At 66.4% G+C, this 44900-nt stretch carries 43 protein-coding genes; 20 read left to right on the top strand and 23 right to left on the bottom strand.

Annotation, left to right across the window (positions count from 1 at the left end):
- The 3 genes from flgJ to flgL all read left to right on the top strand — a co-directional run.
- Positions 1–544: flagellar assembly peptidoglycan hydrolase FlgJ (flgJ, locus tag AC6EI8_RS06080; RefSeq protein ID WP_498381519.1), on the top strand; the 544-nt coding region annotated here is incomplete at its 5' end.
- Between the two features lie 229 nt (positions 545–773).
- Positions 774–2669 carry a flagellar hook-associated protein FlgK gene (gene flgK, locus AC6EI8_RS06075; protein WP_498381518.1) on the top strand — a complete coding sequence of 632 codons (1896 nt, stop codon included), beginning with the start codon at positions 774–776 and terminating at the stop codon, positions 2667–2669.
- Positions 2670–2703: 34 nt separating this feature from the next.
- Entirely contained in the window at positions 2704–3930 is a 1227-nt protein-coding gene (gene flgL / locus AC6EI8_RS06070; protein WP_150084619.1) for a flagellar hook-associated protein FlgL, read from the top strand.
- A 132-nt stretch (positions 3931–4062) separates the two neighbouring features.
- Here flgL and AC6EI8_RS06065 read toward each other — a convergent pair whose 3' ends face one another.
- The 3 genes from AC6EI8_RS06065 to AC6EI8_RS06055 form a co-directional block, all read right to left on the bottom strand.
- Positions 4063–5190 (bottom strand): cation diffusion facilitator family transporter, encoded by a 1128-nt coding sequence (locus tag AC6EI8_RS06065; protein ID WP_498381517.1) that lies wholly within the window; start codon positions 5188–5190, stop codon positions 4063–4065.
- A 219-nt stretch (positions 5191–5409) separates the two neighbouring features.
- The gene (locus tag AC6EI8_RS06060; protein ID WP_223819817.1) at positions 5410–5664 is read right to left on the bottom strand and encodes a hypothetical protein; all 255 of its coding nucleotides are present in this window, start codon (positions 5662–5664) and stop codon (positions 5410–5412) included.
- 260 nt (positions 5665–5924) lie between these two features.
- The gene (locus AC6EI8_RS06055) at positions 5925–7100 is read right to left on the bottom strand and encodes a porin (protein WP_226109378.1); all 1176 of its coding nucleotides are present in this window, start codon (positions 7098–7100) and stop codon (positions 5925–5927) included.
- Here AC6EI8_RS06055 and AC6EI8_RS06050 point away from each other — a divergent pair.
- From AC6EI8_RS06050 to AC6EI8_RS06040, 3 genes are all read left to right on the top strand, one after another.
- Positions 7099–7317 carry a hypothetical protein gene (locus AC6EI8_RS06050; protein ID WP_498381516.1) on the top strand — a complete coding sequence of 73 codons (219 nt, stop codon included), beginning with the start codon at positions 7099–7101 and terminating at the stop codon, positions 7315–7317. The two genes, AC6EI8_RS06055 and AC6EI8_RS06050, sit on opposite strands and share 2 nt — an antisense overlap.
- 189 nt (positions 7318–7506) lie before the next feature.
- On the top strand, positions 7507–7944 hold the full coding sequence (locus tag AC6EI8_RS06045) for an NUDIX domain-containing protein (protein WP_498381515.1): 438 nt from the start codon (positions 7507–7509) through the stop codon (positions 7942–7944).
- Positions 7945–8015: 71 nt separating this feature from the next.
- Complete coding sequence (locus AC6EI8_RS06040) at positions 8016–8168, top strand: hypothetical protein (protein ID WP_190286434.1); 153 nt, start codon at positions 8016–8018, stop codon at positions 8166–8168.
- Between the two features lie 28 nt (positions 8169–8196).
- Here the strand turns inward: AC6EI8_RS06040 and AC6EI8_RS06035 are convergent, their stop codons facing one another.
- Both AC6EI8_RS06035 and AC6EI8_RS06030 read right to left on the bottom strand, forming a co-directional pair.
- Positions 8197–8913, bottom strand: coding sequence for a glutamine amidotransferase (locus AC6EI8_RS06035; protein ID WP_498381514.1), 717 nt, complete (start codon positions 8911–8913; stop codon positions 8197–8199).
- A 105-nt stretch (positions 8914–9018) separates the two neighbouring features.
- On the bottom strand, positions 9019–9564 hold the full coding sequence (locus tag AC6EI8_RS06030) for a carboxymuconolactone decarboxylase family protein (RefSeq protein WP_226109421.1): 546 nt from the start codon (positions 9562–9564) through the stop codon (positions 9019–9021).
- A 145-nt stretch (positions 9565–9709) separates the two neighbouring features.
- Between AC6EI8_RS06030 and AC6EI8_RS06025 the strand changes: the two genes are divergently transcribed.
- Positions 9710–10552 (top strand): AraC family transcriptional regulator, encoded by an 843-nt coding sequence (locus AC6EI8_RS06025; RefSeq protein WP_226109420.1) that lies wholly within the window; start codon positions 9710–9712, stop codon positions 10550–10552.
- Between the two features lie 95 nt (positions 10553–10647).
- On the opposite strand, the gene AC6EI8_RS06020 is transcribed toward AC6EI8_RS06025, so the two are convergent.
- The 8 genes from AC6EI8_RS06020 to AC6EI8_RS05985 form a co-directional block, all read right to left on the bottom strand.
- The gene (locus AC6EI8_RS06020) at positions 10648–11985 is read right to left on the bottom strand and encodes an MFS transporter (protein ID WP_149319468.1); all 1338 of its coding nucleotides are present in this window, start codon (positions 11983–11985) and stop codon (positions 10648–10650) included.
- Positions 11986–12199: 214 nt separating this feature from the next.
- A complete protein-coding gene (locus AC6EI8_RS06015) occupies positions 12200–13522 on the bottom strand; it encodes an amidase (protein ID WP_498381513.1) in 1323 nt (440 codons plus the stop codon).
- Positions 13519–14196, bottom strand: a complete 678-nt coding sequence (locus AC6EI8_RS06010) for a DUF2848 domain-containing protein (RefSeq protein WP_149319470.1) — start codon at positions 14194–14196, stop codon at positions 13519–13521. Before AC6EI8_RS06010 ends, AC6EI8_RS06015 begins: the two co-directional genes overlap by 4 nt.
- Before the next feature lie 32 nt (positions 14197–14228).
- The gene (locus AC6EI8_RS06005; protein WP_395896895.1) at positions 14229–14912 is read right to left on the bottom strand and encodes a GntR family transcriptional regulator; all 684 of its coding nucleotides are present in this window, start codon (positions 14910–14912) and stop codon (positions 14229–14231) included.
- Between the two features lie 93 nt (positions 14913–15005).
- On the bottom strand, positions 15006–15368 hold the full coding sequence (locus AC6EI8_RS06000; RefSeq protein ID WP_498381512.1) for a non-heme iron oxygenase ferredoxin subunit: 363 nt from the start codon (positions 15366–15368) through the stop codon (positions 15006–15008).
- A 14-nt stretch (positions 15369–15382) separates the two neighbouring features.
- Positions 15383–15853 (bottom strand): aromatic-ring-hydroxylating dioxygenase subunit beta, encoded by a 471-nt coding sequence (locus AC6EI8_RS05995; protein ID WP_226109371.1) that lies wholly within the window; start codon positions 15851–15853, stop codon positions 15383–15385.
- 2 nt (positions 15854–15855) lie between these two features.
- A complete protein-coding gene (locus AC6EI8_RS05990; RefSeq protein WP_498381511.1) occupies positions 15856–17109 on the bottom strand; it encodes an aromatic ring-hydroxylating dioxygenase subunit alpha in 1254 nt (417 codons plus the stop codon).
- Positions 17110–17175: 66 nt separating this feature from the next.
- The gene (locus AC6EI8_RS05985; RefSeq protein WP_498381510.1) at positions 17176–18174 is read right to left on the bottom strand and encodes a 2Fe-2S iron-sulfur cluster-binding protein; all 999 of its coding nucleotides are present in this window, start codon (positions 18172–18174) and stop codon (positions 17176–17178) included.
- A 174-nt stretch (positions 18175–18348) separates the two neighbouring features.
- On the opposite strand from AC6EI8_RS05985, the gene AC6EI8_RS05980 reads away from it, so the two are divergent.
- The gene (locus tag AC6EI8_RS05980) at positions 18349–19254 is read left to right on the top strand and encodes a LysR family transcriptional regulator (protein ID WP_498381521.1); all 906 of its coding nucleotides are present in this window, start codon (positions 18349–18351) and stop codon (positions 19252–19254) included.
- Positions 19255–19504: 250 nt separating this feature from the next.
- On the opposite strand, the gene AC6EI8_RS05975 is transcribed toward AC6EI8_RS05980, so the two are convergent.
- Positions 19505–20227: a hypothetical protein gene (locus AC6EI8_RS05975; RefSeq protein WP_498381509.1), complete on the bottom strand. Its 723-nt coding sequence runs from the start codon at positions 20225–20227 to the stop codon at positions 19505–19507.
- 202 nt (positions 20228–20429) lie between these two features.
- Here AC6EI8_RS05975 and AC6EI8_RS05970 point away from each other — a divergent pair, with 202 nt between their 5' ends.
- Both AC6EI8_RS05970 and AC6EI8_RS05965 read left to right on the top strand, forming a co-directional pair.
- Entirely contained in the window at positions 20430–20870 is a 441-nt protein-coding gene (locus AC6EI8_RS05970) for a P-loop NTPase family protein (protein ID WP_498381508.1), read from the top strand.
- Positions 20871–21003: 133 nt separating this feature from the next.
- Positions 21004–21681 (top strand): alpha/beta hydrolase, encoded by a 678-nt coding sequence (locus tag AC6EI8_RS05965; RefSeq protein WP_498381520.1) that lies wholly within the window; start codon positions 21004–21006, stop codon positions 21679–21681.
- Between the two features lie 61 nt (positions 21682–21742).
- On the opposite strand, the gene AC6EI8_RS05960 is transcribed toward AC6EI8_RS05965, so the two are convergent.
- Positions 21743–22726: a LysR substrate-binding domain-containing protein gene (locus tag AC6EI8_RS05960; protein WP_498381507.1), complete on the bottom strand. Its 984-nt coding sequence runs from the start codon at positions 22724–22726 to the stop codon at positions 21743–21745.
- A 116-nt stretch (positions 22727–22842) separates the two neighbouring features.
- Entirely contained in the window at positions 22843–24714 is a 1872-nt protein-coding gene (locus AC6EI8_RS05955) for a CocE/NonD family hydrolase (protein WP_498381506.1), read from the bottom strand.
- A 474-nt stretch (positions 24715–25188) separates the two neighbouring features.
- Here AC6EI8_RS05955 and AC6EI8_RS05950 point away from each other — a divergent pair, with 474 nt between their 5' ends.
- Positions 25189–26160, top strand: coding sequence for a Bug family tripartite tricarboxylate transporter substrate binding protein (locus AC6EI8_RS05950; protein WP_149319482.1), 972 nt, complete (start codon positions 25189–25191; stop codon positions 26158–26160).
- A 211-nt stretch (positions 26161–26371) separates the two neighbouring features.
- On the opposite strand, the gene AC6EI8_RS05945 is transcribed toward AC6EI8_RS05950, so the two are convergent.
- Together AC6EI8_RS05945 and AC6EI8_RS05940 are read right to left on the bottom strand one after the other, a co-directional pair.
- The gene (locus AC6EI8_RS05945) at positions 26372–26860 is read right to left on the bottom strand and encodes a YtxH domain-containing protein (protein ID WP_498381505.1); all 489 of its coding nucleotides are present in this window, start codon (positions 26858–26860) and stop codon (positions 26372–26374) included.
- A 294-nt stretch (positions 26861–27154) separates the two neighbouring features.
- Entirely contained in the window at positions 27155–27814 is a 660-nt protein-coding gene (locus AC6EI8_RS05940; protein ID WP_498381504.1) for a uracil-DNA glycosylase family protein, read from the bottom strand.
- Positions 27815–28309: 495 nt separating this feature from the next.
- On the opposite strand from AC6EI8_RS05940, the gene AC6EI8_RS05935 reads away from it, so the two are divergent.
- Both AC6EI8_RS05935 and AC6EI8_RS05930 read left to right on the top strand, forming a co-directional pair.
- Positions 28310–29161, top strand: a complete 852-nt coding sequence (locus AC6EI8_RS05935) for a ParB-like protein (protein ID WP_498381503.1) — start codon at positions 28310–28312, stop codon at positions 29159–29161.
- On the top strand, positions 29161–30618 hold the full coding sequence (locus AC6EI8_RS05930; protein WP_498381502.1) for an MFS transporter: 1458 nt from the start codon (positions 29161–29163) through the stop codon (positions 30616–30618). The genes AC6EI8_RS05935 and AC6EI8_RS05930 overlap by 1 nt, the downstream gene beginning before the upstream one ends.
- A 63-nt stretch (positions 30619–30681) precedes the next feature.
- Here AC6EI8_RS05930 and AC6EI8_RS05925 read toward each other — a convergent pair whose 3' ends face one another.
- Complete coding sequence (locus AC6EI8_RS05925) at positions 30682–31608, bottom strand: LysR family transcriptional regulator (RefSeq protein WP_149319488.1); 927 nt, start codon at positions 31606–31608, stop codon at positions 30682–30684.
- 192 nt (positions 31609–31800) lie between these two features.
- Here AC6EI8_RS05925 and AC6EI8_RS05920 point away from each other — a divergent pair, with 192 nt between their 5' ends.
- The 4 genes from AC6EI8_RS05920 (at position 31801) to AC6EI8_RS05905 (ending at position 35234) form a co-directional block, all read left to right on the top strand.
- Positions 31801–32775 (top strand): tripartite tricarboxylate transporter substrate binding protein, encoded by a 975-nt coding sequence (locus tag AC6EI8_RS05920; RefSeq protein ID WP_498381501.1) that lies wholly within the window; start codon positions 31801–31803, stop codon positions 32773–32775.
- A gap of 79 nt (positions 32776–32854) precedes the next feature.
- Positions 32855–34273 carry a 3-isopropylmalate dehydratase large subunit gene (gene leuC, locus AC6EI8_RS05915; RefSeq protein ID WP_498381500.1) on the top strand — a complete coding sequence of 473 codons (1419 nt, stop codon included), beginning with the start codon at positions 32855–32857 and terminating at the stop codon, positions 34271–34273.
- Positions 34266–34916, top strand: a complete 651-nt coding sequence (leuD, locus tag AC6EI8_RS05910; RefSeq protein WP_498381499.1) for a 3-isopropylmalate dehydratase small subunit — start codon at positions 34266–34268, stop codon at positions 34914–34916. Before leuC ends, leuD begins: the two co-directional genes overlap by 8 nt.
- Positions 34917–35039: 123 nt before the next feature.
- Positions 35040–35234 carry a DUF1059 domain-containing protein gene (locus AC6EI8_RS05905; protein WP_149319491.1) on the top strand — a complete coding sequence of 65 codons (195 nt, stop codon included), beginning with the start codon at positions 35040–35042 and terminating at the stop codon, positions 35232–35234.
- 96 nt (positions 35235–35330) lie between these two features.
- On the opposite strand, the gene argH is transcribed toward AC6EI8_RS05905, so the two are convergent.
- The gene (gene argH / locus AC6EI8_RS05900) at positions 35331–36905 is read right to left on the bottom strand and encodes an argininosuccinate lyase (RefSeq protein ID WP_498381498.1); all 1575 of its coding nucleotides are present in this window, start codon (positions 36903–36905) and stop codon (positions 35331–35333) included.
- A 137-nt stretch (positions 36906–37042) separates the two neighbouring features.
- Between argH and AC6EI8_RS05895 the strand changes: the two genes are divergently transcribed.
- The 3 genes from AC6EI8_RS05895 (at position 37043) to AC6EI8_RS05885 (ending at position 41308) form a co-directional block, all read left to right on the top strand.
- Complete coding sequence (locus AC6EI8_RS05895) at positions 37043–37915, top strand: LysR family transcriptional regulator (protein ID WP_498381497.1); 873 nt, start codon at positions 37043–37045, stop codon at positions 37913–37915.
- 84 nt (positions 37916–37999) lie between these two features.
- Positions 38000–38698, top strand: coding sequence for an aspartate/glutamate racemase family protein (locus tag AC6EI8_RS05890; protein WP_149319494.1), 699 nt, complete (start codon positions 38000–38002; stop codon positions 38696–38698).
- A 480-nt stretch (positions 38699–39178) separates the two neighbouring features.
- On the top strand, positions 39179–41308 hold the full coding sequence (locus AC6EI8_RS05885) for an FUSC family protein (RefSeq protein ID WP_498381496.1): 2130 nt from the start codon (positions 39179–39181) through the stop codon (positions 41306–41308).
- 177 nt (positions 41309–41485) lie between these two features.
- On the opposite strand, the gene AC6EI8_RS05880 is transcribed toward AC6EI8_RS05885, so the two are convergent.
- From AC6EI8_RS05880 to AC6EI8_RS05870, 3 genes are all read right to left on the bottom strand, one after another.
- Entirely contained in the window at positions 41486–43330 is a 1845-nt protein-coding gene (locus AC6EI8_RS05880) for a PhoX family protein (protein WP_498381495.1), read from the bottom strand.
- A 317-nt stretch (positions 43331–43647) separates the two neighbouring features.
- Positions 43648–44313: a DNA oxidative demethylase AlkB gene (gene alkB / locus AC6EI8_RS05875; RefSeq protein ID WP_498381494.1), complete on the bottom strand. Its 666-nt coding sequence runs from the start codon at positions 44311–44313 to the stop codon at positions 43648–43650.
- Positions 44314–44453: 140 nt separating this feature from the next.
- Positions 44454–44900 (bottom strand): flagellar hook-length control protein FliK (locus AC6EI8_RS05870; protein ID WP_498381493.1); only part of this gene is annotated, 447 nt, incomplete at its 5' end.

Below are 44900 nucleotides of genomic sequence, written 5' to 3'. Positions count from 1 at the left end.
CAACTGGAATCCCACCGCCGGCCTGCGCCAGTACCAGGCGCAGCAGACCGGCCAGTGGCAGGGCGGCGCGGCGATGCCCGAGGACACGCCCGCCCATATCAGCGCCTTCGTCAGCCGCATGGCCGGGCCCGCCGTAACCGCCTCGCGCGCCAGCGGCGTGCCGGCACGGCTGATCCTTGGCCAGGCCGCGCTCGAATCCGGCTGGGGCCGCCGCGAGATCACGCATGCGGACGGCAGCACGACCCACAATGTGTTCGGCATCAAGGCCGGTGCGAACTGGAAGGGTCCGGTCGCCGAGATCACCACCACCGAATACGTCGACGGCCAGCCGCAGAAGATCAAGGCGAAGTTCCGCGCCTATGGCTCGTACGAGGAAGCCTTCTCCGACTACGCGCGGCTGCTCGCCAACAACCCGCGCTATGCCGGCGTGGTATCGGCCGGCTCGGCCGAGGAAGCCGCCCACGGCCTGCAGCGCGCCGGCTATGCCACCGATCCAGAGTACGGCGCCAAGCTGGTCCGGATCATGAAGAAGGTGCCGGTCTAAGGCCGGCTGCCGGTGCCCGGCCGAAGGCCACCACCGGTTCTCGCCGCTCTCCCGTCCGCGGGAGAGCGGCGGGGAGAGGGCAAGTGACGGCCGCTGTGCCGCCAGGTCCAAAAAGCAAGCCCCGATCCCTAAAGTCCGCCGCCAAAACTGCCGTTACCACCCTCATCCACCGCCACGGTCGCGACTGCATCGCGCGGCCATGGCGACCAACAGAATCCGGGGCTAGTGCATGTCTCTCTTCAATATCGGCCTGTCCGGCCTGAACACGGCACAGAACGCGCTGACGACCATCGGCCACAACGTCAGCAACGCGGCGACCGCCGGTTACACGCGCCAGAACACCATCATCGCCTCGTCGGGCGGGCAGTACACCAGCCAGGGCTTCTTCGGCCAGGGCTCGACCACCACCACGGTGATGCGTGTCTACGACGAATTCCTGACCAGCCAGCTGCGCAGCGCCGAAACGTCGAGCGCCCATCTGGCGACGTACTCGGAACAGATCAGCCAGATCGACAGCCTGCTGGCCGACCAGAAGGGCGGCATCGCGCCGCTGATGCAGAAATTCTTCGCCGCGGTGCAGGGCGTGGCCGACAAGCCGGGCGATACCGCGGTGCGCCAGAACATGCTGAACGCCGCTCAGTCGCTGGCCGGCCAGCTGCGTTCCGCGGCCTCGTACTTCCAGAACCAGCAGGAAGGCATCAACAGCGAGATCCAGAGCTCGGTCACGCAGGTGAACGCCTATGCCAAGCAGATCGCCTCGTTGAACAGCGAAATCGCCAAGGCCACCGCGGCCAGCGGCGGCCAGCCCCCCAACGACCTGCTGGACCAGCGCGACGAGGTCATCGCGCAGATGAACAAGGTCGTCGGCGTCAAGGTGGTCGCGCAGGACGGCGGCAGCTACAACGTGTTCGTCGGCAACGGCCAGCCGCTGGTGGTCGGCGCCAACTCGTACGACCTGAAGGCCGTGCGTTCGTCGGCCGACCCGTCGCGCATGGGCATCGCCTATACGCTGCCGGACGGTACCGCGATCGAGATGGATGACACGCTCTTTAGCGGCGGCAGCATCGGCGGCCTGATGCAGTTCCGCAGCGAGACGCTCGACGCCGCGCAAAACGCGATCGGCCGCCTGTCGCTGGCGATCGGCCAGACCTTCAACGCGCAGCACCGCCTCGGCATGGACCTGAAGGGCCAGATCGGCGGCGACGTGTTCGCGCTGGGCTCGCCGACGGTGATCGGCAACACCCGCAATACCGGCACCGGTACCGTTGCCGCCACGATTGCCGATGCGACCGCGCTGACCACCAGCGACTACACGGTGACGTACGACGGCACCAGCTACAGCCTGGTGCGGATGTCCGACAACGAGGTGGTCGCCAGCGGCGCCGGCCCGACCTTCACGGCTGACGGCCTGAGCATCACGGTCGGCGGCACCATGGGCGCCGGCGACAGCTTCCAGATCCAGCCGACCCGCAATGTCGCGGGTTCGTTCGACCTGATCATCACCGATCCCGCCAAGGTCGCCGCCGCCTCGCCGGTGCTGGCCGAAAGCAGCGCCTCCAATGTCGGCACGGGCACCGCCAAGGTCAGCAACGTCGCGCAGGGCTTCAACGTGCCGCCCTCGAAGATCGTCGCGACCTTCGACGGCACCGCCTATACGTTCGCCGACGCCGCCGGCAATCCGGTGACGCCGGACGCCGGCCCGGTGACCAACGGCAGCGCGGTCGAATATACGTTCGACGGCGTGACGGTCAGCTTCGACGGCGCGCCCAAGGTCGGCGACAGCTTCACCATCGGCTCCAATGTCGGCGGCTCGTCCGACAACGGCAATGCGCTGGTGCTGGCCAAGCTGCAGACCGCCAAGACCATCAACGGCGTGTCGAGCTTCAATGACGCCTACGCCCAGCTGGTCAACGACATCGGCAGCCGCACCAAGTCGATCAATATCGCATCGACCTCGCAGAACAGCATCACGACGCAGGTGCGTACCGCCCAGCAGTCGGTCTCCGGCGTCAACATGGACGAGGAAACCGTCAACCTGCTGCGCTTCCAGCAGCTCTATCAGGCGAGCGCCCAGGTGATCCAGACCGCCTCGTCGCTGTTCGACGCCATCATCAATATCCGCTGACGGGCCGCCCGCCTACCGAGACCAGGAAACCATCATGCGTGTCGCCACTTCCACGTTCTACCAGCTCGGCCTGTCCGCGATGAACGGCCAGCAGTCCTCGCTGCTGCACGTGCAGCAGCAGCTCGGCACCGGCCGCCGCGTGCTGAACCCGTCCGACGATCCGATCGCCGCCACGCGCGCACTGGGCGTGGCGCAGGCCGGCGCCGTCAACGAGCAGTACGCGACCTCGCGCACCCAGGCCAACATCAGCCTGGCGCTTGAGGAAAAGACGTTGCAGAGCGTGATCACCACGATCCAGAACGTGCAGACGCTGATCGTCTCCGGCGGCAACGGCACCATCAGCAACGCCGACCGGGCGTCGATCGCGGCCGAACTGCAGAGCAACTACGAGCAGCTGCTGGGCCTGGCCAATGCCGACGACGGCAACGGCCAGTACCTGTTTGCCGGCTTCAAGTCGGGCACGCCGCCGTTCGCCGCCAATGGCGGCACGGTGCAATACGTCGGCGACACCGGTTCCCAGCTGCTGCAGGTCGACGTCGCCCGTCAGATGGCGGCCGGCGACAACGGCCGCGATGTGTTCCTCAGCGTCACGGGCTCGGCCGACTACGTGATGACCGCCGACGGCGGCAACACCGGCACGGCACTCTACGGCGCGCTGTCGGTGACCGACCCGACCGACCCGCTGTACGGCCACGCGTTCTCGATCGACTTCGCCGTCGACGGCAGCGGCAATACCACTTACACCGTCACCGACAACAGCGCCGTGCCCCCCACGGCCATCGTGCCCGCGACCCCGTACGTCGCCGGCGATGCGATCCAGTTCGGCGGCGTGTCGTTCACCGTCAAGGGCGCGCCGGCCAACGGCGACTCGATGACGCTGGCCCCGGCCAAGCAGGCCGGCACCGACATCTTCGCCAACATCAAGGCGGCCATCGATGCGCTGAAGCAGCCGGTGACCACAGAAGCCGATCGCGCGCGGCTGGACAACGCCCTGGCGACCGCCAACCGCAAGATGTCCAACTCGCTCGACAACGTGCTGACGGTACGCGCGTCGGTCGGCTCGCGGATGCAGGAACTCGATGCGCTCGACACCATCGGCGCCAATCGCGACCTGAACTACGAGCAGACGCTGTCTGGATTGCAGGATCTGGACTATGCGTCGGCGATTGCCGAGTACTACCAGCGCCAGACGGCGCTGCAGGCGGCGCAGCAGTCGTTCATGCAGATTCAGGGGATGAATCTGTTCAACTATCTGCGGTAAGGGCAGGGACCATCCGTCCGGGGTGGTCCTCTTGCACGACAGGTGGGGCTGGCATCAGACCAGCACCTTTTGCATCACGCCCTGCTCACGCCCCACACGCCCCACACGCCCCACACGCCCCACACGCCCCACTCACGTGCCGGACGGCCCGCCCGCGGGCGCCTGCTCGCCGGGGCGTTGCGCGGCCACCGACATCAGGCGCGCCTCGATATAGATGCGCCTGACCGCAGGGTAGCGAGCGCGGATCTGCCGCTCGACCCGCTCCACCGCACGCGCCATGTCGTCGCGGCCGGCGTCGGCCATGAACTGCACATCGAGCGTGACCAGTACGTCGTCGGGGCCAAAATGCATGGTCAGCGGCCTGCCTGCACGTTCAATGCACGGATCCTCCTGCGCGAGACGCTGGATTCCCAGCGCCATCTCCCGGTTCACGCCCTCGCCGACCAGCAGGCTGCGGCTCTCCACCACCAGCACCGTCGCGACGCCGGCCAGGAGCACGCCGATCGCCACTGATGCCGCGCCGTCGAGGACTGGCATGTTCCAGCGATGACTGGCGTATACGCCGAGCGCGGCGAGCACCAGGCCCGCCAGCGCGGCCGCATCCTCGGCGAGCACGGTGACGGTGGTGGGGTCCTTGCTTGCGCGCAGGGCGGTCCAGAACGGCACGTCGCCCTTTTCCCGCTGGAACTGGCGCAACGCAATGCCGAAGCTGATGCCTTCGAACACCGCGGCGCTGGCGAGTACGACGTAGTTCCAGTGCGGGTCGCGCAACGGCTCCGGATCCATCATGTGCAGGACGCCCTCGTACGCCGAGATGCCGCCGCCGACGCCGAAGATCAGCACCGCCACGATCAAGCTCCAGAAGTACAGTTCCTTGCCGTAGCCGAACGGATGCTGCGGATCGGCGGCGCGGCGGGTGCGCGCAATCCCGATCAGCAGCAGGACCTCGTTGCCGGTGTCGACCGTGGAGTGAATGGCTTCCGAGATCATTGCCGAGCTTCCCGTGACGCCGGCCACGATGAACTTCGTGATCGCGATGGCGGAATTGGCCGCGATCGCTCCATAAATGGCGACGGGAGATTTCGCGGATTTGCCCGTTGACGACGGCGCGAGGTCGCGAGGCGGGGAGTCCTTGTAGCCGATCATGGTGCCCATTTGCCAATTGACCATTTGCCCATTGCTCGGCGGCGCATTCGCGATGATGCCGCCGCTCGGTGTGCGAAGGTGGTCGTCCACCCTGATGAATGGGTCGTGATGCAACAGGCGTTCCCGAGCGGCCCTTGGCCTGCCGGTGCGGCACAGAGCGGGGCGGCACCGACTCAAGGCCGTCCGCCGCCCGGTAAATTGTTCTTGTTGCGATGTAAAACGTACGTCGGGGCAGGGCCTGCCCGTGTTCCGCGCGCCAGGATGACGGGCGGACATCTTCGACTTGCGCCGGTATTGCGCCCTGCGCGCAGGCCGGCGCCCCGCGGTTGATAGTCAGCTGGCTGCCTTTTCCTTGCGATGGGACTTCGCCTTTTGCACGGCATGGTGCGACCGCTTGTGCTTCGCCTTCGCGGTCTTGGTGGCATGGTCTTTCGTTGCAGCCGGCGCAGCGGGCTTTGCTGGCGTGGCCGGGCTGGCAGGCGTGGCTGGTGTCGCCGGGGATGCCGCCTGAGCCTGGACCGTGCCAGAAACCAGGAAGGACATGGCGGCGGCGAATACTGCCAGTTTGCCGATGGACGGAATGCGCATGACGTCTTCTCCTTGGTCGAAGGGAGAACTGCAATACGAAACGGCCGACAGCGTCGGCTTTCGGATGTCGCGGGGAAGCGCCACGGGCACCGCCCACGCGCTCCGTCCCGCTTCGATGCCGAAATCGGGACCGACAGTCCGATAACGCGCGCGTCGCGTCGAACGTTGACGGCTTCCGCATGGCGGCGGCCCGCGGAACGCATCCGGGGCGGGTCTTGGCCCGCCCTCACCTCGGCGGCATTGGGGCCGCACGCCTGCGATCAGAACAACAGGATGCCCCCCAACGCGCCGCCCCGCTGTCTTGCCGACAGCCCGTCGAACGACTTCGATCGCGTCTCGCCGACCTCAGCGACCAGCGTGATGCTCTTGGTCAGGCTGTAGTACAGGCCCGCGGTGAGATTGGCGTTGGACTTGAGGCCGGTCCCGGGGTTGTCGCTGTTGCGGCTCTGGCCATAGCCAAGGCCCAGCTTGATCCGGTCCGTTGCCTTGTAGGTCCCTTGCACAAGGTAGGCCGAACTCCGCACGTCGCCCTGGTCGGCGTCCGAAAGGATGCCCAGGCCCTTGCCGGTCTGGAAGTTTGCCAGCAGACCAAAACGCCCCGCGTTCACGGAGCCGCCGACTTCCACTGCAGTCATGTTCAGCGATCTTCCGGCAGCATCTTCGAGCCGCTGGGACTTGCCGCCGAGCCACAGCTTGTACTGGTCGGCGCCGAAATTGACGCGGCCCTGGAACTGCGGCGTGTTCTTTGCCGTGTAGTCGGGTACGCCAATCACGGGCTGCTGGTCGACCGGGCTCATCACCGCCACGTCGAAGGACAAGCCGCTGAAGGACGGCGTGGTGTAGACGAACTGGCCATAGGTGCCGACATAGGCGTAGCCCGCGCCGATATGACCCAGCGATACGCGACCGCGCTGCGTGGCACGCGTCGCGGCACCGACGCCGAGCAACGTCATGTCGTTGATGATCGCGTTGTAGCCGTACAGCCCATAGTCGCGACCGAGCTTGACCGTGCCCATGCTGCCATTGCCGAACGTCAGGTAGGCCTGGCGCACGTCCACCACGTTGTTCTGCGAGATGGCATCTCCGGTGGCAGCCGCGGCGCCGATACCGATCAGCGCGGCCACATCGTATTCGTCCTGGCGCGACTTCGCGCCAACGGACAGATAGCTCGGCAGCAGGCCATTGCCGATGACCGTGCTGTTGTCCTTGCCGCCGCAAGCGAGCGCGCGGCTGCCAAGCGCGAGGCCGCCGATGTTGTCGCCCGAGCACGAGTTTGTCGTATAGAAGGCATTGATGTTGCCGCCTACCGTCAGCGTCCAGTCGCCGGCCTGGAACTCCGCCGCGCCCGCATGGCTGGCGCAGGCAAGTGCGCCGATGACGCAGGCAAGACGAATGGACAGCTGGCGCGGTTTCCGCACCGGGTGTTGGTGATGCATGGATGTCTCCTCTTGTGTTGTTGATCTGATGCAGCCGGTTCGCCGGCGGGGCGCATTGCGCAAGCGGCGTGCCGGAGCAGGGGAAGAAGAGGAGCAGATGGAAGGGTTGTGGTGCGGTGAGGCAGCGATGTGCACGCTTGAAGCAGCCGTGCCGATCGATGCGGCAAAACGAAACAGGACACTCGCCATGGGCGTGGCGAGGCGCCGCGTTCAATGACCGGCCGATGCGCCGTCCGAGGACAGTTGTTGCGGAATCGGTCAGCGACGCGCCGGCACGCCGGACAGGCGGTTCGCAACATGCCGTGTGTCATTTCCGCTCACTGTGCTGCGCGACGAAACAAGCCGGAACAAGGATGCGATTCCGGCCGATCAGGTACAGTCAGCGGATCGAAAAGCGGAGGGAGACATGATCGTCGCTAACCGTTCGGCGGGACTGGTGGTGGTGCGCCGGATCGAAGACGAATGGCGTTGCCTGGTCCTGCGCGCGTACCGCAATTGGGACCTTCCGAAGGGAAGGCCGGAGCCTGGTGAGGCGCTGTTGGAGACGGCGCTGCGCGAGACCGCCGAGGAAACGGGTTTGTCGGCGCTGGCGATGCCTTGGGGCGATGACTATCGTGAGACCGAGCCCTACGCCAAAGGCAAGGTCGCGCGCTTCTACATTGCCTTGTCCCGCGAAGGGCAGGTCAGCCTTCCGGTCAGCGCGGAGCTCGGACGGCCGGAACATCACGAATTTCGCTGGGTGTCGTTCGCCGCGGCGCTCGAACTGCTGCCGCCGCGCTTCGGACCGATCCTGCAATGGGCGCAGACGGTGGTGGAAGCCAGCACTAAACAATATACGCAGTAAGGGATGGCAGCCGGGAAACTCACGCGGGCCAATATCGTCCAACCCGGATTCCGACCGAATTGAGAACCGTCATGCAGAAAATCTTCCTCAGTGCCGCCAGCCTTGTCTTGCTGCTGGGCGTTGTGTCCGGCTGCAGTAGTACCGGTGCCCCGGGCGACCGGCAATCCGGCATCACCATGTACGGCACCGTCGACGCCGGCGTCAGCGTCACGCGGGACAGGTAGGGCGGGACCAGCCCGTCCCGATTCGTGTTCATCCGACTGTCTGTCCGAACCGCAGTGCGTCGAGCCATTCGCCGATGACGGCACGGGCGGCGCGCTCGAGTACCGAACCATGCCGCGCCGCATCCGCGCGGATCGCCGCGATGTCCAGCCGATGCGCCGCCAGTTCATGCGCATGGCCGATCAACCAGCGCTCGATCTGCCGGTGATGGGCCTCGAGATGAAATTGCAGGCCGAGAATATGCGGCCCTAGCGCAAATGCCTGATTGGGGAATCCCGCGGTTTCAGCCAAACGCGATGCCCTCTCCGGAATCGCGAACTGGTCGCCATGCCAATGCAGTACTGGAATTTCGCCGACATGCCGCAATGGCGAGGCTCGGCCTTCCTCGGTCAGAGTCAGTGCCCCGTAGCCGATTTCCACCTTGCCTGTCGGCGTCACCGTTGCCCCCAACGCTGCCGCCATCAGTTGCGCGCCGAGGCAGATGCCGAGAGTCGGCTTGTCCTGCCTGAGCCGCGCCGCGATGGCGTCCTTCTCCGCGGCGAGAAAGGGGTAGCGATCGGTCTCGTACACACCGATCGGGCCACCCAGCACCACCAACAGATCCGCCGCCGTCACTGTCGCGCTGTCGATCGCGTCGACACCGGCCTCCAGATAGCGGACCGTATAGCCGCGCTCGATCAATAGCGGTTCAATGATGCCGAGGTCTTCAAAGGCAACATGACGGATCGCCAATGCGGTGCGATGCATGCGGCTCTGCTCCATTCAATCAAGCGATTTGCGATATTGGCTGGCAATTCGATCGGCGGGGCGGGGGCGGATGCTCCGGCCGCCCCGACGCCATGGCGAGCCCGCTTACGCCGCGGCGCGCAGCTTCACCGCCGGAAAGTCCACCGGCACGGCGAATGCCACATTGACGTAATTGGTGAACAGGTTCAGCGCCACGTGCGCGAGGATCTCGACGATTTCCTCGTCGCTGAAGCCTGCCTCACGAACGGCCCGCACATCGGCATCGTTGACCTGCCCGCGCGCCTCGACGACTCTCAACGCGAAGCGCAGGGCCGCGGCGGTCTTGGGATCGGTGGATTCGCCACCCTGCGCGGCGGACATGTCCTCGGCGCTGGCGCCCGCCTTGCGGCCCAGCGCCGTGTGGGCCGCGAGGCAGTATTCGCACGCATTGCGGTTGGCGATCGCCACGGCGATCTGCTCGCCAAGCCGAGCCGGAATGACGCCGCTGCCGAGCGCGCCGAAGCTGCCCCACATGCTCCGCAGCGCGGCAGGAGAGTTGGCCACGGCCTTGAACATGTTCGGCGTGGCGCCGAACGCGCCATGGATCTGCGCCAGCAGCGCCTGGCGCTCGGCGGTGGTGTGATTGGGATCGATCAGCGGGACGCGAGACATGTGGTCACTCCTTGAGGTGGAAGGCTGCCGTCCGAATGGAGCGGTCGGAATCAATGGTAGGTAGAATGGCTGGACGCAAAGTGCAATAACGTCCATGAAACTTGTCCTTCCATCCGAAACGCTCGCGCAGTCCACGGCCGATCCGGTGGATCGGCTGACCGCATTGCTGGACCGGTTCCGTGTCCGCACCAGGCTGTTCCATACCGGCAAGCTGTGCGGACGATCGACCTTCGAGCCGCTGCCGGGTCGCGCCTTCCTGCACGTCCTTCGCCGTGGCGAGATGGAGGTACGGCACCGGCCCGGCGACACAGATGTGCCGCGTTTCCACCTTGCCGAGCCGACGCTGCTGCTCTATCCCCGGCCCGTGCACCATCAGTTCGTCAATCCGCCCGAGGACGGCTCGGATTTCACTTGTGCGACGCTGGATTTCGACGGCGGCGAACGCAACCCGATCGTGCAATCGCTACCGTCGCTGGTGCGGGTGCCGCTGGATGCGGTGGAAGGGCTGCGGCCTGCGCTGGACCTGCTGTTCGCCGAGGCGGATCACGTCCGCTGCGGCTCGCGCGTGCTGGCCGACCGATTGTTCGAGGTCGTGCTGATCCAGCTGCTGCGCTGGATCATCGACCATCCCGCGGAGGTCGGTGTGACGAGCGGATTGATCATGGGGCTGTCCGACCCGCGCCTGGCGAAGGCGCTCGTCGCGCTGCATCGTTCGCCGTATGAGGACTGGTCGCTGGCACGGATGGCCTCGACCGCGGGCATGTCCCGCAGCGCGTTTGCCGCGGCGTTCAAGGACGCGACCGGTACGACGCCAGCGGCGTATCTGACGGACTGGCGGCTCAGCCTCGGCGCATCGATGATGCGCTCCGGGCGACCGGTGAACCTGATCGCCACGGAGCTCGGGTTTGCCAGCGCGTCGTCTTTCTCGAAGGCATTCCGGCAGCGGATGGGGATGTCGCCGCGAAAGTGGCTGGCGGAGTCCCTGTAGCGAGCGCCGCCGTCAATCGGGCGACGAGGCGGGCTTTCGCGTTCCGCCCACGCGTTGCCTTGCGAGTTTCTCTGCAGGCGAGCGCAATACCTGGGTCAGCGAACCACCGCGGCGCGGCCGCGTATGGCCGCCAGCACCAGCACGGTCGCGCACGCCTCCAGGAACGCCACGAAGTACAGGCCCGACGACAGCTGGCCGGTATTGGTCTTGAACCAGCCGATCATGTACGGCGCCACGAATCCAGCAAGGTTGCCGATCGAGTTGATCAGCGCGATGCCGCCGGCGGCAGCGGTGCCGGCGAGAAAGGCCGACGGCAGCGACCAGAACACCGGGAACGCGGCCAGGATGCCGATCGACGCCAGCGTCAGCGCCACCAGGGCCAGCATCGCACTGTGCAGCCATAGACCGGTCAGCGTCAGGCCAACGGCCGCCAGCAACGTCGCCATCGCGCAGTGCATCCGGCGTTCGCCGCTGCGGTCCGAGTGAATGCCGTTGAGGACCATGGCGATGGTGCCGGCGATGAACGGGATGGCCGATACCAGGCCGATTTGAAGATTGCCCTGCACCCCCAGTTCCTTGATGATCGACGGCGACCAGAACGCGATGGTGGCATTGCCGCTGACGACGCAGAAGTAGATCGCGGCGCAGATCCACACGCGGGAATTGGCGAACGCGGCTTTCAGCGTCGAGTGCTTGGCCGGATCGCGATTCTCGGCCTCGATGGTGCGCGTGACCAGTTGCTTCTCGGCGTCGGACAGCCAGCGCGCGTTTGCCGGCTTCTCCGGCAGGTACATCATCACGGCGATGCCGGCGAGCACCGACGGAATGCCTTCGAGCACGAACAGCCATTGCCAGTTGGCAAGCCCGTCGACGCCATCCATCGTCGTCATGATGAAGCCGGCCAGCGGGCCGCCGATCACGCCGGCGATGGCGAACGACGTCATGAACAGGCCGTTGATGCGCGCGCGCCGCGCCGCCGGGAACCAGTACGTCAGATACAGCACGACGCCGGGGAAGAAGCCCGCCTCGAACACGCCCAGCAGGAAGCGCAACGCGTAGAACTGCATCGGCGTCTTGACGAAGATCATCGCCATCGACGCGAGTCCCCACAGGATCGTGATGCGAGCCAGCGTCTTGCGCGCGCCGATCTTCTCGAGCAGCAGGTTGCTCGGCACCTCGAACAGGAAATAACCGAGGAAGAAGATGCCGGCGCCGAAGCCGTACACCGCTTCGCTGAATTGCAGATCCTGCAGCATCTGCAGCTTGGCGAAGCCCACGTTGACGCGGTCGATCCAGGCGAGGATGAAGAGAAAGACCAGAAAGGGAATCAGGCGGATGGCGATCTTGCGATATGCCACTTCGCATTGCCGCGCCACCTCGGTGGGCTGCAAGTTCTCTAAGGCGCCCGCGGCGCCGCTCATCACGGAAGACATCGGTGTTGCTCCTTGGGTGTGGTGGGCGGGGCTGCGCTGCATTGGCGCAGCCCTCGGAGGGTCGCTGTGCTGGAGGGCACCGCAGTGGCGGCGCGGTCTTCTCTCTGCCGAGGCGTGCCGCGTGCGCCGGCCGGACCGCCGCAGTCGGGCGCGACTGCGCGCCTGCCGCGTGCCTACCGCGGCTGACCGCGCGCCGACCGCAGGCAGGGCCGCATCAGTGCAGCAGCGGCTCGGTCGATCCGGCGACCTGCAGCACGCGGGCGTCCTGGCCATGCAGGCCGCAAACGCCGAGGCCGATGCCGGGTGCGACCGGCAATGACACCGCGCAGCCGTCCAGGAAATTGATCACGCTCGGGTTGCGCAGCACCAGTCCGTTGGTCGCGAAGAAGTCCTCGTCACGGTCCAACGCATCGAGCCGCGGCGGGCGCATCGCGACGGTGGGCATCAGCCACGCATCGGCATCGCGCAGCCGCTCGGCGGCTTGGCGCTGCATCGCGCGACGCTCGGCGAGCAGCGTGATGTAATCTGCCGCGCTCAGTTGCTCGCCGCGCCGGATGCGCTGCGCAACCCGCTGGTCGTAGCGATCGCCATCGCGCGACAGCCACTCGCGATGCAGCGCCCACGCCTCGGCCGCCGTCAGGCCGCCGGCCGCGTTGATCTCGGGCAGGCGACGCAGCTCGGGGAAGTCGAACGGCACGATGCGCGCGCCTTGCGCCGACAGCCGCGACAGCATGTCCTCGAATGCCTGGGCGACCTCGGCCTCCAGGCCATCGCAAACGAAATCGCGGGTCACGTAGAGGCGCAGCCCTGCCAGCGAAGCCGGACGCGCGTCCAGTGCTTCGCCGCTCAGCACGGCATCGATGGCCGCGCAGCACGCAACCGATCGGGCCAACGGGCCGGCAGAATCCAGCGACGTCGACAGCGGGACGGCGCCATCCAGCGGCACGCGGCGCGCGGTCGGCTTGAAACCGGTCAGGCCGCAGAACGCCGACGGAATGCGGATCGAGCCCCCGGTATCGGTGCCTAGCGCGGCCACCGCCATGCCGCCTGCGACGCTGACCGCGCCGCCAGAGGTGGACCCTCCGGCGATCCGCTCGGTGTCGAGAGGCGTGCGCGGCGTGCCGTAGTGGGGGTTCAGGCCCAGTCCCGAGAACGCGAACTCGCTCATATTGGTGCGACCGATCAGCACCGCACCGGCAGCACGCAGGCGCGCCACGGCGGGCGAGTCCGCGGTCGCCGGCGCATTGCCGTCGAGCACGCGCGAGCCGGCGCGGGTCACTTGTCCGCGCACATCGAACAGGTCCTTGATGGACACCGGCAGTCCGGCGAGCGGCGAGGCCACCAGCCCGGCGGCGCGTGCCTGGTCGGCGGCGCGCGCAGCGGCGAGCGCGCCGGCCTCGTCCACTTCGATAAAGGCAACACCGCCGGCACGGCGATGGCTGTCGATGCGCGCCAGCGCCTGCTCGGTCAGCGCGACGCTGGTGGTCTGTCCGGCAGCCAGCCTGGCCGCCAGCGCCGCAATGGTCGACTCGCTCATTCGGCCACCGCCAGGCTTTCGACGCGATACGCGTGGCGCAGCGTGCGGTTGCGCACCGGGTCATGCAGTTCGACCTCGAAGGCCTCGCCATGGCCGAGCTCGCCGATCACCGCCTGGGTTCCGCAGAACATCGCCGTGCCAGCCGGCAGCGACGACTCGCCGGTCAGGCGCTGGATCAGCTCTCGCGGGTCGAGCAGGCGCGTGACCTTGCCTTCCTGGTACAGCGCGCGCTCGCCGTCGCGCACGCGCCAGCAGCGCATCTCGAGGCTGTCCCAGTGGTCGGCCACTTCCTCGAAGCGCCAGACCTGCTTGCCGACCGGCTTGTCGCACATCTGCTTGGACACCGTCACGTCATAGGCCTCGACCTTGCGGTCGGTGTGGTCCGAGCCGACGCCGACGTACAGTCCGTCGTCCGCCTGCAGCAGCACCACTTCGATTTCGCCGGAGGAGTCGTCGCGCGGCACCTCGATGACATCGGCCGTGGTCAGCAGCGACGCCGCCAGCGGATAGAAGGTCGGCACGCTGGCGGGCGGCTTCACCCCGATCGCCTGCAGCTCTTCGATATGGTGCTGGACGGCCTCGAGATCGCGCCCGGTCCATCCGGCGATGATCAGACGTTGAATGTCGAGGGCGAGTTCGCCCCCGCCGGCGACTTGGAAATGCAGTGTCGGCATTGCGTACTACCTTGATTGGGGAAAAGAGGGGGTTAGAGCGTCCGGATGATGTTCTTCCGGAATTCGTCGATATGCGTGCGGACCGCTTCCCGCACCGCCGGCACATCCCGGCGCTCCAGCGCGTCGACGATCTCCAGGTGCTCCTGGTAGACGTTCTCGAGATGCTGCGGGTCGGACAGCGACAGGAACCAGAAGCGCGCCTGCTTTTCGTGCAGGCCGCGCAGCAATTCGGCCAGTACCCGATTGCGGGAGGCGGCGGACATCGCCGTATGGAACTTCAGGTCCAGCGATGCCAGCGCGGGGATGTCACGACCGGCGATCAGCGGGGGCGAGCGATCGACGATGTCGCGCATTGCCTTGAAATCGCTGTCGTGGCCGCGCTCGCAGGCCAGCGTGGCGCACAGCACCTCGTTGGTAGCGCGAACCTCGATCATGTCCAGCACTTCGTTCAGCGACAGCGGGGTCACCAGCACGCCCTTGCGCGGCATGATCGACACCAGCCCTTCGACCTCCAGCCGATGCAGCGCCTGATGGACCGGCGTGCGGCCCAGCCCGAGCATGGCCGCCACCTGGGCCTCGTTCAATGGCTCGCCAGGCCGGAATTCGCATGAAATGATGCGCCGCTTGATTTCCGTATAGGCCAGTTCGCGCATGGCCGCCCCGGTCTGGGAGGCGGTCTGCTTGCCACTGTCGTCGTCGGTTCCTACCAGTCGAATGGATGTCGCCACGGTCCGGTTCTCGTTTTCTCTGAAGTTGGAGTGATACTAGTGTGATATTTCACAGAGAACAAGGGCCGGATTTATCAGGGTTTACGCGGAGTCGCCTTCAGGCGGGCGGTTCTCCCGCGCGGCGTTATGGGCGCCGAGGTCGATAAAGACCTTCCCGCCCTGGACCCGCACCGGATAGCTGCGAACGCCCTCCGTCACCGGCGCGCACACGGCCGCACCGGTCCGGACGTCGAACTTGCCCTGATGCAACGGGCATTCGATCTCGTGTCCGTCGAGGAACCCGTCGCACAGCCTCGCGTGGCCATGTGTGCAGAGGTTGTCGGTGGCATAGATCTCGCCATCGACGCCGTACAGCGCGATCTCGCGTCCGCCCACATCCACGGCGATCACATCGTCCTGCGGCACACTCGCAAGGGGGGCGGCCTCGGTCCAGCTTTCGGTCATCGTTCTCTCCCGCATCAGATCGGATAGATCAGCGAGTTGGGGATCATCTCGCTGTCGAATATGCAAAGCCGCGAAGCGAAACGCAGGCCATCGGGCGTGCGCACGACGGTGTCGAGATAGCGGCCGGCGTTCAGCACATCGGTCAGCTGATCGGGTTTGGTGCGCAGTACCGCGTAATTGGCCTCGGACACGATGCGCTCGCCATCGGCGCTGCGCACCAGCGGCGCGCCGACGATGTGGCGCTGGTAATAGGGGTCATGGAACAGCGTCTCGCGAATGCCGTAGATGCGATCGCGCAGCATGGCCTTGCTTTCGAACGACAGCGTCGCCAGCGGCAGGCCGCGTTCGTGGTTCTCTCGCGGCTGGACCTTGTAGATACAGTCGTCGGTGAAGAAATCGGGCCAGCGGTCCCAGTCGCCGTTGTCGACGACGCTGGCGTAATCGGCGTACAAGGTCAGCAACGCGTGGTAGTCGGCGAATTCCATCTTCAGACCTCCATCACCTTGCGCCAGTAGGCGTACATGCCGCGAATCAGCGTCTCGGTCACCATATGGTCGGTGTTCACCGCGGTGCGTCCGCCGAGTTCGGCCAGCACGCGATGCCAGGGTTTTTGCGCGAATCCTTGCTGCGAGCATTCGATGGCCTCGCCGTCGTCGGCAGAGACGAAGCCGGCGGGGCCGAACAGATTGGCCTGGCGCAGGCGCCGGCGCGTCATTGTCTCGTCGTCGTCCTCGAAACCGAAGTGTGTCCAGACGAAATCGAAGGTATCGGGACCGCGCGGCTGGATATGCCGCGTGGATACCGAATTGACCTGCTGCTGGAAGATCACGCTGGGAAAGATCGTCATCATCACCGCGGTGGGTTCACCCCACCAGGGCTCGTGCACGATGTCGAGCAGCCGGTCGTCCTGCAATGTCATCTGGTCCTTGAAGCTGGCGACGCCCGAAGTCACGTCGCTCTTTCCGCCCTGTCCGCGCGTCGAAACCATCGCGGCGTGACGCAAATGCGAGTCCATCACCAGGCGCGCCTTGTTGTCGGCGCGCCAGAGGCCGAAGGTCACGAACCACGTATGCAGCAGGCCGGGGTGGTAGGGGTCCTTGATGTTCTCCTGCATCAGCTTCCAGTTGCCCGGGATGCGCTGTTTGTTGTAGCCGAGCAGCTTCAGCTTGCGGCCGTTGAACAGACGATCGAAGTAGCCGAGGATGTCCGGGCCAAGATAGCGCTCCAGCGGTTCGACCTCGTGATCGAACGACGCGAAAACCACGCCGCCGCGCGTCGCGACCTTCAGCCGGGTCAGCCCGTGTTCCTCCGGCCGGAAATCCGCGGGCATGCCGCCGTTGATCTTGCCGTCCTGCTTGACGCCGCGCCGAAACGGCACGCCCTGCAGATTGCCCTTCAGGTCGTAGTTCCACTGGTGATAGGGGCAGTGGAAGTCCTTGCGATTACCGCTGCGCTCGCGGCAGAACTTCATGCCGCGATGTGCGCAGACGTTCTCGACCACGTTGATATCGCCATCCGCATCGCGGACCACGATGACGGAGCGCTCGCCGATCGCGGTGCGCTTGAAATCGCCGGGATTGGGAATCTCGGCCTCCAGGGCGACATAGTTCCAATGGCCGCGATAGAAGCAGCGTTGCAGTTCGCGCTGGTAGAGCTGCTGGTCGGTGTAGACGCGGAATGGGATGCGGCTGATGCCGTCGTCTGCCCATATCGGGTCGCTGCGTGGGGCGTTGCTGTCCATGCGATGTCTCCTGTTCTTGTTGGACGGTTGGCTGTCGTTGGTCAGTGCATTCGGGGCGCGGGTGGATCAATCGTTCGATGCGTAGAAGGCGTCCGCGTAGATATGGTCGGCTTGGATGCCGCGATCGCGCAGCAGTACCGTCGCGGCCTCGACCATCGGCGGTGCGCCACATAGATAGGCACGCCATCCGTTCAAATCGGCGTAGTCGTGCGCGACCGCTTCCGTGACGAGCCCGGTGCGCAGATCGCAGTCGCTGCCCGTCTCAGTGGAAACCACATCGATGCGCAGGCGCGGATGCCGCTGCGCCAGTTCGTTCAACCAGTCCAGTCCATACGCGTCGCGTGGCGAACGAATGCCGAAATACAGATGGATGGGATTGGAGAGTCCGGCGGCGATCGCACCTCGCACGATGGCAAGCACCGGCGCCAGGCCCGTCCCCCCGGCAATGCAAAGAATGGGATCGTCGTTGCGCATGCGCAGATAGGAAGTGCCGAGCGGCCCGCTGACGCGAACGGTATCGCCCACCTTCAACTGCTCGCGGATATAGCCGGTGACGCGGCCTTGCGGAACCATCCGCACATGAAATTCCAGTTCCCCATCGCCCGGCAGCCGTGCCATGGAGTAGGGGCGAATATGGTCCGGCGTGAATTGCAGCATCGCGTATTGGCCCGGAGTAAATGACATCAGCTTGGCCGGCGCGATTCGAATCAGCTTGATGTCGTGCGTCAGGTCCGCCAGTGCGGTCACCGTGCCCTTCACGATGCGAGCGGGGTGGACGACCACCTCGTCGGGCTCGGGGATCTCGATGGTACAGGGACCCATCACCATCGATTGGCAGGCGAGCAGGGCACGTCCGCCCTGCTCATCGTCGTTGATGGGGGCGTGGGCGCTGTCATCGCCGGCTGGCCGCACATCGCCCTCGACCAGACGACAGCGACAGGTGCCGCAGCGGCCCGCCATGCAGCTGTACGAGATCGGCACGCCATGCTGCTGCAACGCGCGCAGCAGATTCTCGCCCTGCGGCACGTCCAGACGCTGTCCATGGGGTAGGACGCGGACTTCCATGTCGTCTCCGGTCGTTGTTGTTGTTGTGGTTGTGGTTGTGGTTGTTGTGGTTGTGGTTGTTGTGGGTGTGGTCGTTATGGTCTGGACCCATCATCGGGCATCGGCAGCGATAAACCAATAGAATCCCACTTATATGACCCATTCATGAAAGTGATAACGGGAAAAGGGGAAGACATGCGGCTGCAGGACGTCGATCTGAATCTGCTCGTCGTGTTCGAGCACCTGCTGCGGCTGCGTACCGTGTCGGGAACGGCCCGCGAACTAGGCCTGACGCAACCGGCCGTCAGCAACGCGCTGGCGCGATTGCGGCGACTCTTCGATGACCAGCTGTTCGTGCGCAGCGCCAAGGGGATGCTGCCGACCCCGGTCGCGGAAGACCTCGCGGAGCCGGTTGCCTATGCATTGGATGCGTTGCAGTCAGCCTTGAACCGCAAGGTCGAGTTCGACCCATTGCGCAGCGACCGCAGGTTCCAGCTGGCGATGACCGATATCGGCGAGGTGCACTTCATTCCCAGGCTGATGAGCGCGCTGCGCGAGAGGGCGCCGGGCGTGTCGATCGCCACCGTGCGCAATACCGCGATCGACCTCGCCGACGCGATGAGCGTGGGGCAGGTCGATCTGGCGGTGGGCCATCTGCCCGAACTGCCATCAGAGTTCTACCAGCGCCGGCTGTTTCGCCAGCGCTACGTCTGCATGTTTCGCGCGGGCCATGCGCTGGACAAGCGCACCGTGCGACTGCAGGACTTCGAGCGCGCGGACCACGTCGTGGTAACCGCGGCCGGCACCGGCCACGCCCGCGTCGACGAAATCCTGGCCAAGCTCGGGGTCCGCCGCAACATCCGCCTGCGCGTGCCGCATTTCGTCGCGCTGGCCGATATCGTCGCCACCACGGACCTGGTGGCGACCGTCACCGAGAAGTTCGCCGAGCGCAGCGCCGCGTATTTCGGCCTCAAATCGATCCGCCATCCGGTCGATCTGCCGGACATCCAGATCAATCTGTTCTGGCATGGGCGCTATCACCGGGATCCAGGAAATCAGTGGTTGAGGGATTTGATTTTTGAGTTGTTTGCGGAGGGGTGAGCGCGCCCCGCAAGGCAAGATCGGCGCCGCGGCTGGAGCATTTCGAGACCGGACTTCAGTAGGGAAAACTTCGTGACTTCGACACCGTTAAGAAGTTGTTGGGACAGACTCGGGACCGAGCAGGTCAAGATGCCGCAATACTATAGAGTTGCGCTCGATTGGAGATGATGCTTGTGAATGACGATATCGTCCGCGGATTGATTTCAGGTTTGATTGGGCCTCCCCTTTTCGAATGGGCAAAGAAGTATAGCTATCTATTGGTATTTATTGCGGCAATTGTGATTGTGCAAGCCTGTTTGATTTTGTCGTTGGTTGACGCGCTTGGCTGGAGAACCGCTGTGCAGAAAGCTTGGGCGCCTGTTGCAATCGCTGTTTCAATAGGGTGCGGCGCATTGGCTGTAATTTGCGTCTTTGTTGGCCGGATAACGTCGCCAAAGGAACGACCGTAGGGCAGTTGCATGGCGAAGATTCGAGGATAGGTTGAGCAATTGAGATTGCGAAATGATGGAAAGCTGAAAGGATGGGTTATGACCGCCTTGGTCGTTCTGGCGGCATTGATAATGTTCCTGGCGATAAAGCTTGTAGCTGCCGGGACGTGGAGGGTAGTGGCTGCACACTCGACCTGACACTGACGGCGATTGGAGGATATGCAGCAAAAGCGCAGGCGCTTGGCCTTTGCCCATTCGAAGAATCCGCTTGGCGAAAAGCGAAGCGCACCTATGGCGACAATGATGAAAATACCTGAACCGAGCAAGCGCAATGTATGTGCCGATAACAGGGAGCGCGAAGATCGTGCACGAGAAATCGCAAATATGGGCGTATGGCGGCGGGCTGCCGTGGCATATATGGCGCTTCTTGGTTTGGCGGGTGTAATATTGATCTTTTCGCTTGCTCGCTGTGCGGGATGGAAGCCAGTATTGGTCGGACTGCCCGTACTTTGCACCATCTTTGTTAGCATCACGTACCAGCTCATTAAAGAACTTCGCATGACGAAACGTCATACGGAATTCGCGCAAGATAGCACAGAGATCTCCGAAGCATCGACGCAAATTAGTGGTAATAGTGATAATGACAATAATTGAGAGTCTTAATCAATTTCATCGGGTGAGAAGAAGAATTATTTTTTGATCATTTCATCTTCTTTGTCGCGTTCTTTATGGCATTGAAGTTCTCTGATGATCCAATTGGGGGCGGGTATTCTGATCGTGAACGGCAGAGCGGAGATCACACCCGAACTGACGCACGAGGCCCTGCAACAACTCTCGCTGCGCTACCGCCTGGCGTGCGACGCGTGCGAAGCCTATGCCGGTGCGGGCTTCACCGTGATCTATCAGGACGTGATACTTGGCGAGTATCTGAACGAGGTCCACACGAGGCTGTCCCGCTGGTCCCCCGGCGTACTGGTGCTCAACCCCACGTTGGACGTGGTCGCGCGGCGCGATGCCGAACGGCGCAAGACCGCCTATGCCGGTGATTGGACCCCTGCGTCGCTGGCTGCAGGGCTGGAGCACACGCCGCGAATCGGCTTGTGGCTCGATACATCGGCCATGACGGTGGAGGAAACCGCCGACTTCGTATTGCGCCACGCAGAGGCAACCAGGATCGCCGAACGCTAGAGTGCGAATGCGACCACCGTCGTCGCAATCAATCGGGCCGCATCCCAAGAAAGGCCGTCATTATCTAATTGCCTTACCATTCGATCATTGCAAAGCGGCCAACTCCGCCGCATCCAACGATCGAAGACAAGCCATGGCACTGACAATCACCCCCGGAACGACGACCCGCACGCTGATTCGTGGCGAGGCTGGCGATATCGAACTGCTGATCGACTCGCCGAAAGACGCGGTGCAGGGCATTGCCGTGGTCGGCCATCCGCATCCGATGCAGGGCGGCACTGCCGACCACAAGGTGCCGCACCAACTGGCCCGTGAATTGAGCGCGCACGGTTTTCTCGCCGTGCGGCCCAATTTTCGCGGCGTCGGTGCGACGCAGGGCGAGTACGATGCCGGTGTCGGCGAGACGAACGACATGCTGGCGGTGGTCGACCATCTGCGCGAGCAATACCCAGGTCTGCCGCTGGCGCTGGCGGGCTTCTCGTTCGGCGCCTTCGTGGCGGCGCTGGCATCGGTCCAGCTTACGCAACGCGGCGTCGCGATCGATCATCTGATTCTGACCGGCATGCCGTCCGGCCCCGTTGCGAATCACCGCAGCTACGATACGCCGCCGGTCCCGGCGAATGCCCTGGTGATTCATGGGGAGAACGACGAGCGAGTCGCGCTGTCGGCCATCTTCGATTGGGCCCGCCCGCAGCAGTTGCCGGTCGTGGTGGTGCCCGGCGCGGACCATTTCTTCACCGGCAAGCTGCCGGTGCTGAGGCGCCAGGTCGCGAGTTATCTGGAGCGTCCGCCCGCATCCGCCGAGGCGTGAATCGGCCGCGTGGGCCTCGTCAGCCCGGCCCAGCTGCGCCGATCAGCCGCATGGGCCTCGCCTAGCCCGGCGAAGCTCCGCCGATCAGCCTGACTCCCTTCCACTGCCCGCTCGCGACCATCTCCGACACGATGGTCTGCAGCGCGGCCTCGACGCTGCGGCACGCCAGGCTCAGGCTTGCCGACGACGACAGGCACAGGCTGACGCGCCGCTCCAGCGTCGCGTCGGCGATCGACATCGCCGCGAGCGCTTCATCTTCGTCGCCGGCCAGCGCGGACCACGGCAGGATGGTCCATCCCAGTCCCTCGCGCACGGCGGACAGCAGCACCGATACCGCGCTGGTCTCCGCGACCAGGCGGCATTGCAGGCCGGCACTGACCAGCGCGCGATCGCACAGCACGCGGACCGAATTGGGAAAGCTCGGCAACAGCAGCGGCAACGCCGCGGCCTGCGCCAGCGTGATGGCGTGGGGATGTCCCGGATGTCCCGGACGTCCTGGAATCGGCCGGCCGACCAGCATCAGCTGTTCGTCGAGCAGCGGAGTCGATTGCATGTTGGGGCGCTGTTGCACGTCCATTGCCACGGCGAGATCGAGCTTCTGCAGCGCCAACGATTCGGCCAGATCGGCGCTGGAGCCTTCGACGATCTCCAGCGTGATATCGGGGAAGTGCTCGGTCACATGCCGCAGCAGCGGCAGGGCCAGCACGCGGGAGGTGCTGGTCGGCAATCCCACGCTGACGTGGCCGCACGGCACGTCGCGGCCGTGCTGTACCGCGGCCTTGGCCTCTTCCATCTGCCGCAGCACCATCTTGGCGTGGCGGTAGAGGATAAGGCCGGTGTCGGTGGGTCTGGTGCCCGAGGGGCCGCGCACCAGCAATCTGGCGTCGAGTTCGGCTTCGAGGTTGGCGACGTGCTGGCTCAGCGAGGGCTGGGCGATATGGAGCGCATCGGCCGCGGCGGTGATGCTCTCCAGTTCGACGATGCGCGCGAAATAGCGCAGCTGCTTCAGGTCCATATTCGGCGAGGCGGTGGCATGGTGGCTCACGCCAATCGGTCGCGAATGCGGCCGGATCGGTGGCGGGGCACGCCGGCAATGTAGCATCCGCCGGCGCCCCGCTGCGCGTTCCAGCAGCGGGGCCAGCCACGGACCCAGCCGCGGGACTAACCGAGGGATGAGCTGCGAATCGGCAGATCCAGATACGAAGCCAGCTCGCCGCCGAGCCGGATCGACAGCCGCGGCGGACGGCCATGTGGCACCTGCGGGAAGTGCCCACGGTCCGCGCCGGCGATCGACAGACGCAGCCGGCTTCCGGCGGCCAACGTCCACGCGACGGGCAGCATCGCAAAGTGCAGGCGCTCGGTCTGCCCCGGCACCAGACGCGCCGCGTCGGCCTTCGCGAACGTGCGGTAGGGCCACGTGGTGCGGTATTCCGGCGGGCACGGCGCGGTCCTGCGATGCAGCGCGCGCAGCATGCCTTCGGTGATGTAGCGCACTTGCCCGGACGCCTCGACCTCGGACAGGAAGACATGCAGCGCGGCGTCGGGCTGCGAGCTGGCGAGGCCAATGTTCAGCACGACATGGCCGGCGATCGACAGCGGCGCCGTCAGCACCGCGCCATCGAAGGACAGCAGGTCCTGCTGCCGTTCACTCCAGTCCGGGTAGTAGTCCTCGATATTGGCCGCGCCGAGCCGCTCATAGCGGGTTTGGCGGCCGGTGGACCAGTTGAAGTCGGCCATCGTGTCGCGGTCCGATTCCGCCGCGGGACATGCCGGCGACAGGCTTTCCGCATCCGCGCTCAGATACAGCCGCTGCGTGTCATCCACCGGCACCGGGGGCCAGGTCGCGGCCGCATGCCATTGCTCGTCGTGCACGCTGTAGTAGTGGACGCGGGCCTCATGCTCGAGCCCGGTGGGCAATTGCATCAGATGATGATCGAAGAAGCGCAGTACCTCGGCCAGCAGCGGGAAGTCGGCGGCGGCGTGGTTGCGCCACGGCGAGATATTGGTGCGCGCGCCGTGGTCCCAGGGGCCCAGCAGCAGCCGGCTGTCGTGATTGGGCAGTGAAAGGAAGCGGGTGATCGCGCCATTCGCATAGCCGCCGCCGTCGTACCAGCCCGAGATCGAATACACCGCGACGTCCTGCGCAATGCCGTCGAGATAGCGATAGGGGCTGCAGCTGCCCGAATCGAGCGCCGGGTCGTGCTGCGTGGCGCCATCGCGGAAGGCGAACTCCGGCGCCAGATCGGCCAGCGCGAAGTTGTTGCGATGCTGCTCGATGGCCGCTTGTACCAGGCTGCCGTCGGTGTCCGCGTCGACCCGCTCCGGTCCATCGAAGCGCGGATCGTTGAAGTAGGGATAGCGGGCCAGCAGCGCGCGATCGTCCTGATCGAGCGCGACCATCAGTTCGTCATAGGCCTGCACCCAGACCTTGGACAGCAGGCCGCCCGGGTACAGCTGCTCGCTGTAGATGTCGGAGACCGCGAACAGCGGGGCGATCGCCTTGACCGCGGGATGGCCCGTGCTGGCCAGGAAACAGGCGGCCGCGCCCAGATAGGAGATGCCGGTCGAGCCGATGCGGCCATTGGACCAGGGCTGCGCCACGATCCAGTCCGCGATCTCGAAATAGTCGTCACGCTCGGTCGGCGATCGCAGCGCGTCACGCGTGCCGAAGCTGGCGCCGGTGCCGCGTACGTCGACCACCACTACCGCATAGCCCTTCGGTACGAAGGCGTCGCGGTATTTAGCGGTATTCGGGCTCGGCTCCGCACCGGGCTCGCGCAGCCGGAAACGGCGGAAATAGGGCGTGAAGATGACGATGGTCGGATAGCGCGCCGGCGCATCGTTGTCGCGGACCGGCCCTTCGGCCTCCAGCGGCTGCGGCACGAAGACATCGACCGCGAGCCGGCATCCGTCGCGCATCGTCACATAACAGGACAGCGGCGCATCGGGAACAGAAAAGCGCGAGGGGCGCGCTTCGAGATAGGTGCTGGCCGGCGTTTTCCAGGCATTGCCGCGGAGATCGATATCGGACATGAATCTTGCGTTGAGGTCGGTTGGCTTGCGGCAATGGTAAGCAGCGCCTCCCGAGCCCCGGAAAGACGAAATGCCGATATGGATATAGGGCTGGCCTATGGCATGCCGCGCCGCGGCGCGCAAAATCGGCCGCCGGTGCATCGAGATGCGCCAAAGCAGGGCCGAATGCCGATGCAGAACGCGGGGCATGCACTGCGGCGATTCCCGATGCCCCCGGGAGGGGCAGCCCGGAATCCGCCATAGGTTCGACCTATGGCGACATCGAGATTCCGTATTGGTTGGCATTCGCGCGAATTCTTACCATCGCTCTACAAGCCGGATCGATGGCGGCGCATTGCGCCGATGGAGGTCGCGTGGCGCGCCGGTGCGAATGCAGCCAGCGAAACGCAGCCAGCGAACTGAGCCAACGAGTCGCAGCCAGCGAAACGCAGCCGTCGAGACCATTTCAATTCGCATGATTGGGGAGAACTGCAGATGTACCGTTCCTTGATGGGCGCCGCGATGGCGGCCCTGATGACGCTGTCCGGCGCCGCGATGGCGCAGGATGCCTATCCCAACCGTCCTGTCCGGCTGATCGTGCCGCAGTCGGCGGGCTCGGGCGGCGACGTGGTCGCGCGGATGCTGGGCGACAAGCTGAGCCAGGAGCTGGGACAGTCCGTGGTGGTCGACAATCGCGCCGGCGCCAACGGCATCATCGGCACGTCCTTCGTGGCCAAGCAGCCCGCCGACGGCTACACGCTGCTGCTGACCGGTGTGTCGCAGGTCAGCTTCAACCAGCATCTGTACAAGTCGCTGCCCTACGATCCGCAGAAGGACTTCACCTTCATTGCCCCCGTGGTCGACACGCCGTTCGTGCTGGTGACCAGCAAGGCCAGCGGCATCACGTCGATGGCCCAGTTCATCGAGAAGGCGAAGGCCAAGCCCGGCGGACTGACTTTCGGCAGCGCCGGCGTCGGCAATTCCACTCATCTGGCGATGGAGATGCTGGCCGACAAGGCCGGCATCAAGCTGACACACGCCGCCTACAAGGGCTCGGGTCCGGCGCTGACCGGCGTGATCGCCGGCGAAGTCGATGCGATGGTCAGCGTGGTGGGTTCGGCGCTGCCGCAGATCACGGGCGGCAACGTGGTGCCGGTGGCGATCGTCGGGCAGAAGCGCGCCAAGGAGTTGCCCAATGTGCCGACGGTCAAGGAAGCGGGTCTGGACGTGCCCGTGATGCCTGGCTGGTACGCCTTGCTCGGGCCGGCCAATATGGATGCCAAGGTGGTGGCTCGGCTCAATGCGTCCGTGCAGGCCTTCCTGTCCGATCCGCAGGTCAGGAGCAAGCTGGCGTCGCTCTATCTGGAGCCGCTGGCAGGGTCGGCCGAGGCGATCAAGCAGCGCGCCGTGACCGACGCCAAGGTCTGGGGCGAGTTCATCAAGCGGCGGGGGATTCAGAACTCGTGACGGTCGGACAGCTCAAGGGCGGCCATGCAAGGGCCATTCGAGAGGCTATTCGAGGGGCTATTCAAGGGGTTATTTGAGCCCGCAGCCCGGCGGCGTCGAATAAGGTCGCTGTCGCCCCCCGCACGCGGGGGCCCGGTGACCCGACTTCGCACACCGCCGAACTCCCGCACGGCCGGGGAAGACCAGCCTCTCGGGCGGCAGCGCGATACCGCTAACTCTGCAACTCCGGCACGTTGCCGGCTTCCTCGTGCACGGTCAGGCGATCGTCGACATCCTGTACGCCCGCGATGGCCCGCACGGCCGCGATCAGTGCCTCGTGTTCGGCCGACAGGATGTGTCCGCTCAGCCAGACTCGCCCGCCCACCACGGCCACGTCGATCGCGCCGGGGTGGCCCACGAGACGGCCCATTTCCGCGCGGACGCGCTCGGCGATGGTGTTGTCATCGGCCGAGTGCTTGCCCAGGCCGGTCGCGCTGCGCACCTTCGCCGCGATGCCCTGCATCCGGTCGGTGATCCGTTTTGCCTGCTTCTCCGCGAGATCCTGCATGTCGTGGCGGCTTGCCTCGGCCTTGTCGCGCAGCTCCGCGCGGCGCCGGCGGCCCGACTGCGGATCGAACAGGTACATGATCGCCGCGCCAACCGCTGCCGCGACCGCAAATGGCAGCAGGCCCGGCTTGCTGCCGTGCGTGTCGCGCTGCATGCCTTCCCGCCGCTCCTCGTGCATTCCGTCGTTCATTTGCGCCTCCTTGAGAACAATGGCTACACCCCCCGCCCGGCGGCGGGGAAGCGCTTAAAGCGGGGAGCATCAGGTGTGCCAGTTCGACGGTGCGGAAGGAGAGCCGGCGTGGTGGGCGAAAGCGGCGTGCGAGCTCGCAGATAAAGCGATCCGGCGCCCCGGCGGGGAGGTGAAATTTACCGATGGGGAAATCAGTGTTGCAGAGACGCCTGCAGAGGGGCTGGCAGAAGCGCTGGCAGAAGGATTTGCAGGGAGGCTTTAGGGACGCGGCTTCGCCGCGATTCGACGTGGTGCTGTTCTCTCCGCCTCATTGACCCCGTCGTTCTCCAATACTTCGGCCACGCGCGTCTTCAACATCGGCACCACCTCTTCACCGAACCACGCGTTCCGCTGGAACCACGCCACATTGCGCGGCGAGGGATGCGGCAGCGGAACATATCGCGGCCCATATTCCGCCCACGCCATCACGGTCTCGGTCAGCGACGGCTTGTTCGCGGCGCCGACAAAATACCGCTGCGCATGGAGGCCGACGAGCAGCGTCAGCTCGATGTGCTCCAGCCCGGCCAGAATCCGGTCCATCCACATCGGCGCGCACTCCGGCCGCGGCGGCTTGTCGCCACTGGCAGCGCGGCCGGGATAGCAGAGGCCCATCGGCACGATGGCGAATCGGGTCGGGTCGTAGAACGTCTCGGCATCGACGCCCAGCCACTCGCGCAGCCGCTTGCCGCTGGCGTCGTTCCAGGGGATGCCAGTCTGGTGGACCTTCGTCCCCGGCGCCTGGCCGACGATCAGGATGCGGGATTGCGGCGAGGCCTGCAGTACAGGGCGGGCGCCGAGCGGCAAATCCGGTTCGCAGGCCCTGCAGGCCCGGACTTGGGCCAGCAGCGCGCCGAGTTCTATTGTTCGGTGAATCTTCATACGTCCGGTATTACGAGTGGCGCGATGGCTTTACAGAGGAACTCTGCTAGCGCCGTACTTTTTGTGACGGGGAGAAAATCCGCGATAGTGCCCTTTCGCGACACTACGTCGGCCCTTAGTGTCGCAAATTCCCCGATTCCCGACACTACCCGAATGTTTAATGTCGCGATTCGAGCGTTTCCCGACACTACGACATGCTTGATGTCGCGATTCACGCGTTTCGCGACACTACGCGGTGACGAGTAGCCCGGCGTTGACGGGGGCCGTCGTGGGCCCAGGGCGGTGCGAGCAGCACCTGAACCTTTTACAATCTGCGTTGCAAAGTGATGTACGGCTCACAACGTGCCAACCGCGTACCGGCAGTATCGCGGTTTGAGAGCGCCCACCGGAGGACCGGGGCCCGACGGCATGCTTCTTGCCCCGCCCCGGTCATCAGCGAACCACCAAAAGGCCCGCATGAAGCCACGGCAAGACGGTCGCAAGGGAGGCAAGGCAATGAAACGCATCGGCGAGACCGCCCGGTTGCGCGACACTCTGGAATCGGCCGACGACAGGACGGCGGCCAGCGGGGCCGTGGCGGTGCCGCCGGCCGAAGCGCTGACCGGCGAGGTTTGGCGCAAGGGTGCGCGTGTCACGCTGCCCGTCAGGCAATTGCGGCCCACGCAAATGACCGTTGGCCTGTATCACGTCCAGAGCAAGATGGACGTCACCCTGCGCCATCAGGGCCGCAAGCAGATCGAGCTGATGGAGCGGCATCGCATCCATGTCGTGATCGGCCCCGGCCCGGCCTTCTACGTCATCGACCACCATCACTGGGCGCGCGCCTGGTATGAGCTCGGCATCGAAAGCGTGCCGGTGGTGATCAAGCACAACTGGAGCGCGCTGCCGCCCGATCGCTTCTGGCTGGAGATGGAGGCCCGGCATCTGGTCCATCCCTACGATCAATACGGCGAGCGCCAGGGGCTCGCCGCCTTGCCGCATTCGCTGGCCGAGATGCGCGACGATCCGTACCGCAGCCTGGAGGCCTTCGCCCAATTGGCCGGCGGCTACGACAAGGTCAAGCAGGCCTATCCCGATTTCCGCTGGGCCGATTTCTTTCGCCGCCATATCGACGGGCGCCTCGACACGGTGCCCGGTTTCGCGCTGGCGCTCGCGCATGCCGTCAAGCTGGCGCGCAGCAGCAAGGCGCGCGGCTTGCCGGGTCATCTCGATGACCGGGAGGATGGCAAGACTCGCGGCAAGGCTGGCGGCAAGGCGAAGCTCGGTTCCATCGGCAAGGACAAGGGCACCAAGTCCAGCAAGTCCGGCGGCTCGGGCAAGTCCGGCAAGTCCGACGGAAAGGCGTGATGACGGCGCGCGCGCAGGCGAGCACGATCGCGCCGGCGGCGGCCTTGCCCGAGCGCCTCGATGGGCTGCCCTGGTCGCGCTGGCACTGGCGCGTGGTGATCGCGCTCGGCGTGGCATGGGTGCTCGACGGTCTGGAGGTCACGCTGGTCGGCTCGCTCGGCGGCGTGCTGCAGCGGCCCGATACGCTGGGGCTGTCGGCCGCGCAATTCGGCTGGTCGGGTTCGATCTATATCGCCGGCGCGGTGCTCGGCGCGCTGATCTTCGGCCGCTTGACCGATCGCCTTGGCCGCAAGCGGCTGTTCCTGCTGACGCTGGCGGTTTATATGGGCGCGACGCTGGCGACCGCCTTCTCGCCGAACTTCGCGGTCTTTGCGCTATGCCGCTTCGTCACCGGCCTGGGTATCGGCGGCGAATACGCGGCGATCAATTCGGCGATCGACGAACTGGTGCCGGCTCGCGTGCGTGGGCGCGTCAGCCTGGCGATCAATGGCAGCTTCTGGCTGGGCGCGGCGCTCGGCGCGGGCCTGAGTCTGGTGCTGCTCGACCCCCGCGTGCTGGGTCCGGAGCTGGGCTGGCGCGCGGGCTTCGCGCTCGGTGCGATCCTGGCCGTGGCGATCCTGCTGGTGCGGCGCGATGTGCCGGAGAGCCCGCGCTGGCTGCTGACGCATGGCCGCCCGGAAGAGGCGCTGCGGATCGTCGAGCGGATCGAGGCCGAGGTCTACGGGCATTCGGCGCATACCGCCCGCGACGACACCGTGCTGCGAAAAATGCCGCGCACCGCGGGACAGGCGACGCCGTGGCGCGATGTCGCCGACGTGATGCTGCATCGCTATCGGAGACGCACCGTGGTCGCGCTGGCGCTGATGATCTCGCAAGCCTTCTTCTACAACGCGATCTTCTTCACCTACGCGCTTGTGCTGACGCGCTTCTACGCCGTGCCCGATGGCCGCGTGGCGCTCTATCTGTTCCCCTTCGCGCTCGGCAACGTGCTTGGCCCATTGATCCTTGGCCCGCTGTTCGACCAGGTCGGCCGGCGCAGGATGATCGGCCTGACCTATTGCCTGTCCGGCGTGGGGCTGGCGCTGACCGGCTGGGCCTTCGTGCAGGGCTGGGTCGAGGCGCGCGGCTTGGCGCTGTGCTGGTCGGCGGTATTCTTCCTCGCGTCGGCCGCGGCAAGCTCCGCGTATCTGACGGTCAGCGAGGTCTTCCCGCTGGAAATCCGCGCACTGGCCATCTCGATCTTCTTTGCGATCGGCACCGGCGCCGGCGGCTTTGCCGCGCCGGCGCTGTTCGGCATGCTGGTCGAAACGGGCAGCCGGGAAGCGGTGGCGATCGGTTATGCGATCGGCGCGGCGCTGGTGATCGTCGCCGGGCTGCTGGCGTGGCGATACGCGGTCGATGCCGAACGCAAGCCGCTGGAGGCGGTGGCCGCGCCGCTGCGCCCGTATCGCGACTGAGCGACTAAGCGCGACTTAGCACAACTGAGCACGACTAAACGCGCCGGCACGCCATCGTCACCCTCACCAGCCGTTGTGCGCCGCGCCGCTGTCCACGCGCCGGTGCGCGGCAAAGCGTTGCAGCAGGAAATCGACCAGCGCACGGGTCTTCGCCGACAGATGGCTGCGCGTCGGGAACACGATGTAGATATCGGCGTTCGGCAAGCTCCATTCCTTCAGCACCGGCTGCAGCTCTCCGCTGCGCAATAGCGGCGCCACGTCCCATTCGGAACGCACCAGGATGCCATGCCCTTCGCGCGCCCAGCCAAGCGCCGATTCGCCGTCGTTGGTGCTCAGCGGGCCGCGCACCTTGACGGTCTCCTGCCGCGTGCCGCTGCGCAGATGCCAGGTGCCGAACGTTTCGTCGCTCTCGCGAATGAAGATGCATTGATGCCGCGTCAGGTCCTGCGGCGTGGCGGGTGTGCCGGCGGCCTTCAGATACGCCGGGGTCGCGCACAGCAGGCGGCGATTGTTGGCCAGCAGCCGGGCGGTCAGCCGCGCGTCGGGCAACTCGCCGAAGCGGATCGACGCATCGAAGCCCTGTTCGACCAGGTTCACGGGGCGGTCGCTCAGATGCAGCTGCACCTCGACGCGCGGATGCAGCCGCGCGAAGGCGGACAGCGCCGGCGCGATATATCGCCGGCCGAAGCCCAGCGTCGCGCTGATCCGCAGCAGGCCGTGCGGCGTCGCGCCGCTTCCCGCCACGGTGCGCTCCAGCGCCTCGAGTTCGGCGAGCACGCGCGCGCCTTCGACCAGATAGGTCTCGCCCTCGGGCGTCAGGCTGAGCCGCCGCGTGGTCCGTTGCAGCAGACGCACGCCGAGGCGCCGCTCGAGCGCGGCCAGGCGCTTGCTGACCGCGGGGGGCGTCACGCCGAGTTGCTGCGCGGCGGCCGCGAGGCTGCCGTGCTTGTTGACGGTGGCGAAGAAGGCGAGATCGGAAAAGCCGTCCATGAAGGGTGGATCTGGTGGAGGGGGAGCCGAGCGACCGACGGGAGTGGTGATTCGTGAATCGCAGTTAATCAAGCATGATCCGGCCGGAAATTATGCTGGTTTTCATCAATGATACGATGCCTTCCACAACAAGACCAACAACGAAACCAATAACGAAATCAACAACGAACCCCCGAGTGGACGGAGACAACGATGAAACTGCAACTCCTTTGCGCCGGCCTGACGCTGGCTTTCGGTAGCACGGTCGTCGCCGCGGGCGCGTATGCGCAGGGCTATCCCGAGCGGCCGATCAAGCTGGTGGTGCCCTACGCGCCGGGCGGCAGCGCCGATATCGCGGCGCGGCTCGTCGCCGACGAATGGGCCAAGGCGCTCGGCGGCACCATCGTGATCGAGAACAAGGGCGGCGCCGGCGGCAATATCGGCGTCGATGCGGTCGCCAAGGCGGCCGGCGATGGCTACACGATCGGCCTGCAGACGGTGTCGCTGGCGATCAATCCGTCGCTGTTTGCGAAGATGCCGTACGACACGCAGAAGGACCTGGCGCCGATCGGCATGGTGGCGAGCTCCCAGCATGTGCTGGTGGTCAACAACCAGCTGCCGGCCAAGGACCTGAAGGGGCTGCTGTCGATGCTGAAGGCCCAGCCCGGCAAGTACACCTATGGATCGGCGGGCCCGGGCAGCACCTTCCATATGGCGGCCGAGCTGTTCAAGAGCGTGGCCAATGTGCCGATCGAACATATCCCGTATCGCGGTGGCGGTCCGGCGCTGATGGACACCATCGCCGGCCAGGTCAACATGAGCTTCCCGGTGCTGTCCGCCGCGCAGCAGCAGGTGCAGGCCGGCAAGCTGCGCGCGATCGGCGTGACCGGACCCAAGCGCTCGCCGCTGATGCCCGATGTGCCCACCATCGCCGAGGCGGGCCTGCCGGGCTATGCCTTCGAGACGTGGTTCATGGTGTTCGCCCCGGCCGGCACGCCGCAGCTGGTGATTACCAAGCTGAACGCCGCGCTCAATACCGCGTTGAACGCGCCGGCACTGAAGGCCCGCATGGTGCGCGAGGGCTTCGATCCGATGCCGTCCACGCCGGAGCAGGCCCGCGCCCGCCTCGCCAAGGAAATGCCGCTGTGGGCCAAGGTGATCAAGGAGCGCGGCATCTCGGCGGAGTAAGCCATAAGCCAGGCACATTGCCCGCGACAGGCGCCGCGGAACATCGCGGCATGACATATCGCCTCATTCGGAACCCTGCATGATTCCCCGCACGCTATATCGCAAGCTGGTCGATTCGCATACGGTCGCCAGACTGGACGACGACAACGTCCTGCTGTTCTGCGATCTGCATCTGATGAACGAGTACACCAGCCCGCAGGCCTTCGCCGGCCTGCACGAGCAGGGCCGGCCGGTGCTGATGCCGGGGCAGAACGTCGCCGTGGTCAGCCATATCATCCCGACGCATCCCGGCGCGATCCGCGTGATTGCCGACCCTGCGTCGGCCCTGCAGGCGAGCAACCTGAAGGCCAACTGCGACCGGCACGGGATTGCGCTGTTCGATACCAACGACCGGCTGCAGGGCATCGAGCATGTGGTCGCGCCCGAGCACGGCATGATCCGGCCCGGCATGGTGGTGATCTGCGGCGACAGCCATACCACCACCTATGGCGCGCTGGGTGCGCTCGGCTTCGGCATCGGCACCTCGGAGGTCGAGCATGTGCTGGCGACGCAGACGCTGGTCTACCGGCTGGCAAAGGACATGCGGATTCGCGTCGACGGCACGCTGCCGGCCGGCACCACGGCCAAGGACCTGGTACTGATGATCATCGGCCGGATCGGCGCGCAGGGCGCGCGCGGCTATGTGGTCGAGTTCTGCGGCAGCGCGATCGAATCGCTCAGCGTCGAGGCCCGCTTCACGCTGTGCAATATGGCGGTCGAGGCCGGCGCGCGCGGCGCGCTGATCGCGCCCGACGCCACCGCCATCGACTACGTGCTGCAACGCGCGCCGGATATCGATGAGGAACTGCGGCCGCAGGCGCTCGCCGCCTGGCTCGCACTGCGCAGCGATGCCGACGCGGCCTTCGACGTCGAACACCGTTTTGATGCCAGCGACGTGGCGCCCCATGTCACCTGGGGCACCAGCCCGGATCAGGTCGTGCCGGTGGGCGGACGGATCCCCGATCCGCTGGAACAACCGGAGGGCCCCGCACGCCGCAGCACCGAACAGGCGCTGTCCTATACGCGCCTGGAGCCCCGCGCGCCGATCGCCGGCACGCCGATCCAGCATGTGTTCATCGGCTCCTGCACCAACGCCCGCATCGAGGACTTGCGTGCGGTGGCCCAGGTGGTGCGCGGCCGGCGCGTGGCGGACGGGGTACGCGCGATGGTGGTGCCCGGCTCGGGCGCGGTCAAGGCGCAGGCCGAGGCCGAGGGCATCGCCGCGCTGCTGATCGACGCCGGCTTCGAATGGCGGCAGCCGGGCTGCTCGATGTGCCTGGCGATGAACGACGACGTGCTGGAGGCCGGCGTGCGCTGCGCCTCGACCACCAACCGCAATTTCGAAGGCCGGCAGGGCAGGGGGGCGATCACCCATCTGATGAGCCCTGCGATGGCGGCCGCCGCCGCCGTGACTGGCCGCATCACCGATGTACGCGCACTGGAGCGCCACCATGACTGAACCGCTTCGTATCGACGGCAAGGCCGCGGCGATCCGCATCGAGAACCTGGACACCGACCAGATCATGCCGAAGCAGTTCCTGCGCGGCATCGACAAATCGGGGCTGGCGCAAGGGCTGCTGTACGACCTGCGCTTCGACGCGAAGGGCGAGCCGCGCGCCGACTTCGTGCTCAATCGCCCGCAATACGCCGGCACGTCGATCCTGATCGGCGGCTCCAACTTCGGTTGCGGCTCGAGCCGCGAGCATGCGGTCTGGGGTTTGCAGCAGTACGGCATCCGCGCGGTGATCGCGCCGAGCTTCGGCGAGATCTTCTATTCGAACGCGATGAACAACAGGCTGCTGCTGGTGATGCTGCCGCCGGAGCAGGTCGCCGCGCTGATGGAGATCATCGAGGCCAGCGACGGTGGTCCGGTCGGCATCGACATCGAAGCGATGCGGCTGCACGCCGAGGGCCTCGATGCCGGCTTTACGCTGTCGGCGCGCCATCGCGAGATGTTCCTGCAGGGGCTGGACATCATCGGCCTGTCGCTGGCGTATCGGCAGCAAATCGAGGCCTTCGCCGAGCGGCGCTGGGCCGCCGAGCCTTGGACGCGCGACATCGCCGCGGTGACGCGCCGACGGCTCGGCGGTAGCGCCGGGTAAGCATCGATTGCCTGCCGCCTGCCTATACTCAATGCAGCCCGCCGGCCTTGACCGGTGTCGCGCCGGCGGCGCCTGGGCGGACCTCGATCCGCCATTTCATGCAGGCAGCGTCAGGAGGCAGCAATGGGACGCAAATATATCGATTGCCGGGAAATTCCCAGCGACACCAAGTGCACGGTGGCGATCAGCGCCGACAGCGAGGAAGAACTGCTGGAGGCCGCGGTGCAGCATGCGGTGGAGGTCCATCATCATGACGATTCGCCGCAGCTGCGCGAGCAGCTGAAGGCAGCCTTCAAGGAAGGCGCGCCGCCGGCATGATGGGCGCCGGCAGCGCCGATGGCGATCACGATGACCCGCCGGCTTCGAGCCGGCGGTTTCGTTTCTGCCGGCGCGACGTTGCGCGCGGCCGGTCTCTCAGGCCGGGGTCGCGGCGAGCGCCGCGTTTTCGCGCTTGAGCGTTGCGCGGGCGCTGGCGACGGCCCGCCGCCGCGCCGCCAGTTCCGCGGCGGCCGCGTCGAGCTCTGCCTGCATCGTGACGAGACGCGAGCGCACCAGCGTGGGCGACGGACCGCCGGCGGCCATGCGGGCGCGGACACCCTGCACCGGGTCCAGGCAGCGCTGCACCGCCTCTTCGCTCAGGCCGATCGCGCGGCCGATCTGCTGGCGCGCGGCGATGTCCACCATGTCGCTGGTGATGCCGTCGGCCGGCAGCTGCGCGTCCAGCGCCTGGCGCACCACGGCGCCGACGATATGGTGCGCCTCGCGGAATGACAGATCGGCCTCGCGCACCAGTGCATCGGCAAGATCGGTGGCCGCGGAGAAGTCCCGGCGCGCGCGCAGCAGCATGTTGTCGCGCAGCGGCGTGGCAGAGCCGATCACCAGCGTCAGCAGCCGGGCGCTGCGCAAGCATTCGTCGGCGCATTCCCAGAAGCTGCGCATGCTCTCGCGGTTGCCGTCGCCGGTATGCGAGAAGTTGGTGCCCTTGACCGTCGACAACGCGGCGGTCAGCAGGCCGGTCAGATGGGCGCCCTTGCCCTTCAGGTATTCGAGCACGACCGGGTTCTTTTTCTGCGGCATGATGCTCGACGTCCCGGCCACGCTGTCGGGGAAGTCGATCAGGCCGAATTCCGGCGTCGACCAGACGAAATAGTCCTGTGCGATGCGGCTCCAGCCGACGGCGGCGATCGTCATCGCCGACATCATCTCCCAGGCGAAATCGCGCGATGCCACCGCGTCGAGCCCGTTGGCGACGCAGCGCGAGAACCCGAGCAACCGTGCGGTTTCCTCGCGCTGGATCGGGAAGGCGGTACCCGCGAGCGCACCGGCACCGAGCGGGCAGGCATCGAGCGCATCGAGTGCGCGCAGCAGCCGTTCGGCATCGCGGGCAAAGGCGTCGGCCAGACCGACGAGGTAATAGCCGTAGGTGATCGGCTGCGCCGCCTGCAGATGCGTGTAGCCCGGCATCACCGTGTCGGCGTGCTGCCGCGCCATCGTCAGCGTGGTCGCGCGCAAGGCCTGGATGGCCTCGAGCAGCGCCAGCCCGGCATCGCGGGCGCGCAGCCGATCATGCGTGGCGAGGATGTCGTTGCGGCTGCGTGCCACATGGAGCCGGCCGCCGGCGTCGGCGCCCGCGGTCTGCATCAGCTGCGCTTCGTAGTTGAAGTAGGCATCTTCGCGCGCCGGGTCGAGCGGCACCGCGTCGGGGCCCGCGCGTTCCATTTCCTCCAGCGCCCGCGCGATCCGCGCCGCCATCGCGCGCGGCACCAGCCCGGCGGCATGCAGCATCAGCAGATGGGCCTGGTTGATGTCGGTGAGATAAGGGAAACCGCTGGCGAAATCGCGGTTCAGCCGTGGCAGGTAGATCAGCTCGCACACTTCGGGAGCGGTGGCCTGCTGCAGGCGGCGGCTGACTTTGGAAGCGGTGTGGTTTGCGGTGCTGTTGGTGGCGCAGCTGGCGCCGTTGGTGGTGTCGATTGCGTTCGTGTCCATATGGCCTGGGATGGGGGAATTGGCATTGCGTTGTGGGCCAGTATGGAAATCGTCCTCCATATCGTCAAATCACAATCTGCGGTTGGCGCATACCAATTTGATATACCATCGCCACGCGCCTTCTCCACCACGACACGATGAACTTCAAGCAGATCGAAACCTTCCGCGCGGTGATGCTGGCGCGCTCGATGACCATCGCCGCGGAGCAACTCCATACCTCCCAACCGAACGTCAGCCGCGTGATCGCGCAGCTCGAGCGCGAGGCCGGCTTTCGCCTGTTCGAGCGCATTGCGGGCCGGCTCGTGCCGACCGTCGAGGGCGAGGCGCTGTTTCGCGATGTCGAGCGTGCCTTCGTCGGCCTGGATACGCTGCGCGATTCGGCGCGTGCGATCCGGCAGCTCGGCACGGGCGCACTGCGCATCGGCGCGGTGCCATCGATCGCGATGAGCGTGATGTCGCCCGCCATCCGCGAGTTCCGCAAGCGGCATCCGGACGTCGCGATCTCCGTCCATACCAGCGATTCGCCGACGGTCGCCAAATGGACCGCGACGCGGTTCTGCGATTTCGGCCTGGTCTCCTACGTGGTCGATACGGCGGGCGTCGAGGCGACTTTGCTGCGCGATGTGCAGGGCGTCTGCATCGTGCCGGCCGACCATCGTCTCGCGCGCAAGCGCCGCATCGTGGCCAGCGATCTCGATGGCGAGACCTTTATCTCGCTGACCCATGGCGACGGCACGCGCGCCGCCATCGACGCCGCCTTCGTCCCCGATCGCCGCAAGCTGACGCTGGAGACGCCATACGCGGCGACGATCTGCACGATGGTCAGCATGGGTCTCGGCGTCAGCGTGGTGAATCCGGTGGTGATCCGGAGCCTGCGGATTGCCGGCGTCAAGGCGCTGCCGTTCGAGCCGGCGATCGTCTTCAACAGCTACGTGCTGCGCGCCCGGCAGCATCCGGAGCCGGCGCTGGCGCGGGCGTTTGTCGATTGCCTGCGGCGGGCGATCGGCTGAGTGCAAGACCGGCAGACGCCGCCGTCGCTACAATGACCCACGGTGATCCCATCGCCATCCGACCAACGCAACGGAATTCACGCCATGCCAAAACATATCGGCATCGTTGGCTGCTCCGCCGAGGGCGCCGCGCTGTGCTATCGGACCATTTGCGCCGAAGGCGCGCAGTTTCTCGGGCCGCACGGGCATCCCGAGATCTCGATGCATACGCCTTCGCTGGCCGACTATGTTGCCTGCCTGGATCGCGGCGACCTGCGCGGTGTCGGCGAGCTGATGCTCGATTCCGCCAACAAGCTGGCGCGCGCCGGCGCCGATTTCCTGATCTGTCCGGACAACACGATCCACCAGGCGTTCGAACATGTCGCGCCGCATTCTCCGCTGCCGTGGCTGCATATCGCCGAGGTGGTCGCGGACGAAGCGGCTCGGCGTGGTTATCGCAAGGTTGGCGTGACCGGTACCCGGTGGCTCGTCGACAGCGAGGTCTATCCGGAAAAACTGGCGGCGCGGGGCATCGAGGCGGTACGACCTGGTTTGCAGGAGCGCGCGGAAATCGGCCGGCTGATCATGGACGAGCTGGTCCGCGGCGTGCTGCGAACGGAAACCACCGCGTACTTCCAGAGCGTGATTGCCGGTCTGAAGGCACAGGGCTGCGAGGCGGTGGTGCTCGGCTGCACCGAGATTCCACTGATCATCAGCGATGCCAATTCGCCGCTGCCGACGCTCGACTCGACGCGGCTGTTGGCCCGCGCTGCGTTGCGGCTCGCGGTGGAGCCGGACAAATGAAGCCCCATGTTGTGGCGTTCATGCCACAAATCTGCCGTCGCAGCGCGGGGTATTTGCAGCGGACTTGTTGCGTCGCAGCAGATGGTATATAGTCGAGTCTGTCTCCTCCACCACCTCGGTGGATTCCAGCCGCGCGAAACTTCGCGCGGTTTTTTTTCGCCCCTACGAAGGCGGCGAGCCGTGCCTGGTCGGGTCGGTTTCCCCGGCGATTTCCGCATATCGTAAGACGCGCCCCGAGAATGGCGGCTTGCGGGCGTCACGCTGCACCACACCGGCGATCCGCCCGCACCATCGCGCGGCAAGCCCGCACCACCCCGGCGAATACACGGTCCCGGCGGTCAATTTATTGCGTTGCAACATCGAATCTCATAGAGTGGCTGAAACGTCGATTTCCGCTACCCGATGCGCGTTGTATCCGCTCTGACCCGCCCAGTTTCCGCCGTCGCCGCCGCCATCCTCGCCACCGTTCGCGAGACGGCCATGAAAGCCCGCGCCGGGGGCCTGTGGTGCCGCGGCGCGGTCTATGGCGCGTCCTTCCTCGCCCTTGCCACGATGGGTTGGCTGGGCGCCGACCAGGGCCTGCTATGGTCGGCCACCGCTTCGATCTGGACTTGCCTTGCCGATCCGGGCGGCACCGCGCGAGACCGGTTGCCTCCGCTTGCCGCGGTGGGCGTCGGCGGGGCGCTCGCGAGCGCGCTCGGAGGAGCATTGGCCGGCAGCCCGATCGCCGCGTTACTGGTAGTGGTCTCGGCCGGCCTCGCCGCCGGCATGGTCGAACTGCGCGGCACGGCCGCTGCGTTGTCGGCCAAGTTGCTCTACGTGGTGTTGATCGCAGCCTGCCTGCAACCGGTTGGCGAGGCGAGCGCCGCCACATGGGCACTGGAACTGGGACGGGACTATCTGCTTGGTGGCGTGTTTGCCTGCGCGCTCTCGCTGGCGCTGCTGCCCTCGGCACGCGATACGCGGCCGCGGCCGCAGATGGTGGCGATCTTCGCGGCGCTGCAAGCGCTGGCCCGCACGCTGGCCGAAGCGACGCCACTCGCCGACGACCGCGACGCCAGTACGCAAGGCGATGCGCAGACCGACATCGGCAAGCGGCGCGTTCGCGAACGAATCGAGCAGGCGCGCGAACTGATCGCGACGCAACGTAGCTGGTTCGATCCGGCCACGTTGCTGCATTACCGTTATCTGATCGCGATGGCCGAGGCGGTGTTCGCCCTGCTGATCGTCGCTTCCGATCTGCGCGGCAGGCGCGGCCACGAACGGCTGCCGCTGCGCCACCTGCATCGCTGCCTCGACGATCTGCGCGAGCAGATCGAGCAGGGCCTGGCCCGCCATGCGGCCGATCTGCCCGCGCTGACGCGGTCGATGTATCTGCAGCTCAAGCGCCTGCACGGCCAGGTCGCCAATGCCAGCGCACCGCCGCTGTATCACGCCGCGCTGGCATCGCTGGCGCGCTTTCCCGACTTTGCCGCATGGCGCGCGTCTTTCCATTGGCCGCGCCGCTCGCTATGGATCGGCCTGCGCGCGTGGGGAACGACGCTGGCCGAGCTCGGTGCGCGCGATGCGCGCGTGACGCGCCACGCGGCCCGGCTGGCACTGGCCGGCGGCCTCAGCCTGCTGCCCGGTCTGGTCTGGCAGCTCGATCATGGCTACTGGGTCGCGGTGACCGTGATCATGGTGCTGAGCCCGCAGCTGCAGACCACGCGCCGTATTTCGCTGCAGCGCTTCGCCGGCTCGTTGGGCGGCGCGCTGCTGGCCTGCCTGGTGGGGCTGCTGCATCCCACCGCCCCAGTCGCGCTGGCGATCAGCGCGGTGTCGCTGTCCGCTGCCTATGTGGCCCGCCTTGCCGGCAGCCCGGGCCTGTTCGCACTGATGCTGACGCCGGCGGTGATCCTGTTTTCGTGGATCGGCGAACCTGCTTCCGACAGCAGCCACGTCGCGATGCTGCGCGGCGCCGATACCGCGTTCGGCTGCCTGATCGCGCTGGCGAGCTATCTGGTGCTCGCCCCGCGCGCCGAGCTGTCACGCGCCCGCCGCCGCGCGCGGGAAGCGGTGGCCATCCATGCGATCTATCTGCGGGCGGCCTTTGCGCAGGCACTGTCCGATGCCGAACTGGAACCGTCCGAGACGCGGCTGGAAGCGCTGCGCGTGGCCGCGGGCCGCGCATCGGTGCGCGCGGAACAGGCGCTCGAGCAGGCCGGCGCCGAACTGGGCCAGGCCATCGTGGCGGAATTCGCGCGGCTGCATGTGACCGTGCGGAAGATGGCGGCGCTCGCCGGCGTGATTCGCGCGGAGGCGGTCAGCAGCGAAGCGCCGGTACCGGCGAGCGCCGACACGCGGCGTTGGCTTGCGCAGGTGCAGGACGAACTGGCGACGCTGGCGGCGAGGCCAGGGGAGGCTGCAGCGACCGACATCGCCGTGAAGAGCGAAGACACCAAGCACGACGGCACCCATCAAGCCGCGCCGCCATGGCGCGACCGCTTCCTGCTCGAACAGGGGATGCTCGCCCGCCGCTATGCCGCGCAGGCGCACGCCGGCGTGACGGCGATCGCCACGATGGTCCCCGCGCGCGGCGGCCGCTGGCGCCGCGTCCTGGCGGCCGGCTGAACGGCTCTTGAACGGCTCATGAACGGCTCCTGAACGGCTCTTGAACGGCTTCCTGGCCGGCATCGACCGGTTTTCGAGCGGCTTCCTGCCCAACCAGCAAAAAAGCCCGACGGCAGGTCGCCGTCGGGCTTCTGGAATTGCCGGCGCGAGGCCGGCATCGGACGCTATGGCGTACGCTCACGCGCCGATCGGCTTGCCGTCCTTGTGGCGAACCACGATGGTCGACGAGCGCGCCGGCAGGCTGGCGCTGGGCCATGCGCCGTTCGGGTGCTGGATGTTGATGAAGAACGTTGTCAGGTCCGGCGTGTAGGCGATGCCGGTGATCTCGCAGCCGTGCGGGCCCACCAGGAAGCGCTTGCACTCGCGGGTCTGCTGGTCGACGTAGTGCATCGAGTTGGCACCGAAGATGTCGGTCGTGCTGCTGCCGGTGCCGGCATCGGTCTGCACCCACAGGCGGCCCTTCGGATCGACGCGGATGCCGTCCGGGCTCGAGAAGGTGTCGCCGACGATGTTGCCCTTCAGGTTATCCGCGGCCAGCGATGGGTCGCCGGCAAGCAGGAAGATTTCCCAGGTGAAAGTGGTCGCCAGCGGCGAGTCGCCCTGTTCCTTCCAGCGGATGATGTGGCCGTGCGGGTTGGTGGCGCGCGGGTTGGCCGCATCGGTGACGCGGCGGCCGCCGTTGTTGGTCAGCGTGCAGTAGACGGTCTTGTCCAGGCCCACCGTGATCCATTCCGGACGGTCCATCAGCGTGCCGCCGGCGACGCGGGCCGCGGCCTTGGTCTTGATCAGCACGTCGGCCTGGGTGTTGAAGTCCACCGTCGTCGGCGCCGGCGGCGTGGTCGACTGGGTGTAGTTGCCCGGATCGCTGGCGCCGGTGACCAGGCCGTTCTTGCCTTGGGTCAGCTCGACCCACTGGCCCGAGCCGTCGGCGTTGAACTTGGCCACGTACAGCGTGCCCTGGTCGAGCAGGTTGGCGTTGGCGGCGCGGTTGTTCGGATCGAAGGCATTGCTCGGGATGAACTTGTAGATGCAGCCCGGGGTGCCGTCGTCGCCCATGTAGAACGCCACGCGGTTGCTGGCGTCCGTCATGTACGCGGTGTTCTCGTGGTCGAAGCGGCCCATCGCGGTGCGCTTGGTCGGCGCGCCCAGCTGGTTCAGCGGGTCGATCTCGACAACCCAGCCGTAGCCTTCTTCCGGGTTCGACTGGTCGAGGTAGTTGTCGGTGGTCTCTTCGCAGGTCAGGTACGTGCCCCACGGCGTGGCGCCGCTCGAGCAGTTGTTCAGCGTGCCGACCACGCTGCCGCCGAGCGCGGCGGCAGCCGGGCCGCCCACCTTGTAGATGGTGTTGCCGGTATAGCGCTTGTTGTACTGCGAGTCGCGCTTGACGCGCCACTTGCCGTCGACAAATTCGATTTCGATGATCGACACGCCGACCGACGACAGCGCGATGCGCTTCTGCTCGGCCGTGGCCGTGGCTTCGTCGTAGCTGGTCGGGAACAGGATGGCCGAATCCATCGCTTCGTGATTGATCGCCAGCAGGCCGCCCTTCTGCGGGTCGACGCCGGGGATCTCGAAGAAGTGCATGCCGTCGTGGTTGCCGCCGGCCTGGCGCTCGGTTTCCGCCGAGCTCTGGAATGAGCCGCTATAGCCGACCGAGCCGATTTCGACCGGATCGCCGGCGGAGAACAGGACCTCGTACGAGTAGTTCTCGGGCAGCGTCACCGTGTCGGCGGTGACCTTGTCCGCCACCGGGTTGAAGCCGATGCTGTAGTCCAGCGGCTGGCTCGGGGTCGGGCCGGGGGCCGGAGCCGGGGCCGGCGCGGGATCGTCGTCGCCACCGCAGGCAGCCAGCAGGCCGGTCGAACCGAAGACCGACAGCAGCGACAGGCTCAGGCCGCCGCGCAGGACCTTGCGACGGGCCGGGTTGGCGGCGACGATCTCTTCGAGCGTCTGGCCGGGAACGGTGATGTAGCCTTCAGCCGCACGGCGCGGCTCGCGCGCCTTATCGGTGATGTAAGACATGACGGGGGGACCTCCCTTTGTTGGATTGAATGCCGGGCATCGCATCGCGGCCCTATCGAGGTCTTATCGAAGCCTTATCGAAGCGATATCGAGGGCAATCGAAGACATTTCGCGGCCGCATCGTGCCAATGCGATGAATGCAGCGGCAAGTGCAAATTGACGGCGAGGTGGATGCTAGGGGCGGTCCGTGACGTCGCGATGAAAAGATGTCTGATGCAATGGCATCAAGTGCGGCGGAAGGCGCGGCCGGCGGCCTTGGCGACGAAACTTCATCGGAATTTCATCGGCGTGTCATCGCGCCGTCATGCCGGCGTGTTTCAGCCGGCCTTGCGGAAGGTCAGGTTCAGGCGAAGCGTCCCCAGCAGCGGATGGTCGCCGTCGGCCAGTGGCGCGATGCCGTGATAGAAGAGCCGGCTCGGCCCGCCCCAGACGACGATATCGCCGTGCGCCACGCGGATGCGGGCGGGACGGTCGGCGCGTCGCGCGCCGCCGAACAGAAACACCGCCGGCAGTCCCAGCGAGACGGAAACGATCGGCGCATGCAGATCGCGCTCGTTGCGGTCCTGATGCAGCGACAGCCGCGTGCCGGGCGTATAGCGGTTGATCAGGCAGGCATCCGGTACAAAGCCGGGATACCCGGCCGCCGCCGCGGCCTCGCGCGCCAGTTCGACGAAGACCGCCGGCATCGCGGGCCAGGGCCGGCCGCTGTCCGGGTCGTTGGGGTCATAGCGATAGCCGCGCTCGTCCGACACCCAGCCGAGCGTGCCGCAATTGGTCATCGCCACCGACATGCGAAAGCCGCCGGGCGTGACCAGATGACGGAAGGGGGCTTGGGCGTGGACCTGCTCGATCGCCTCGCGCAGCGCCGGTGCACGCGACAGCGCGAAGCCGCGCAGCACCTCGGCACCGGGCCCGATCGCTTCGCTGTGTTCCCCGCCGCGGCTGTCGGGCTCGGGCAGGTTGTCGAACAGGTCGAAGGTCATGGGGGGACGGCGCGTGTCGATTCACTGGGAGAGGGAATGATACGCCGGCGGGTGGAATCGCCCGCAGGTTGACTTCCCTCTCCCGCGCGCGGGAGAGGGGTTGGGGGAGAGGGAGCCCACCCAGCTGACTATCCGCCTGCTCAGGCGAACGTATCGACCTCACCCAGCGCCACGCGACGCGGCGCCGCCAGTGCCGTCGCCGTCTGGGCCGCGCCAGGCTGCTGGAACTCCGTCACGCCCTGGGCGAAACCCTGGCCGCGATGCTGCGGGGCCTGCTGTTGCCCCTGGCCCGGCTGGCCGGCGAACTGCTCGGCGCCGACCGAGGTCTGGCCGAGCTGGATGCCGCTGTCGGCCATCGCATGGCGCAGTTGGGGCAGGGCGGCTTCGAGCGCCGCGCGCACGCTGGCGTGCGGCGAGACGAACTGGGCCTGGGCCTGGTCGTTGACCACATTGAGCACGACCTTCAGCGGACCAAGGTCGGGCGGGTTCAGTTGCAGTTCGGCGGTGTGGTTGCCCTGCGTGGTCAGGCGGACCATCTGCTGGCCCAGGGCCTGCGGCCACTGCGGATCGCCGACGCGCGGGGCCAG

It is taken from the genome of Cupriavidus sp. R6-3 (assembly GCF_059772245.1).
The sequence above is the reverse complement of the archived record's forward strand: the minus strand, read 5'-3'. Positions and strand labels throughout refer to the sequence as shown.

Coding starts and splice junctions, on each gene's coding strand:
- flgK (WP_498381518.1), top strand. CDS start 774: ATGTCTCTCTTCAATATCGGCCTGTCCGGCCTGAACACGGCACAGAAC.
- flgL (WP_150084619.1), top strand. CDS start 2,704: ATGCGTGTCGCCACTTCCACGTTCTACCAGCTCGGCCTGTCCGCGATG.
- AC6EI8_RS06060 (WP_223819817.1), bottom strand. CDS start 5,664: ATGCGCATTCCGTCCATCGGCAAACTGGCAGTATTCGCCGCCGCCATG.
- AC6EI8_RS06050 (WP_498381516.1), top strand. CDS start 7,099: ATGGATGTCTCCTCTTGTGTTGTTGATCTGATGCAGCCGGTTCGCCGG.
- AC6EI8_RS06055 (WP_226109378.1), bottom strand. CDS start 7,100: ATGCATCACCAACACCCGGTGCGGAAACCGCGCCAGCTGTCCATTCGT.
- AC6EI8_RS06045 (WP_498381515.1), top strand. CDS start 7,507: ATGATCGTCGCTAACCGTTCGGCGGGACTGGTGGTGGTGCGCCGGATC.
- AC6EI8_RS06040 (WP_190286434.1), top strand. CDS start 8,016: ATGCAGAAAATCTTCCTCAGTGCCGCCAGCCTTGTCTTGCTGCTGGGC.
- AC6EI8_RS06035 (WP_498381514.1), bottom strand. CDS start 8,913: ATGCATCGCACCGCATTGGCGATCCGTCATGTTGCCTTTGAAGACCTC.
- AC6EI8_RS06030 (WP_226109421.1), bottom strand. CDS start 9,564: ATGTCTCGCGTCCCGCTGATCGATCCCAATCACACCACCGCCGAGCGC.
- AC6EI8_RS06020 (WP_149319468.1), bottom strand. CDS start 11,985: ATGTCTTCCGTGATGAGCGGCGCCGCGGGCGCCTTAGAGAACTTGCAG.
- AC6EI8_RS06015 (WP_498381513.1), bottom strand. CDS start 13,522: ATGAGCGAGTCGACCATTGCGGCGCTGGCGGCCAGGCTGGCTGCCGGA.
- AC6EI8_RS06010 (WP_149319470.1), bottom strand. CDS start 14,196: ATGCCGACACTGCATTTCCAAGTCGCCGGCGGGGGCGAACTCGCCCTC.
- AC6EI8_RS06000 (WP_498381512.1), bottom strand. CDS start 15,368: ATGACCGAAAGCTGGACCGAGGCCGCCCCCCTTGCGAGTGTGCCGCAG.
- AC6EI8_RS05995 (WP_226109371.1), bottom strand. CDS start 15,853: ATGGAATTCGCCGACTACCACGCGTTGCTGACCTTGTACGCCGATTAC.
- AC6EI8_RS05990 (WP_498381511.1), bottom strand. CDS start 17,109: ATGGACAGCAACGCCCCACGCAGCGACCCGATATGGGCAGACGACGGC.
- AC6EI8_RS05985 (WP_498381510.1), bottom strand. CDS start 18,174: ATGGAAGTCCGCGTCCTACCCCATGGACAGCGTCTGGACGTGCCGCAG.
- AC6EI8_RS05980 (WP_498381521.1), top strand. CDS start 18,349: ATGCGGCTGCAGGACGTCGATCTGAATCTGCTCGTCGTGTTCGAGCAC.
- AC6EI8_RS05975 (WP_498381509.1), bottom strand. CDS start 20,227: ATGAGCTGGTACGTGATGCTAACAAAGATGGTGCAAAGTACGGGCAGT.
- AC6EI8_RS05970 (WP_498381508.1), top strand. CDS start 20,430: ATGATCCAATTGGGGGCGGGTATTCTGATCGTGAACGGCAGAGCGGAG.
- AC6EI8_RS05965 (WP_498381520.1), top strand. CDS start 21,004: ATGGCACTGACAATCACCCCCGGAACGACGACCCGCACGCTGATTCGT.
- AC6EI8_RS05955 (WP_498381506.1), bottom strand. CDS start 24,714: ATGTCCGATATCGATCTCCGCGGCAATGCCTGGAAAACGCCGGCCAGC.
- AC6EI8_RS05950 (WP_149319482.1), top strand. CDS start 25,189: ATGTACCGTTCCTTGATGGGCGCCGCGATGGCGGCCCTGATGACGCTG.
- AC6EI8_RS05945 (WP_498381505.1), bottom strand. CDS start 26,860: ATGCAGCGCGACACGCACGGCAGCAAGCCGGGCCTGCTGCCATTTGCG.
- AC6EI8_RS05940 (WP_498381504.1), bottom strand. CDS start 27,814: ATGAAGATTCACCGAACAATAGAACTCGGCGCGCTGCTGGCCCAAGTC.
- AC6EI8_RS05935 (WP_498381503.1), top strand. CDS start 28,310: ATGAAACGCATCGGCGAGACCGCCCGGTTGCGCGACACTCTGGAATCG.
- AC6EI8_RS05930 (WP_498381502.1), top strand. CDS start 29,161: ATGACGGCGCGCGCGCAGGCGAGCACGATCGCGCCGGCGGCGGCCTTG.
- AC6EI8_RS05925 (WP_149319488.1), bottom strand. CDS start 31,608: ATGGACGGCTTTTCCGATCTCGCCTTCTTCGCCACCGTCAACAAGCAC.
- AC6EI8_RS05920 (WP_498381501.1), top strand. CDS start 31,801: ATGAAACTGCAACTCCTTTGCGCCGGCCTGACGCTGGCTTTCGGTAGC.
- leuC (WP_498381500.1), top strand. CDS start 32,855: ATGATTCCCCGCACGCTATATCGCAAGCTGGTCGATTCGCATACGGTC.
- leuD (WP_498381499.1), top strand. CDS start 34,266: ATGACTGAACCGCTTCGTATCGACGGCAAGGCCGCGGCGATCCGCATC.
- AC6EI8_RS05905 (WP_149319491.1), top strand. CDS start 35,040: ATGGGACGCAAATATATCGATTGCCGGGAAATTCCCAGCGACACCAAG.
- argH (WP_498381498.1), bottom strand. CDS start 36,905: ATGGACACGAACGCAATCGACACCACCAACGGCGCCAGCTGCGCCACC.
- AC6EI8_RS05895 (WP_498381497.1), top strand. CDS start 37,043: ATGAACTTCAAGCAGATCGAAACCTTCCGCGCGGTGATGCTGGCGCGC.
- AC6EI8_RS05890 (WP_149319494.1), top strand. CDS start 38,000: ATGCCAAAACATATCGGCATCGTTGGCTGCTCCGCCGAGGGCGCCGCG.
- AC6EI8_RS05885 (WP_498381496.1), top strand. CDS start 39,179: ATGAAAGCCCGCGCCGGGGGCCTGTGGTGCCGCGGCGCGGTCTATGGC.
- AC6EI8_RS05880 (WP_498381495.1), bottom strand. CDS start 43,330: ATGTCTTACATCACCGATAAGGCGCGCGAGCCGCGCCGTGCGGCTGAA.
- alkB (WP_498381494.1), bottom strand. CDS start 44,313: ATGACCTTCGACCTGTTCGACAACCTGCCCGAGCCCGACAGCCGCGGC.